This window comes from Pontibacter ruber (assembly GCF_023630205.1).
Classification (GTDB): Bacteria; Bacteroidota; Bacteroidia; order Cytophagales; family Hymenobacteraceae; genus Pontibacter; species Pontibacter ruber.
On record NZ_JALPRR010000002.1, the window covers coordinates 1151521 to 1201063 of the forward strand.

Here is a 49543-nt window from a genome sequence, read left to right on the forward strand (position 1 = left end):
ATGGGTGCAGGGGCAGGTTTATACTTTACCATTTCCAGATCTCTCCCGCTGGTCGAGATGACAGAAATGGGAATAACCGAAAACGCTATACTTTGGCTAAGCAGCCAACAACATCAGGAGATACACCAACATCCGTATAGCCATCTCTGCTTACTGATCCTGCAAAGTATAAACATACTCAACTAAGCTTAAAATAATGTATATTTGCGCCCTGATAATAAACGATAAGAATAAATGGGACTCAGATGCGGAATTGTAGGACTGCCAAACGTAGGTAAGTCTACTTTGTTTAACGCCATTTCTAATGCCAAGGCAGAATCTGCCAATTACCCTTTTTGTACCATAGAGCCAAACGTAGGCGTGATTACGGTGCCTGACGAGCGCCTGCAGATCCTCGAAGAACTGGTTCATCCGGAGCGTGTGCTGCCAACCGTAATCGAGTTTGTTGACATTGCCGGTCTGGTAAAAGGTGCTAGCAAAGGCGAAGGGTTAGGTAACAAGTTCCTTGCAAACATCCGCGAGGTAGATGCCATCATTCACGTAGTGCGTTGCTTCGAAGACCCTAACATTGTGCACGTAGCAGGTAAAGTAGATCCTGTTTCAGATAAAGAAATCATCGATACAGAGCTGCAGCTGAAAGACCTGGAATCGATTGACAAAAAAATGCAGAAGGTGCAGCGTTCTGCCAAAGCCGGTGATGCCAAAGCTAAAAAAGAACTGGCCAGCCTGGAGAAGTATAAAGCGCACCTGGAGCAGGGTCTGAATGCCCGCAGCATGGATGCCACCGAAGATGACAAAGAAGCTGTTGCTGACCTGAACCTGCTTACCGATAAGCCGGTGATCTATGCTGCAAACGTAGACGAGGAATCCGTAAACACAGGCAATGAGTTCTCAAGAGCACTGGAGGAGCACGTTAAAAACGAAAATGCACAGGTGGTTCTGATCTCTGCTTCCATCGAGGCGCAAATCGCTGAACTGACCGATCCGGAAGAAAAAGAAATGTTCCTGGCTGAGTATAACCTGAAAGAATCTGGTTTGAGCAAGCTGATCAAAGCTTCTTACAGCCTGCTGGACCTGATCACTTACTTTACGGCCGGTGTGAAAGAAGTACGCGCCTGGACGATTGGAAAAGGCTGGAAAGCTCCTCAGGCTGCGGGCGTTATCCACTCCGACTTCGAGAAAGGCTTTATCCGTGCTGAAGTGATCAAGCTGAAGGATTACCAGGAATACAAGACGGAAACGAAGATCAAAGAAGCCGGTAAAATGGCTGTAGAAGGCAAAGATTACGTGGTGCAGGACGGTGACATCATGCACTTCCGCTTCAACGTATAAACTGACAAAACTATCAAACACAAAAAAGGCAGGTACCACACCTGCCTTTTTTTATACTTCATTTTTCAATACATTATACATACTGTCTGAACGGCAACACAAAATACTGAACGGCCTGATAAGACAAATCACACATATTCAGCACTTGCTTTATAGCCCCTGAAAAAAGACAGTATTAAGGATTAACTGATTACTATTTATTGATAACTGATAACTGCCCTCTACCTCCTGTTAAAATAAATTTCTTCATATCCGATCAACAAATCGGCTCTCGTACCTGGCGGGCGATAATAGATCAGGATGTCGTAGCTGTTGCCGGTTTCGAAATGGCTTCCTTCAAAATAGCTTTCGTCTGGTGCGCCATTGTTTGGCTTTAAAGTATAGTAGTAGTTGTAATACCCCTGTTTCAGTAACAAACGACCGGTATAGGCCTGCCGTTCGGCATCGTAGCGCATGCGGGCTTCGTTGCTTAGCTGCCAATCCGTAAGGGCTCCGAGCAAGTATACTGTCCCGTTTGCCTCCTCTGCTGCCTTCAACTCAAAATCAACCCAGGTATAGTCGGCGTTCACCATGGCATAGCCATACTCCCGGTTGCCGAAAATCTGCTTTCCGTCTACGTCAGGATCCTGGCTATACGCTGCCCCCTGCCGGTTCTGGTCTGATTGCAGGTAAACATCGATCGGCGTTTTTTCAAGGTCGATCTTATCAATACCAACCCCTTTGTAACGAATGCTGCGCGTATCAAATGGGCGGAACTCGCTAAGCCCGAGGAAGTGGTCTTTGGGCTCAAAGAACACATACTCCAGCCGCCGCTGATCGTCGCGCACAAAGGTTGGTCTTGGGTAAGTTTTGGCATTGTCCCAGCGGTGGTTCTGGCGCATGATGGCTTTCACCTCCTGCGATGGATTTACAAGCGGATAATCTTTGTAGAACACGTTAAACTCTACTGGCTGTCGCGAAAAGCGGCCGTTTGTTCCGGTGGGCACTCCGAGCTTTGCTGCAACAACAACCTGGTTCTGGTAAACCAGCAAACGCCGTGTAAGTAAAATACCTCCTCCCTCCTCTGCCACCTGCAGCAGGTAATTGCCGCTGATCTTTACCCGAGGCACCCGAAAGCGGTAATGCACATAGGGCACCCGTGTGTTCACCGAATTCTGTACATCTGTCACAAAGAACTCGTTGAAATCGTTCAGGTACTGTGTTTCTGTTAACGAGGAAGGCGTCCAGTCCATGTTGCAATGTACCAGTTTAGCTACCAGGCGCTGGGGATTGGCATTCAGGCGATCGAACTCAAGTATAACCGGTCGCTCCTGGCTAAGCGGCGTTACAGCAGGTTCAAGTACTTCTTCAGGTACGCCGGTCGCAACATAAAACTGCACCGACTTTATACTCTGGTCGTAGACATAATCCTCATATCGTACAGGAGTTTGATTGCTGACGGCACCGGTAGTGCTCTGCCCCTGTTGCTCAATGGGCACACAGGCTACCATACCGGATGAAAGCAGAGCAGCCAGCAGGAAAGTATAAGATGTTTTTCTTAACATGAGTAGCGCAGGCTGGTTATAAGCAGAAGGCGTCTAACTTAGTGCCTGTTTTGTTTGGCGTACTAAATATACCTAAAAGTACCTGATTGGCAAGATGCCAGCAATCCAGGCAAAGTATAAATTGCTTACAACCAGCTTCCCTGTGTGCTTATTATCTGCTGCTTACGCTACCTACTATTATGTAGAAAATCCATCCGCGTTATAAGTATAAATCTGCTTAGTGCTCCAGAATGGATTTAACTGTTATACCAGCCACAAGCGTTTTCTGCACCGGGCAGCGATCCGATATCTGCTTCAGTCGCTGGCGCTGTTTCTCATCCAGGTCGCCGTACAGTTTAACATGCTTTACAACCTGGGTAAGCCTTGCTTCATCCAATTCGCAGTGTTCGCAATCGTCTGCATGCTTGCGCTCGTGCTTCAGTTTGATTTCAACGCGATCCAGCGGCCACTGCTTGTGTTTGGCGTACATGTGCAGGGTAATTGCAGCACAAGAGCCGATAGCGCTAAGTATGTAATCGTAAGGGTCCGGGCCAGCGATTTCTTTGTCAGACTCATCTATGACGAGCGTTTGGCCAGCAACTTCTATTTCGGCTTTCAGGCTGCTCTCTTTATCAACACTAACTTTAACTCTGCTCATGGCTGCACTATTATAGTTCTTTAAGTGTAAGAAGTATAAGTATACGGCAGAAACCAGCTGTTGTACTTAGGGGCGCTAAAGAACCTGGGAGGCATCGGAAGCTTAACTATCTAAGCTTAAAAACGAAGCGTAAACGTGGTGCCCTTGCCAAGTTCCGACTGTACCAGCACGGTACCCTTATGCAGGCGCATGATCTGGCGTGACAAGCTTAGCCCTATCCCTGAGCCGGATTTCTTGGTGGTGAAAAAAGGTATGAAGATTTTAGCCATTGCCTCTTCCGTCATACCTTGCCCTTTATCGCTTACTTCAATGCTGATGCGGCTGCGATCGTCCAGGTAAGCACGAAGCGTAACCCGTCTGTCAGTCTCCTCCTGCGTTGCCTCCAGCGCGTTTTTAACAAGGTTAATAAGCACCTGAGAGATCATACTTCTGTCTGCAGACAACAGCAGCGGCCCTGAAGGAATATCGATCTTGAGACTGGCATGCTGCGCCGCAAATTGCTCCCGCAACAGCAGTTTGGTTTCCTGCAGCAGTTCCCCGACATTAAATAAGGTCATATGCGGAACAGAGATCGTTGTCAGGTTGCGGAAGTCGTTCACAAACCGGATCAGGCCATCGCTGCGCCGGCTTATCGTCTGCAGGCACTGCCCGATGTCTTCCAGTTCTTCCTTCAGCAGGGTAATCTCTTCGGCAGGCGTATCGATAAAACTGTTGATCTCCTCACCGGCGCTGGAAGAAAGCGATGCGATCGGAGTTACCGAGTTCATGATCTCATGGGTCAGCACCTTGATCAGGTTCTGCCAGGCTTCCATCTCTTTCTCTTCCAGTTCCCGTTGGATGTTCTGGATAGAGGCGAGTTTTACGGTATCGCCCAGCAAGGCCAGTTCGATCACATGCACCGACAGGTTCGCCTGCTCTCCTACCTGCCGTACCTGCACCAGTTGTTTTTCGCCATGCTCCATCTCCTGCAAGCCCAGCGCCAGAACCGGGCTAACACGGGCAAGTTCTTTTATATTTTGTGCATGGCCGATCTGTAAAAGTTTTTTGGCTGCATTGTTTAACATCAGGATCGTACCATCGGCCTTGTACGTGATGATGCCAATGCCGATGTGCTGCACAATTACTTCGAAGTAATGCAGGTGGGCCTCTTTCTCGGCACGCACTTCCCTGAATTTGTTCATTACCTCATTCAGGCGCAAAGCCAGTTCTTTCTGAACTTTACCCTCTCCGGTTACATGAAAAAGCTCGGTAAAATCATCGTACCGGATGGAATTGAGAAAACGCAGGAACTGTTTGTTGGTGCGCTCATGGTATTGTATGAACAGGTATACCTGCAGCAGGGCAAAAGCCAGCAAACCGATAAATGTACCCCTGTAATCCGGGTTTAAACCAATGCGGGAAAGGAGGTATATCGTACCGGCCAGCACAGCCAGTCGCAGCAACAGCTGGAGCCTGTAGTTATTAAAGCGCATACTTTTCCAGCCTTCTGTATAACGCACCTCTCGACAAACCTAATTCTTTAGCTGCTTTGGATATATTGCCTTCGTGCTTTTGCAGGGCACGCTGCACGGCATCGCGTTCGATTTCATCCAGGCTGATCGCTTCGGCAGCGGAAGTTTGGGTTTCTGAAGGCGCTGATTCCTGCAGGAAGAAGAAATCATCCGGCTGCAGCTCCCGGTTATCGCTCATGATACAGGCACGCTCCAGTACATGCTGAAGTTCCCGCACGTTTCCAGGCCAGTTGTAGCGCCGTAATTTAGCCAAAGCTGCCTCTGAAAGGCGCTTGATCGGTTGCTTATACTTCTGCCCGTAAATCGCCAGAAAATGCTCCGCAAACAGCGGAATATCCTCCAGCCGCTCCCGTAGTGGCGGCAGGTGTATCTCTACTGTATTAATGCGATAGAGCAAGTCTTGGCGGAACTCGTGGCGCTGCACCATCTCTTTCAGTGGCATATTGGTAGCGCAGATCAGGCGTACATTTACCGGTATAGGTTTGTTCGTGCCCACCCGTATCACCTCGCGTCGCTGCAGCACGGTTAGTAGTTTGGCCTGCAGTGCCGGCGACAGGTTGCCGATCTCATCCAGAAACAAAGTTCCTCCGTTTGCAGCTTCTATGCGGCCAATGCGGTCTTCTTTGGCGTCGGTAAAGGCGCCTTTCTTATGCCCAAATAACTCACTCTCGAAAAGTGTTTCGGTAATGGCACCCATGTCCACACTCACAAACACTTTATCGGCACGGGAGGAGCGCTGGTGTATGGTGCGGGCAATTACTTCCTTGCCTGTTCCGTTCTCTCCAAGCAAAAGGATATCGGCATCGGTTCTGGCTACTTTATCGATAATGGAGAACAGGTTGCGCATGGCCGGGCTTTTCCCCTCTATGATCGGCTGCTGCGTGCTGTTCAATTCGGCTGTAAGATTCTTATTTACTTCTTTTAACTGGTTTACCTCCTGGTACGAGCGGCGCAGTTTCGAAGCCGACGTGAGTGTTGCCAGCAATTTCTCGTTTTGCCAGGGTTTGAGCACGAAATCGGTCGCTCCTTCTTTAAGTGCCCGCACCGCCATCTCTACATCGCCATACGCAGTGATCATCACCACCACCGCCGACGGATCATACTTCAGGATTTCCTTTAACCAATAGAAACCTTCCTGCCCGCTGGTAATATCATGGCTGAAATTCATATCCAGCAGAATGATGTCAAACTCGTTGTTGGATACCAGAAAAGGGATCTTCTTCGGGTTCTTCTCCATCACTACTTCAGTGGCATACTTGCGCAGCAGCATTTTGGCAGAAAACAACACATCTTCGTTGTCGTCGATTACCAGTATTCTTCCGAGGTTTTGTTCCATGGCAGGGTAGCAATAAGTTTTTTGCACTGATACAAGTATAAAAGATTGTGCCAGGCTATTATACCCTAATTTACATCATTTTAGGATAAAATGTACTTTTAACTGTTCACTCATGGACAGTTAATGTCCACGAGTGAACACAGCCGGCCTTCTCAAACTGCCAGGAAATGATCTGTACCTTGTTTTAGGCTACTGGCACAGCAATTGGCATTGGTTTACTACAACAAGCTGCTCTGCGTGTTGGCAGTATACTTTCTAAAAAACTAAAAACTATGAAAATATTCATCACCAATAACCGGCAACCAGAGAAAAAGTACCTGACCGAGACCGTTAAAACAATTGCCTTTATTTCGCTATAGTTATACTTAAGTCTGATATACCATGCTCAAGATCTATTTCCTTACTGCCTTTAGATCGCTGTTACGCAACAATAGCTACAGCATCCTGAATATAGCCGGCCTATCGCTGGGGATCACCTGCAGCATTCTGCTTTTCCTGGTAATAAAGTATGAATTGAGTTACGATACCTTTCACGCGAAATCAGACAGAATTTACCGGATTAATGTCGACTCAAACTATGGCGATGGGGTATTCCAATCCTCTGCTATTCACTTTCCGGCTACAAAAATCCTGCGAAGCAACAATCCGGGATTTGAAAATATTACACAGATGTATGGTGAGGAAGGCGGCCAGATCACTGTACCTGCCAAAGGCAACGAGGCTCCTAAACATTTTAGGGAAGAAGGAGGCGTAGGTTTCGTAGAACCCGAGTTATTCGATATTTTCAGCTTCGATACCGGCGGCAAAGATCTGAGGCCATACCTGCGCGAACCAAACAACATTATCCTGACCGAGACCATGGCCGGAAAATACTTCCCGGGTGAAAATGCCGAAGGGAAAGTAGTAAAGTTCAACAACAGGTTAATGCTGAAGGTCGCTGCTGTTATACCTGATTTTCCTACCAATACCGACTTTCCTTTTGTTTTTCTTATCTCCTACCCTACCTTAAAAAGTTATAGCTCTTATGACCTGAACACCTGGAACGCGCTGGTAAGCAACCATAATGGCTATGTTCTTCTGCAGGAAAACACCGATGCAAAAACAATAGCAGCAAGTATAAACGCTACGTTGAGGAAAAGCATGCCCGACAGGAGGAGAACAAATGAAGTATTTGTGTTGCAACCGTTAAATGATCTGCACTTTAACGCCGCCTACGGAAATTATTCCCAACGCACCGTATCCAAAGAAGTGATCTGGGCAATGGCACTGGTTGGTTTATTCCTGGTGATTACAGCCTGCATTAACTTTATAAACCTAGCTACAGCGCAGGCTGCAAAAAGATCGAAAGAAGTAGGTATAAGAAAGGTTTTGGGCAGCAACTACTGGCAGCTAATACTTCAGTTTCTTGGCGAAACGTTCCTGATCACACTGCTGGCTACTTTCATATCTGTTATACTTACAGAATTGGCTTTACCATACCTGAACCAGCTTCTGGAACTAAAATTAGAATTCAGTGTAATAGATGACCAGGTTTTACTGTTGTTCCTCGTAGTTCAGGTGCTGTTGGTAACGTTATTTGCAGGTCTTTATCCTGCCTTTGTACTCTCCAGTTTCCAGCCCATTGCAGCCCTCCGGAGCAGGATGTCCAGCCAGAAAATGGCAGGCTTATCGTTGCGCCGGACCCTGGTAGTGGTACAGTTTACTATTTGCCAGGTACTTATTATCTGCACACTTGTAGTTAACGAACAATTGGACTACCTCCGGAACAAGGATTTAGGTTTTGACAAGGAAGCTGTCGTAACCTCTTTTCTGCCACAAGGCCAGGCCCTGAAACTGAAAGCGCTGCGGCAGGAAATGCTGAACAATTCTGCTATAAAAAATGTAACGTACGGCATTGCTCCACCTGCAGGTAACATTACCAGCCTCACCAATTTTGGATTTAACAATTCAAAAGAAGACGTTCCGTTTCAGGCTAACTTGAAGTTCGTTGACGAGAACTACCTGGATGTGTTCGATCTGAAACTAATTGCGGGCAGAAAGTTCAGGGATAACGAAAATGAAAATGACTCTACCTTACGCGTATTAATAAACGAGACCATGCGCCGCAAGCTCAATCTCAAATCACCGGAAGACGCTGTGGGTAAAAGTATAACTTTGAGCGGAGGTACTACAAAAGGCATCATTGTTGGAGTTATTGAAGATTTCCATCAGGCTTCCTTACGTGACCCGATCGATCCGATGCTGCTTATTGCACAACCTGCAAGTTACCTTTTCGTGATGACAAAGATCAACCTGAGCCAGAGCGCAGATGCCCTCCAACATTTGGAGAAAGTATGGTATAAAGCCTACCCGGATGATGTCTTCAACTATGAGTTTCTGGATGACACCATTGCACAATTCTACCGCGATGAACAACGACAGAGCACGCTATTCAAGGTTTTTGCTTGTATCGCCATCTTTATAGGTTGCCTGGGCTTGTATGGGCTGGTTGCCTTTATGGCTGCACAGCGGACCAAGGAAGTAGGTATCCGAAAAGTAATGGGGGCCTCTATCTTTAACATCACGGTGCTCTTCTCAAAAGAATTCGTGAAACTGGTGGTGATTGCTTTTATACTGTCTGCTCCGATCGCCTATTACCTCATGAGCCTATGGCTACAGGACTTTACGTACCGTATCAGCATTGGCTACTGGGCTTTTATACTTGCTGGTTCTGCTACGCTGCTGATCGCATTGATAACGATGAGCTACCAGGCCATACAGGCAGCGCGTGCCAATCCTGTATTATCGCTCAAGAGCGAATAAAGCCAGAAAAACTTTGTCTGCCCAATGTTCGGAAACTAGTCAGACAAAGTTTTTCTGGCTGAAAATGAAGCACATCAACCATGATGCCGGATTTTTTCTATCGCACGTTTTGCAGATAAGAAAACAGCCCCTATATTTGCATCACCAAATCAGTAGCACGGTCCGTTCGTCTAGGGGTTAGGACTTCAGATTTTCATTCTGGCAACAGGGGTTCGATTCCCCTACGGACTACTAAAATCAAAAAAGCCGCTTCATATCAAATGGAGCGGCTTTTTTGGTTCGTGTGGTGAGAATAAGGTCTTAGGTTCCTTTTGCTTTACTCGGGCCACTCTCAAAGTTTTTATTTTACAGGAGGAGTTAAATCAGGATTAAAAGCTTTTAGAGCAATGTATTCTTTACATACCCATAGCTTTGGGTTATGCTTTGGAAAGGATCCATGGATGCGGCAAAGTTCTCCTGTTCTACAAAAATGCGTTTCACACCGGAAAGACCGGCCTGACTGAAAATTTGTTTATAGTCTATACTTCCGCTGCCAATCTCTGTGTTCAGGTTTGGTGAGTTCTTGTCCATGTCTTTCACATGCCACATCACAAAACGGCCAGGGTGCTGCTTAAAGTAAGCGACCGGATCCTGCCCCCCCCTCACAAACCAGTAAAGATCGGCTTCCATACTTACCAGCGATGGATCGGTTTCTTTGAGCAGAATGTCATAACCCGTCGTGTCGCCGAACTTCTTGAATTCGAAATCATGGTTGTGGTAAGCCAGCTGTAGATTGGCTTGCTTACACAGTTCCCCTGCCTTGTTGAGCTTTTCTGCTATCGCTTTGTACGCATCGGCACTGCCCCGTACTTCTTCCCCCAGGTAAGGCACCGTAATGTAGGTTTGTCCTACTATCTTACCCGCATCGATGATAGTTTTTACCTGATCGGTATTGCCCGTTGCTATGTACTGGCCAAAATCGTAATGCCCGCTGCTGGAGATGAGTTTGTTGGACTGCAGCAGTTCCTTGAGTGCCTTTGGATCCAGCCCCCAATAGCCGCCATCTTTGGAGTAGCCATACGTTTCCACATCCTGGTAACCGGCCTGCGCTACCCTTACAATAACACCCTTTACATCTTTTGGCAGCAGCTCGCGCAAAGTATACAACTGTATACCCACCTGGCTCAAATTCGTGGAGGCTGCAGTATCGGCAGTGTCTGTAGTTGCTGCTGCATCTGTAGTGCTTTTCTCTTCTGCGGTCTGCTCCTGTGAGTTACAGGATACCAGGGAGGGAGCAATCACAAAGCCGGCTGATAAAAGGCCAAGTTGTTGCAGGAAGGAACGTCTTTTGTTCATAGATCTATCTCATTTAGAAGTATAAATTTGATACTGTAAGTGTGCATTACACATCACAGATCTGGATGGCTTTTGTGAGTGATGCCAGCTTGTCTTCGTTTTTAGGAATAAACTCCTGTGACACATAGCCTTTGAAACCGGTGTCTTTTATAGCCCGCATAATAGCAGGATAGTATAGTTCCTGCTTTTCGTCTATTTCGTTGCGGCCCGGTACACCGGCTGTGTGGTAATGGGCAATGTACTGGTGGTTGTCTTTTATAGTTCTGATCACATCACCTTCATCGATCTGCATGTGGTAAATGTCGTAGAGCAGCTTGAAGTTTTCGGAGCCAATTAGTTTTGCCAGCTCCACTCCCCAGGCAGTTTTATCGCATTGGTAGTCTTTGTGGTCGATCTTGCTGTTAAGTAGTTCCATTACCAGTACCACCTTATACTTTTCAGCAAGAGGCATCATCTTTTTCAATCCTTCTGCCGCATTCTTTAGCCCTGTCTCATCATCGAGGCCATTGCGGTTGCCACTAAAACAGATCAGGTTATTGTAGCCAGCCTTCGCCACGAGCGGGATCATCTCTGAGTAGTTCTTGATGAGCGTGGCGTGATACTGTTTGTTGTTCCAGCCTTCTGTCAGGCTTATCTCTGCACCGTTGCACATTGTCGAATGCAGGCCATACTTCTGCAGCGTGGGCCAGTCTTTCGGTCCCACTAGGTCGATGCCTTTTATACCCATTCCTTTCGCCGCCCTGCAAAGCTCATCCACCGACAGATCGTTAAAGCACCAGCGGCAAACAGCGTGGTTGATGTTGCCTTTTAATCGCGTTAAAACTTCTGATTCCTGCGCACATGCTGTTAAGGAAGGTAGCAGACCGCCAGCTGTCAGAGCGGCTGTTCCGGCAACTATACTTTTGAGCGCGTTTCTTCTTTGATCCCCGAACGACATAATTTATACTTTGAGTTTAAGGCAAACTTGTAATGGCAGCGTTTTTGTCGTGTTCCTGGGCAAGGGGCGATATTGCAGGCTGGTTGTTTCTATCTTTGAACAGAAGTATAAACAGCAGCAATACTGCTCCGGCAATGGCAGCTGGAATCAGCCAGATTGTTGTCCAGGCATGGCCTTCCGGCGTCTGGTAAGCATCCACGATTACTCCTGATAACATAGAGCCGATCAGCATGCCCACTCCGTAGGTAGCCAACGTAATCAAGCCTTGCGCCGAGCTTTTAAACCGTTCACCTGCCAGGTTATCGGTATAGATTTGGCCTGTTACAAAAAAGAAGTCGTAGCAGATGCCGTGCAGCACAATGCCGCCGATCAACATCCAGTAGCCTGAATCGACATTTCCATAAGCAAACAAGACATAACGTAGTACCCACGCCAGCATACCAATGGCCAGCATTTTCTTCACACCCAGGCGCACAAAAAAGAGCGGCATCAGCACCATAAACAACAGCTCTGAAATCTGGCCCAGCGACTGCTTACCGGCAGCAGACTCCATCCCGATCTCGTTCAGGAATGGATTGGTAAAGCCATAATAAAATGAAAGCGGTACGCAAATAGCCACCGACGAGAGGAAAAACAACAGGTAAGAACGGTTCTTTAAAATACCGATTGCATCCAGGCCCATCAGATCGGCCAGCGATGTTTTCTCCCCTTTTTTAACAGGTGGCGTAGAAGGCAACGTAAAGCTGAACAAACCAAGTATAAGCGAAGCAGCAGCGGCCATTTTGAACGTCATCCCAAGTTCTCCGTTCTGCTCCCAGTTCAGCCAACCAATCGTTACTCCAGCAACTACCCAACCTAGGGTACCCAACACCCTGATAGGCGGAAACTCTCTGCTCGGGTTCTGCATCTGCCGGAAAGAAATTGAATTGACCAGCGCCAGCGTAGGCATGTAAATGATCATGTACACGAGGATGTAGGGATAGAAGCTGTCGAAATCTGTTACCACAGACGCCTGCCACAATAACACCGCACCAATCAGATGCAGAATGCCCAGGATGCGCTGCGCCGGGAAAAACTTATCGGCAATCAGACCAACTATAAATGGTGCCGCAATAGCCCCGATAGACTGTGTCAGGAAAGCCATGCCTACCTGTGTGGCAGAAGTCTCTAGGTTCGATAAAAGGTAAGTACCTAAGGTAACAAACCAAGCGCCCCAGATAAAGAACTCCAGGAACATCATGATAGACAGTTTGATGCGGGTTAATGAATTCATGGCGATGGCGTTTGATGGATGGGATGAACAAAAGAGATTAGTTGGCGTCGGTTTTTGCAGCGTCGGAAGCAGCTTCATCCAATCGTTTGATCCGGATGTTGCGGTACCACACGTTATCGCCGTGGTCCTGCAGCGCTATTCTGCCTGATTTAAAGGTACCGAAACCCGGCATGTCTTTAAACTTGCTGCCCGCGATCAGGGCCTTCCAGTTATCATCCCACATCGTGGTGCTGACAACCTTAGTGCCGTTCAGATAAAACTCTAACGCGCCATTGTTGCTGATGATCTCTGCGTGGTTCCACTCTCCAGCCGGTTTTACTGTTTCGGGGCTGCTTGTGATCAAGTCGTACAAGTCACCGGCGCGATGCTTTACAATCTTTGCGTCCGGATGTCCGGCATTGTCGAGCACCTGCATTTCGGGAGCGGTTTGCCAGGCATACTCATACTTGGCAGGGTCTTCCTGCACATAAAACATGATGCCGCTGTTTCCATTCGGGGCCACTTTCCAGTCCAGCTTCAGGTGGAAGTCTTCGAAGGTCTGGTCCGTTACGATATCGCCGCCTTCGCTGGTCTGCCAGTCTTTTTTGTTCGAAGCGTCCAGGTGCAGCGTTCCATCCTGTACTTTCCAGGCTTTGCCGATGCTGTCTTTCCCGTAGGTGTGCCAACCCTTAGTTGTTTTACCGTCAAACAAATTTTCCCAGCCTTCTTCCTCGCTTGCTGTTGCAGCATTTGCGGTTGCAGATTCTGAGGTTTCTTTTGTTTCTGAATGGTTAGATTGGCAGGCCAGCAGCGTAGCCAGCGAAGTGTACACAAGAAGGTTTCGCAGCATAGTTTTAGTTGTTGAGGGATAAAATATACTTAGCCATTGCCTGGGCATTTTGCTCCGGCATGTCCGGATGGGGAGTCATAGGCACTTCGCCCCAAACCCCTTTACCCCCTTTTATGATCTTTTCTGACAGGTAGTTTACATTCTTGTCGTTAAACGCATACTTCTGCGCTACTTCTTTGTAGGAAGGACCTACTAACTTTTTATCAACCTGGTGGCAGGCCAGGCAGTCGGACTGCGCGATGAGCTTTTCTCCCTCTGCAAAGGTGTCGGAAGTGGCAGGCTCTACGCTTCGGTCGGTGCCAATGTTGGTGATGTTGGTATCTACTTCCGATTGCCGGAGACTGGCATTCAGATCAGCGGCATCCGCAGAGTCGCTTTCAGGGCTTTCATAGTATTTTTCATCACCTTCAGCCTGGGAATTATTGCTGTTGTTACACGCCGCCAATAAGGCAACGCAGCTAAGAAGTATAAATGTTTTTTTCATATAGTCAATGTATGTGTGGCTATACTTTAGATCGTGAAATTGAGCCACTTTTTGTCTGATTTGCCGGATGCGACCACATTTTCAATAAAGGCCATGCCACGAACGCCCTCCTCAATACCAGGGTAATCCTGCCACTCAGGTTCGGGCTGTTTACCTTCCAGTTCGGCTTTGATGCAAAGGGCAAAATTGCGGTACAGGTTGGCAAAGGCCTCCAGGTAACCTTCCGGGTGACCAGCCGGGGTACGTGTGTTGTGCTGCGCATAAGTGCTTACATAGCCCCCTCCGGTTCGCCAGATTTCGGTTGGACGATCGAGCCACTTTACCTGTAGCGTATTGGCATCCTGCTGCTGCCATTCCACGCCGCCGTGCTCGCCGTATACCCGGATTTTGACATTATTTTCTTCGCCTGCTGCTACCTGTGTGGCAATCAGTACGCCGCTGGCACCGTTGTTAAATTTCAGCAGTACCGCACCGTCATCGTCCAGCCTGCGGCCTTCCACCACCGTATTGATATCGGCACACAGTTGGGTCACTTCCAGCCCGCTTACGTATTCGGCCAGGTTAAAGGCATGGGTACCGATATCGCCCATAGAACCGGCAATGCCGCTCTGGCTGGGATCTGTACGCCACGATGCCTGCTTGTTGTCGCCGCCTTCTTCGAACCGGCTCAGCCAGCCCTGCGGGTATTCTACGTATACTTTGCGGAACTTGCCGAGCTTACCGGATGCTACCACTTGCCGGGCTTCCTTCACCATCGGGTAGCCGGTATAGGTATGCGTCAGGCAGAAAAGCTTACCCGACTTATTTGCCACATCCCGTAAAACAAGTGCTTCCTCCAGGGAGAAGGTCATGGGTTTGTCTAGCACAACATGGAAGCCATTTTCCAGGGCCATCCGGGCTGGCTCGAAATGCACATGATTGGGCGTTACAATGCTGATCACCTGCACCCGCTCCACTTCCGGCAGTTGATTTTCTTTTTCGAATAATTCCTGGTAGGAAGTATAAACCCGGTTTTCCGACAGCCCAAGTAGCAAGCCGCTGGCTTTGGACTTTTCCGGATCGCTGCTGAAGGCTCCGCAAACCAGTTCATATTCGCCATCCAGTTGTGCTGCTATGCGGTGAACGGCCCCTATAAAGGCACCTTGCCCACCGCCTATCATACCTAAGCGTAGTTTCTTCTGCATACTTTATACTTCAGGTTGCCCAGGCTCTGTCGCCTTTTTTATAGTCTATGCAGCCTTCATACTTGCCGGGTACCGGCAGGTAACGTAGCGCTTTTGTTGCTCCCACTTCCGACGTAAAGAATCCAAGCAAGGTGAGTTCTTTCATCATCCGGAAATAGTGGCTCGGCTGCTCCGGCTCTTTTGTCTGCATGTATTCTTTTTGCTCGTTGTCCAGTGCGGTCAGCAGGGTGGTACGTTGGCCGGCATCCAGTTTCATAAACTGCTTGCCAAATTTTTTGTCGCTGGCTTCGTCCAGTTTCTTCAGGCCTTCCAGAAACACTTTCTGGTCTTCGGGTTTGTAGCAGTCCTGCACCATGACGGCCATAAATGCACCTACCTGTGCCGCCTTGGCACCCGGTGTCGAGGTGGCAGGCAGAATCGTCTCCCCTACTTCGTCCAGCATTGTTACCTGGTCCTGGTCAAAGAGTTCGTTAACTTTGGCAGGTTTGGAGGTGCAGGCAACCAGCAGATCGGCGCCCACCAGGGTTCCGCCTAAAAGCCAGCCTACAGCTGACATGGCTTCTCGTCTATTCATAGGTTATTTGTTACAGATACGCGATAATTTTAGCTGTTTGCTGCCCATCCGGTTAAAGTATAAAGCAGAAACAGCAAGTATGAATTGTCAGATATTCTGCCGGTTCAGTTCCTTCACGGCATGGTCTACCGCGCGGGCAGTCAGGGCCATATACGTAAGCGAAGGGTTCTGGCAGCCTCCCGATGTCATGGCAGCACCGTCGGTTACAAATACGTTTTTCGCATCCCATACCTGGTTCCATTCGTTCAGTACCGAGGTTTTCGGGTCTCTTCCCATGCGGGCGGTCCCCATTTCGTGAATGCCCTGCCCCATGGCATAACCGGCATCAAAAATGTGCACGTCTTTTACGCCGGCTATTTCTAGCATCTCTTTGGCGTCCTCGCCCATGTCTTTGCGCATCTTCATTTCATTCTCTTTCAACTCGCTGTCGATGGCAAGTACCGGAAGGCCCCACTTGTCTTTTTTGTTTTTATCGAGCGTTACCTTGTTCTCGTGGTAAGGCAGTATCTCTCCGAAGGCGGTCATGCCCATGCCCCATTGTCCCGGTTCACATAAGGCATCTTTTAAGTCGCCGCCAATGCCTAGTTCTGCAATTTCGCGTCCCCATCCGTCACGGCCGGCGCCTCCCTGGTAGCCAAAGCCCCGGATGTAATCGCGTTTCTCCCCGTTCAGGTTGCGGAATCTCGGAATATAGATACCGTTCGGTCGGCGGCCATAGTAGTATTTATCGTCATAGCCTTCCACCTTACCGGATGCCCCGATACGGAAGTGGTGGTCCATCAGGTTGTGGCCCAACTGGCCACTGCTGCTGCCCAAGCCGCCTTCCCATACATCGGTAGCCGAATTCAGCAGGACCCAGGTTGAGTTCAGCGTAGAGGCATTGAGGAACACGATCTTTGCCAAGTACTCGTAGGTTTGGTTTGTTTCCGCATCCAGCACTTCTACGCCGCGCGCTTTTTTGGTGTCTTTGTCGTAGAGGATTCTGGTAACGATGGAGTGCGGCCGCAGCGTCAGGTTGCCGGTTGCCATAGCCGCCGGCAACGTGGCAGATTGCGTGCTGAAATAACCGCCGAACGGACAGCCCAGCCAGCACTTGTTTCGGTACTGGCAATTGGTCCTGTTCTGTTTCGGTTGCGTAATGTTGGCCACGCGCCCCATGATCATGTGACGGTCTCCTTTATAATGTGCTTTAATTCTGGCGGCCACATCCTTCTCCACGCAGTTCATCTCCATGGGAGGCTGAAACTCGCCATCGGGCAGGTGCGGAATACCATCTCTCGAACCGCTGATACCTGCAAATTTCTCCACGTAGCTGTACCACGGTGCCAGGTCTTTATACCGGATAGGCCAGTCCACGGCTATCCCATCGCGGGCATTGGCTTCAAAATCTATTTCACCTAAACGGTAGCTTTGGCGTCCCCACATCAGCGATCGACCACCTACCTGGTAGCCTCTGAACCAGTCAAACCGTTTGACTTCTGTATAGGGGCTATCTTTATCGCTTGCCCAAAAATCCAGGTTGGTTTCATTCAGCGGGTAATCGCGTTTGAGCACAGGGTAATTGTTGATCATCTCCTGCGTACGGCCACCCCGGTGCGGGAAATCCCAGGGATGTTTGTTGGCATTTACATAGTCTTTTATGTGTTCTACGTTTCTGCCACGCTCCAGCAATATGGTTTTCAGTCCTTTTTCAGTGAGTTCCTTGGCAGCCCAGCCGCCAGAAATTCCGGACCCGATCACTATAGCATCATAAACATTATCAGCCATTACAATAGATATAAACTTTTAGAAGATGAAACACCAGGCTGACTTCAACAAACCTGATTGTGCACTGCTTTGAACCCTTCGTTCGCGAGTGCATAGGAATAGTCTATTAAGTATAGATGTTCAAACTCAAAAAAGCAAACATCTACTTAGTAATTACTCAATCACCAATGAATAATCCGGAAAAAATGCCTGTTTGATAAAGCTATACTTTGGCAAAAGTATAGAGGAGGCTTAGATGGTAGCACGTTTACTTTCAGGTCAGCTCCTTCATGGTCACTAAGGGTACATCTTTCGTAGCCACTTGCTTTAGCTCACGGAAATTTTGAGAATTGTATTGATAACCATTTTGCGTCAGTTCCCACAGCATGGGTGCCAGATAAAGCGTGGTTGCTTTAAATCCCTGCATGATAGCCGCCATGTTACCGGTTCCTTTTGACAAGGCTGCTTCGTTCTCTATCTCAAAAGGACCGGTAAATCCCCGTGCTTTTAAGGTAGTAATAAAGGCTCTCCAATCCATACTATCCGATCCGCCAAAACCAGGCAGCATGGCCTCGTAATTGTGGCGATCCCACTCGTGCTGGCTCGTTGGCACCCCTGCCCGCCTGGCTAGGTCAGCATCCACGGACTGCATCGGGTACATGTTACCCCAGAACACATTGTTACCGTTGCGGGTAGCCTTTACGTGCACGCGGTGCAGCCGTGCCATATCGGTTTGCTGTATCACCTCGCTTGGGTTAACGTGCTGCCATACATCATGCGACGGATCGTAAATCTCGCCGTGCGCCTTGCTTGGGTTCAGTTCATACATCAGCTTACGCGCAGCCAATACGCCCGGCAGGTTGTTGAACGTGCTGGTATAGCCGGCAGAACGCCACCCTTCCATCGGGCAGTTCTCATAAAGTATGGTCACGCCCAGATCTTCGGCATACCGGATGATAGGTGTAAAAATGCGGGCATACTCTTCCAGGTTTTTCTGAAAGCCATACTCTTGATTTCCCAGCTCATGGTTATACCCCACGAACGTACCAACTTTCACATCATTTGTATCACCGCCCAGCAGATGCGCCATCCGGATCAGGCGAAGCAGGTGGTCCTGGTTTTTCACGCGTTGCTCCGGATCGCCGCCAATCAGGTTGTCAAAAGCACCGAGCGAAAGCCGGAGCCGCGCTTGGTTGAATTTATCCAGAAGCCTGCCGGCATCGTCCGGGCCAAAGTTTTCATAATCTAAATGCGTGGCGACAAAATCATCGCGGGTGCCGTCTTTCCTGAATACACATACATCCAACCCCTGCACGCCTACTTCCTGCGCCCGCTCGATTACTTCCTCTAAACTCAGCTGATCGAAAGCTGAGGTCATGATCCAGATTTGGTTATTCATTGTTCTTGATTAAGGTTAGCATTAGCACCTATCAGGCCAGAGCTTTCGTGCTATACTTTGTAATTAACCCGGCAGTTGCATCTGATATATAAGATTTTCAAAAAGTTGAAGCTGGCAGCTATTATTATACTTTTGGAACAACTTTGTAACTACAGAGCTGACCTGCATGATCATCGTATTGCTCACATCTTTATGGTAAGCTAAACATAGTTTTTTTATAAATCCAGTAAAGCATACTGATTTTATTATGTAAGATTTATAGTTATAACCTACAGTTCTGTTAAGCTGCAATTGTCTTATGAAGTATACTTCTTTAAAAGAAGCTCCAGGCCAGCACCTCTTATGTTTCTAGGACATAGGAGTAGAAGAGTCACCGCTTGCGTCTCTTACGCTGACTGACAAAGACCCATACCTCGTCTAAATGCACGGAAGCGTAGCATTCAAGCTGGGGACTTAACTGACGTCTCTCCGCCTCCTTTTGACCCAGTGCAGCACAGTATAACGGTGCGCGCCTGTCACCTTCCAGATGTCCTGGATGTTGGAGTTTCGGGCCACGTGCGCAGCACCATTTTTTTCGCGGTACGGCAGCCGGCTTTTTCATACTTGAGCTGGAACTGCCTGCCACACAGCCGGCCGAGAAAGTTCTGCTTACCCATTGCTTTACACCGTTTTCCATACCTTCACACTGTGGCATTAGGGGCAAGTTATATCTCATAATTTTCTCTTAACACCTTTGCTGCCGTACTTATTCCTCCAGCATCCAGTATAGACCACTACCCTATTTTAGTGTCTTGGCTTCTTAAGCTGCTGAATAACTACCCGGACAAACAAGAACCTACGCTTATGTGACGTCTGTACGTCGGTGTCTTCTAATTTTAGGTTGGTGTTGTGCCTGGAGCTGGTACAGGTGCCTTTTTTGCATATTGAGAATATATACTTTAAGTTCTGTAGCAGTTTGCCAGAAATTATTTAACGAACTGGTGGTTTAATCCAAGGGTGATGTGGGGTGTTGAACCTGGACTTACACGCTTCAGCGGTCGCTCAAAAAGGGGCTTTACTAGCAGAAAATACTGTCGCTATAGATACGGCAACTGAGTAGAGTAATACCCTCCCTTACATCCAAATAAGCTTTCACAGCTGCCAAATCCCTATGGATAAAGTTCGATAATTTTATCTTCTGGTCTACAACAATAAAAAAAGCTGTTTCATATTAAATGGAGCGGCTTTTTTGGTTCGATAATGTTTCTCCTTTAGTACAAACTTTTTTATAATTCTTTCACCGTCGCCTAATATCATATTTACTTTAATTGCTTCAAAATCAGCTTCACAGGCTGTTTCAAATATCAATAGCTGGACCTTTTGTGTTTGCTTGTACATTCTTAATTCTCCGCTTCCACAACATTATCACCTAACTCCCAGTCAATTAGCAGGTAGTTTGGATCAATGCCAGCACTGGCTGGCTTATGGGGTACTGTTAGCGTAATCTTTTGCTTAGTGGCACTTATTAAGTGCTTCTTCAGATAGAGCGGTTTACCTAATTTTTCACCATCTTTTGCAGGGGCAAACACTCCAACTTCAATCCAATCCTTCATTGGCAACTTAGTTTCTACTCCTATACTGTCTATGCTGAACTTCCGTGCCTGCACGTCGAGCGTCACCTGCCAGGTACCTGTTTTAGTCTGCTTCGCGGTGGTTTGCTCTGTCTTAAGTCCCCAGAAAGTATTATTCTCGAAAAGGTCATGCAACAAGGACTGAACCGAGTCAGGTGTTACTGCCTGCAACTCATGGTATAGATCAAGAGAGGTCGGTAGCGGTGGCGTTCCTGATTTATGTTTCTCCAGCAAACGGTGCAGCGCAAGGTTTACTTTCTCCCTGCCGATATACCTGCTCAGTGAATACAGCGCAAATGGGCCTTTACGGTAGTTGTGGTACCAGTTGGTGGCACGAAGTAGCGGTACTGCCGCCTTAGTACGTGGGGTTTTATATTCCTCCTGTAAGAAACTCTGTAGCCGCCGAAGATGCTCAGGTCCATATTTTTCTTCCATAACCCCCATAGCAGAATACCAGGCAAGGCTTTCTGAAAGCAGCCCCGCCCCTTCTACATTTGCCGGGTCAACCTGGTTACCCCACCACTGATGCGCTACTTCATGGGCCACTACCGCTGTTACCAGATCAAAGCCTCGTTCGTCCTTTTCAGGATTCAAAAGGAAAAATCCCTCCTGAGCCGTAATATTAATGGGAGCTGCGTGATTTCCAAAATCATATCCTGGGTACGACACAAACCTGATCTGCCGGTGCGGGTACTTACCAAACTGTTGCGTATAATATTCTAATGAAGACTGAACGCTCTGTATCATGCGCTCCAGGTTCTCTGTCTGGCCTGGGTCATAGTAAATCTGTATCGCTACATCCTTCCAACGCCTTTCATGCACTGCGTACCTGGCCGAGAAGAAATTATATTCATTTTTGATGGGAGCATCAGTAATATAATGGAAGTACTTTCTGCTACCTTTGGTCCAGGTCCGGCGCAACGATCCCGGCGCTACCACAGTCTGATCACCAATAGTACCCACCACCGCTTCAACAGAGACCCGCTCGCTAAAGGGTGCGTCTTTGCGTGCTTGCACATCATAAAGAGAAGGAGTTGCGGGGCGGGGAGCGAGTCCGTATTTTTTTCGGGCGCCTGACTCATCAATCTCCCGATATGACTGATACCCAATGGCAGGTAAACATTCATAATTCCGGAAGTTGGTCCCATTGGCCATTACAGAAGCGTCTGTACCGCTGTTCGCAAAGCCACGAGCCTTAGAATAAACTTCAAAGCTGAGTCTCAGTGAGTCACCGGGCTGGAGCGATTCGGCAAGCTCATAAATCTGGTGACCTAGATTTTCATCAACAAGTACCTGCGTCGCCGGCCGGTCAAAGGCAACCTTGGTGGTTTGAACTCCCGCAGTAGTGGCCAGATGGATAGAGTCAATGGCGGATTTTGTGTTGTTTACCAGAAAGTAGGTGCCGCGTATTTCAGATTCCCGCCGCTCCGGATAGATCTCAACGTGTAGCTTAGTACCTGTTAAGTGTGGCTGAGGCCGATTTTTATACTTCTGGTAATGTTGTTCATAGGCTGCCCGTTGCTCCATAGCATCAGAGGCGGAGGTATAGTTATTGAGTACATTGGTGTTATAGAAAATGAAGCTGCCCAGCGTGAAAACAAGCCCCACTGAGACAAGGATAAACAACGCCGTGGAACAGGTAAAACGGCGACGAGCAAGGTGGAATCTGGAAGCCATACTTCCCTCCCGGCCCCGTACCCAGAGCAGTTTCGCTACCACGGCCACCAGTAGCGCCCAAGCCACCCAATAAAGTTTGAACCACAGCCACGGCGCCAGGGAATTGCCATACCCCGCCATGTCTGTATACGACCATTTTGGGCTGGCTCCATAAATGAGGAGCTTGTGCTCAACACCCAGATTAGGGGCAAAGGCCATGAACCCGTAGACCAACAAGGCCACCAAATGAGCCACGAATTTCTGATTGACCAGTACGTGTATAAAAAGAGCCAGCAGAGCGAATAGAAGGCACTCCACCAACTGTAGCCCGAAGATACCTTGCAGGTAAAGTTTTATCTCTGCACTACCACCCATGCTCTTTTGTGATAGTATACCTGCCACTATCAGGAATACCAGCCATACCACAAGTATAAGACTAAGAGCCAGGAACCTGCTCAGGAAAAGAACCCATTCCGGCACTGGTGTGGCGTTGGCAATCTCGCTCAGGCCTGTTTCCCGTTCCCTCCACACCAGCTCTCCGGCATAGAAAATGGTAAGCAAGGTAATGATGATCCAGAAGAAATCCAGTTCCGTTAGGGGCGCCGTCAGGAGATTTAGAATGTAGTCGGTTCTAGGCAGCAGGGGAACTCCCTTAGTCTTCAGGTTTCCGTGCAAGGCTATGCCCGACATCAGGGCTAGGGCTGCCAAAAGAGGAAGTCCCGCTAAACTCCTGGCGAGTGGCAGAAAGGCTTTCCAGGTAATGAGACGTAATTGGCGCAAATGCGTGGCAAAACCGAACCTGCCCCTGATTTGCGGCAATGCTTTCCCTGCTGCCCAATTAAGCCACTCCAGACCTGCCACTCTTGTTTCTGGTTGGATAACATGTTTCTTTTTGGATCCAGTTTCTGATAGAATGAACCCAAAACGGAAATAGGTAAGTGTCAGCATGCCCAGCGCGATGCCTAGCCACAGGAGACGGTTCAAAAGCAGTGAGCCTTCCAGCACGATCAGACGCGTATTCTTTTCCAGTGGGCTCCATTCATTCGAAAGCTGACTCTGAATAGGTGTAAAACTTACGGGATCTATTAAATTTCCCCATTCGCCCTTGTCTTGCAATAACTGTCCCAAAATGAACGTAGCCACGAAAAGAAGAGCCCCGCCCAGGTAGCTTGCCATAGCCCGCCTGGTGAGTGCAGCCAACGAGAACTGGATGGCCGTCACTATAAACGTATTGGGCAATATAATATAGAAAAAGGTGGTCAGGTAGGCTGCTGATCGGAACGGACCCAAAATTTCAGCCTCTACGCCAGTAAAGTGCATGGAAAACATGATGCCCAGCGGAATGGCGAGCATGATCATGAAATTGAGGCAGAAAGCGGCAAGGAATCGCCCTCCCAGATACGCTCTTTTGCTGGTGGGTGCGGTGTAAGTAAGGGAATACATGCGCGTCTCTACATCGCGGGCTGCCGCACCTCCTGCCACTGACGCTCCTATTAGAAGCCAGGCGACACAGCATAAAACCGTAATAGCACCAATGACAATAGGCGCATTGAGTAAAAAATAACCGTCCCGTGCGTCATGAATGTAATTTCCTATTACCCACAGAAAAGCAAGTACCGATAGAACTGCAAAGTATAGCCACGTAGCGACACTGCGTAACTGGTAACTGAACTCCAACTGAAAAATCTTCCGGACCTTCATATGTTCATCACCTCCTCCACTTTCTGTGGTTGAACATAATTGCCCGTCATGGCGCTGAAGTACACGTCTTCCAGGTCAGGGACTACCAGCTCAAAACCGTTGCCGGGATCTTCCTGACTGTAAATGTGCACCATGGTGCGGCCACTCAGGAGTTTGGCAGAAATTACCCGATGCTCCTGCTCTATTTCAGAAAGTGAATTTTTCTCGATTAGTTTGCGCCAGATTTTACCTTCCAGTTCAGCCACAGCATGGTTGGTCTTTGCTTGCAGCAGTATTTCCCCTCGGTTGATAATAGCCATGTTGGTGCAGAGCTCTGATACATCTTCCACGATGTGGGTGGAAAGTATAACCACGCTGTTTTCCCCTACTTCACTTAAAAGGTTCAGGAAACGTACGCGCTCAGCCGGGTCCAGACCAGCCGTTGGTTCGTCCACTATAAGTAATTTCGGATTACCCAGTAGTGCCACTGCTACACCAAAACGTTGTTTCATACCACCCGAGAACCCGCCCAGCTTCTGCCTGCGCTTGTCCCAAAGGTTGGTTTGTCTGAGTAAATGGTCCGTCACTTCTTTGCGGGAGGCGCGGTTGGTAATACCTTTGAGAACTGCAAAGTAATCCAGCAGTTCCTCTGCGCTTGCCTTTGGGTAAATCCCGAACTCCTGCGGCAAGTAACCTAGTGTCTGGCGCACCTCTTCCTTCTGATTCAGCACGTTTAAATCTCCCAGGTAAATACTTCCTTCATCCGGTTCCTGCAAGGTAGCCAGTGTGCGCATCAGCGTCGATTTACCTGCTCCGTTAGGGCCAAGCAGCCCGTACATACCGTTGGGTATGGTGAGTGTTACATTTTTAAGTGCCTGCACCCCATTGCCATAGGTCTTGGAAACATTCCGGATAGACAGGCTTAGCTTAGCGTTTTCCATAGTTTCTGATTATTATTCTGAACACCTTATTTTATAGCATGTAGCGAAGCAATTGTAAGCTCCTTCCGCTGATTTTTAAGAAAGGAACAGCATTAAAATCAGATAGTGAAAAGCAATATGCTACTGCTGTAAAGTAATCGACAAGTGGCAGGTTTGCTTCCGCCAAAGCGCTTGCAGGTTCAATAGGCGGATTCGTAGACTGGTATCAGGCTTCTGCCGAGTAGGTAGTAAGAAAATGGTCGGAAAAAATATCTTTGTCTTATGGAGAGAGTGAAAAAGGTATTTGTGCTGGTCCACATCGTGCTGTGGACGCTGTGGACCCTGCTGGTAACCTTACAGCTAAGCGATGACGGTACCCACTGGCAAATCTTAACCGCAGGTTTCATTCTGACATGCCTATATATTTTTTACAGCCATTTTTATCTGCTGACCAGCTATTCGGGTAAAAAGAAGAAGAGAGCTTACTTCCTCAGGCTGGCAGCAATCATGCTAACAGGTCCTCTCCCCTTTGTTTTTTTACATCCTAAAGGATTGGAGACTTGGGAGAATTCCTACGATTACTATATGATGACCTTAGTCACTATTGTACCGATTTTTACATTTCTAGGATGGCTGGCCCGAGTTACAGAAAACCTGGTGTTTAATACTATAAAAAAAGAGCAGCTGGAGAAACAGGCCGTTGAGGCTGAGCTACATTATCTGAAGTCACAGATAAATCCGCACTTCTTATTTAATACCCTTAACAATATTCATACTTTAGTTTACAAACAAGCTGCTACTGCTCCGGAGGCCGTTCTTCGTTTGTCTTCGTTGATGCGCTACATGATCTATGAATCCAATTCCCACACGGTGCCACTTTCAAGGGAAATGAACTACCTGCAGGATTACGTTAGTTTACAGCAGCTCCGGTATAAAAAAAGCCCGGTGGTAGACCTGCAAATTGAAGGAGACACAGCGTCCTGCCACATTGCCCCGTTGCTGTTCATACACCTCATGGAGAATGCCTACAAACACAGTCCTGCCCGGGTGGAACCAGGTGCTATAAAAGTGAGCGTAGAGATAAAAGAAAATACGCTTACCTTCCGTATCCAGAACCCAATCGGAAACAAGGCGGGCACCGCTTTGGAAGAACCGGGTGGTATTGGTCTGCCGAATGTTCGTAAAAGGCTGGCTTTGTTGTATCCGGACCAGCATAACCTGAAAATAGATAACTCGGGAGAAATGTTTATAGTTACTTTAAAGATTCACGGTCTTCATTCACAGGTTCATGAAAGAGAAACTCAGCTGTTATATAATTGATGACGAACACCTTGCCCAGGAAATATTGGAAGAGTATATAGCCAAAGTTCCTTTTCTGGAGCTGAAAGGCACCTTTATGAATCCCCTGGAAGCAGCCGCCCAGCTAGATCAGGATAACCCTGACCTGCTGTTCCTGGACATTAACATGCCTGATCTGGATGGGCTTAGTCTCATCCCGATGCTGAACCCTAAGCCCATGATAATCCTGACGACTGCTTATGATCAGTATGCCCTGAAAGCTTTTGAACTGGAAGTTAAGGACTACCTGGTAAAGCCTTTTTCGTTCGAACGTTTCTACAAAGGCGTATTGCGCTTGTATCAGGAAACAAGCTTCAAACAGCAACCTGAGGTGAAGGAAATAAAAGCAGAGTCAAAGCATGAACAGGAGTATATATTTTTAAAAGTGGGCCATCGAATTCAGAAAATTGCGACGCGCGATATACTTTTTGTAGAGGGCATGAAAGACTACCTGCGCATTCATACTTCTAAAGAAAAGATCATGACCCTGCTGAGCTTTACTAAACTGGAAGAACTGTTACCTGGCCAGGATTTTGCCCGCGTGCACAGGTCTTTTATGGTTGCTATTGACAAGATAGATCATATTGAAAAGAACAGGATCCGGATAGCAGAACAAGTTATACCGATTAGTGACAGCTATAGCGATAGCTTTTACAAAAAGCTGAGAGGCTTGATTTAAATACAACTTGGATATGAACGCTATAAAACTCTTCATCCAAGGTTAAAAACTCTGCCAATGCCACTAAATTTTTGTGGATAAGGTTCGATAATTCCATCCTTTGGACTACTCGAAAGCCTCTCGGTTAACACTATAGATCGTTCTGCTTTTCATGGTTCAAACTGCTCAAGTGAAAGATCTTGAGCAGTTCTTTGCAGTCAAATATCCCTATAAGTTACCCACAAAATTCCTCAAACATGGATTGAACTCGATGTATTTTTTATTTCACTTCAAACCGTAAAGTGCTTTTCCAAAACAGCTTCAATTTTTGGTATGGTTAGGGGCTTATTCAGGAAGTCGGCAATAGGTAAGCCAGTAAAGCTTTCCAGATCACGCGGGTGGGTGGAAGTTGTCAGCACAATGACTTTAACAGTATTTATTTGGTCTAGCTCCAGATATGCTTTCATAAAGTTAATTCCGTTCATCATGGGCATATTGATATCCAATAAGATGAAATCCAGCTTTACTCCTGAGTCGGATTGCTCCTTCAACAAATGAATAGCAGCTTTCCCGTTATTGGCCAGCAACACATTATTAACGACAGCTATTTTCCCCAAAAGCTTTTTGTTGACAAAGTTGGTAATAGGATCGTCATCTATCAGTAGAATGTTAGCGCGTTTTTTCAAGTTGAGTGAGATAATATTTAGTTTAACTTAGTTTCATTTTTCCTGAAAAAGACTCTGAATTCTGTACCTAGTCCTTCTTCACTGGATACAGTGATATAGCCTCCGGACCCTTCCACCATTTTTTTCACCATATAAAGACCGATACCTGTACCTTCCACATGATCATGAAAACGCTTGAACATAGTAAACAAATACTCTTGATTGATAGCTGATATACCTAATCCGTTGTCTATAACTGAGAGCACGTGATAGCCCGGCAGATCATGACAGGTTACCTTTATGTTCAGTTCTCGCTCTTTGGAAGCGTATTTTACAGCATTGGAGACAAGGTTCAGCACCACACTCCGCAGATTTTTCTCTGAAAAATAGATCAGCGTGCAATCGTCCACTTCTATCTCAACTTTGGCCGCGGAAGCCTTCATTTGAGGCTCTAGATCCAGTAGTACTTCGTTTATTAGCTCGCTCAAATTTACCTTAGTAGCCGGAGTGGCACTTTCCTGCTGTAGCTTCACAAGATCAGTCAGGCTTGTGATGGTACGTTTAAAACGCTCCACCGAGCTTTCCATCAGACCTAAGATATACCTGACATCAGATTTCTGAAACTCTAATCCTGCAAGCTCCTCAGTCAGAAGCCCAATCAGCCCTTCAATATTGGAAATAGGTGCTTTCAGGTCATGTGATGCCGTATAGATAAAGTTATCCAGGTCGTTGTTGATATGGGTCAACTCCATGTTCTTGGCTTCAAGCGAAGCTTCGGCCTTCTTTTGGCTGTTGATATTTGTATTGGTTCCGATCCAACGCAATACCTTTCCTTCTTCATCTTTTACCGCATAAGCTCTGGTCAGAAACCATTGGTATTCTCCATTTGCTCCCCGAAGCGGAAAAGTCATTTCCCAGGTTTCCCCTGTCTGCCAGGCTTGCTGCACAAACGCCACCACACTTTTAACATGGTCGGGATGATGCACTTTCTCCCAACCCCAACCGATCATTTCATCAAGGGTAGTACCCGTATATTTAAACCAGCGCTCGTTATACCAAAAAATACTGCCTTCAGGATCTGCCATCCAGGCAAGGTTCTCGATATTGTTGGCAAAAATCCGGAATTGTTCTTCGCTTTCCCGAAGTGCAGTCTCAGATTCTTTGCGCTGAGTAATATCCCGGGTGACAGCCAGATGCGATCTGCCTGCTGCACCAGCAAGTGGAACAGCATGGGTTTCCATCCTGCGACGAGTACCTTTAAGGCCGATTATATCAAATTCCCAACTCAGGCTGTTTCCCTCACACACACTCCGGTGGTTCTTTTTCCAGATGATCCGATGTTCCGGGGCAATCACATCCAGCACACTCGCTTTACCAAGTAATTGCTCGTCCCCTTCTATCATGTTGAGTCCGCAGGTGTTCATGTACTGGAGCTTGCCTTCGGGTGAAACAATCTTAATACACTCTGGTGTGGCCTCGATAATAGCCTGCAGCCGGGCCTCGCTTTCCTCCACTCGCTTTTTGGCCAAAACCAATTCTGTCACCTCATGCGCTACACTAAAAACACCTGAGGGCATGCTGTCATAAGTGTTCTCATAATAGGGCTGGCAAACGATGTTATAGTAAAAAATCTCTTCTTTTCCTTCAGCTATCAGTTTGGTGGGATATTCAGAAACAGAATATGACTGACCAGTTTTGCGAACCATATCCAGCATTTCAGCAAATCCCTGATCTTTTGCCTCCGGTATAGCCTCAAAGAGAGGCCGCCCTATAATGTCTTTCGTTTTGTTATAAAACCGGAGCATGTCATCGTTGCTCAACTCAATAATGTTCTCAGGTCCTGTTATGATACAGACTGCCAAAGGAGCCTGCAGAAAGAGGCTGTATTTTTTCTCGATCTTTCTCAGATCAGTCTCCCTTCGCTCTGCTATTATTTCATTAGTGATATCCTGTGTAGTATGCAGAATGTAAAGCAGGTTGCCGTTGTTGTCTTCCAAAGGCCTGCTGTTTGCAGACCAATAACGTACCTCGAACCCTCCAGCAGCATCCACTACATCATAACGGACCACAGGCATTTGGTCCAGCACCCTATTCTGCACAGCGTTCTGAAGCGATGCACGTAGGCTTGTTGGGCCGGTGGCGGTGATAGCATCCGGGTTTTCGGGATATACCTCAAATACACCCCTTCCCACCACGTCCTCTCTTCGCTTCCTGGTGTTCTCTAAGAGTTCGTCACTAATAGCTAGTATCGTGTATTTTGGTGCATTTGGCTGTAAGACCAGGAAACTGCCCGGCATTCTGTTAAAAAGTAACTCAAAATCAAGGGTTAATTCCTGGTGCATGATAAAAAACTTAGAAGGTATCAAAGGTAACTTAAATTGAATCAGTTGTACACAAATACCTAATAAGTAACCTGTACGCTAATCCCAACCAAGTAAGAGTTAATAAATGACAGGTTCTGGAATATATAGGATGAATTACCATTTGGTAAAGGATATACCAGTTAGCACGGATATAGTTTAAAGAACCTGAAAATACCTTAAATAAAAGATAAGAAAGAACTTAGAATGTCGCTTTAAACCAATTTTGTATTAACTATCTTAAAACAGCTTGGTGATAAACGCAGCCGATTTTTATATGTCCTGTTCAGGGCTTTCTTTGCGGTATGTGATTAGCAGTCAAAGCCCTCGAACCTTTCAATGAATTTATAGCTACCAAGTTTTCAGTTATAACCAATATCAGCATGATTCAAAGTTTGTTTATGATGAGCTATATTTAAAAAGTCGACTACGTTACATTTGTAGAGAGCACTTATTTTAAAACGGCTTTTTTATATCTTCAGGCTGGCTTTGTATTCACAAGGTATTTTCTGCAATTACCTAAATTTCCCTGAATGAGAAATGCCCCTGCTTTTATAAAATCGATGGTTATGCTAGCCTTCGGCATTACTGCATTTACAGCATGTAAAAGTATAAAAAAGAACCCTGAACAAAGTATAGCTCCTAGCCTGACACAGCATGTTGATCCTTATGTCGGCACTGGTTATCATGGGCACGTGTTTATGGGAGCCAATGTGCCGTTTGGGGCTGTGCAACTGGGGCCGAATAACCTTACCGAAGGATGGGACTGGTGCTCGGGTTATCATTACTCCGACTCTACGATCGTTGGGTTTTCGCACACCCACCTGAGTGGCACCGGAATTGGAGATCTGGGTGATTTAGCCGTGATGCCGACCACAGGCATGCTGAAGCTTCTGAAAGGAACACACCAAGAGCCTGAGAAAGGCTTTTTATCACTTTACTCGCACCAGGAAGAAATTGCCAGACCGGGTTACTATGCCGTTAAGCTGAAACGATATGGTATAAAAGCGGAACTTACAGCTACAGAACGGATTGGTTTTCATCAGTATACTTTCCCGAAGTCAGAAGAGGCGCATATCCTTATTGACCTGGAAGAAGGCATTGGCTGGGACCAGCCCATGGAGACGTTTATCGAGCAACTCAACGACAGCACGTTAGTTGGGTACCGTTTCTCCAAAGGCTGGGCTGCGGACCAGCGTGTATACTTTGCAGCCGTTTTTTCCAGGCCCATGGACCGCTTTGCCAGCTTCCAGGTAACCGATTCGCTGGGCAACGCCGTGGTTGGCTCCAAAGGAAAACGTATAAAAGGCGTGGCCGATTTCACAACGAAGGCGGGCGAAAAGATAAAGATGAAAGTGGGCATATCCCCAGTCAGCGCCGAAAATGCATTAGCAAACATCAAAGCAGAAATTCCGCACTGGGACTTTGGAAAGGTAGCAGCCCAGGCCGATGCCGCATGGAACCGGGAGCTGCAAAAAGTGCGGATACAGACCGGTAACGAAGCGCAGTTGAAAACATTCTATACTGCGCTTTATCATACGATGATCGCACCTTCTGTTTTTAACGACCACAACGGAGACTATCGCGGCACAGATAAGAAAGTATACGAGAAGGCGAACTTCACCAACCTGACCACCTTTTCGCTTTGGGATACCTACCGGGCAGCACACCCTTTGTTTACCATCCTGCATACAGACCGTGTAAACGATATGATCAATTCTATGCTGGCCATTTACCAGCAACAGGGCAAGCTGCCCGTATGGCACCTGATGGGCAACGAAACCAATACCATGGTGGGCTACAGCAGCGTGCCGGTAGTGGCGGACGCTGTTTTAAAAGGCTTTGACAGTTTTGATCATGCGTTGGCTTTTGAAGCCATGAAAGTTACCGCCATGGGCGAGGAGTTCGGCTTGCCGTGGGTAAAAAAACAAGGGTTTATACCTGCCGACGAAGAGGTGGAAAGCGTGGCCAAAGGGCTGGAGTATGCCATTGCCGATTGGAGCATTGCACAGGTAGCAAAAAAACTGGGAAAACAAGAGGAGTATCTATACTTCAGCAAGCGCGGCAAAAACTATGAAAACTACTTCGACAAGCAAACCCGTTTTATGCGCGGCCGCGTTTCGCAGAATGAATGGCGCTCGCCATTCGATCCGTTCAGGTCAGCACATCGCAAAGATGATTATGCCGAAGGCAACTCGTGGCAGTATACCTGGTTGGTACCACAGGATGTAGAAGGATTGATGAGCCTGTTAGGCGGCGAAGAAGCTTTCACGCAAAAGCTCGACTCGCTGTTTACTGCCGAAGGCGATATGGGAGAGGAAGCCTCTAACGACATTACCGGCCTGATCGGGCAATATGCGCATGGAAATGAGCCCAGTCACCATATCACCTACCTCTATGTTTATGCCGGGCAACCTTGGAAAACAGCAGAAAAAGTCCGGTTTATCGTCGACAACATGTATACTGCTAAACCAGACGGCCTGATCGGCAATGAGGATGTGGGGCAAATGTCGGCCTGGTATGTTTTCTCGTCACTTGGTTTTTATCCGGTCAATCCGGCCAACGGTGCTTATGTGTTTGGCAGCCCTGCGGTGAAGCAGGCTACCTTAGCACTACCTAACGGGAAATCCCTTCAGATAGAAGCCCTGCATAACAGCCCGGAAAATAAGTACATTCAGTGTGTAACCTTCAATGGCAAACCCTACACAAAAGCCTACATCCTGCACCGGGACCTGATGCAGGGCGGCAAGCTGATTTTTGAGATGGGAAGTATACCAAGCACTACCTGGGGGACCGTTAAAGAAGACCGACCGAAGTCGATAGTGGAGTAGAAACAGAAGTATAATATTATACTTTAAAAGCCTTGCGAAGGGCTCTTACCTGCGACTCATCTGCCACCAGTTGCTCGAACTCAGAGAGCTGCTTGTAGCTCGATATGAGCGGGTAATCTTTGCGGAATTGCATGTCGCTTTCGACAGATGTACGCACGGAAGCATGTACTTCGCGCACACCAGTTATACTTATTAAATTCTGCAAATTGGCAGGCGTTACTCCCCCTCCGGGCATGATGATCATTTTACCGGCCGCTTTTTCGTGCAGTTCCCGGATCAGCGCGGCTCCCTGCAAGGCTGTTTCCTGCTGGCCTGAGGTAAGCAAACGATTTACACCCAGTTTCAGCAAATCATCCAGCCCTTTAAGGGGATCAACGCAAAAGTCGAAGGCTCGGTGAAACGTGATGCTCATCGGTCCGGCATGCGCGATCAATTCGGCTGTACTGGCTTTATCTATACTTCCGTCCTTGGTCAGGGCACCGATGACCACGCCATTTACACCTAACTTGCGGCATAGGGCAATATCTTTCTTCATCACATCAAATTCCGCATCCGAGTAAAGAAAGTCCCCCCTGCACGGGCGGATGAGTACGTGCAGGGCTATACTTATACTTTGACGAACCACCTCAATCATGCCGGCACTGGGCGTGGTGCCGCCACCAGCCAGGTAATCGCATAGCTCCACGCGCTGTGCTCCGCCCTGCTCAGCTGCAATGGCAGAAGCAACAGAGTCCACGCATATTTCCAGCACCGGCATCAATTTAGAACTTGCTCTTTCCATCTAACAGCTTGGCTCCTGCTTTATCCTGCACCGCTAAGTTGAAGCCCTTGTGTATGCAGTAGCCGCCATACTCGCCGTTCTTGTTCAGCGCAATAAAACCTACCTGCAGGTCTTTCACATCTTTTTGCTTCGCGATGATCCGTTCTACAGCCAGCCGGCAGGCATCTTCCGGCGAGTTGCCCTGGCGCATCAGTTCCACCACCAAATGGCTACCCACCATCCGGATCACAGCTTCGCCCAACCCCGTGGCCGTGGCAGCTCCTATTTCATTATCTACAAACAAACCGGCACCGATAATAGGCGAATCTCCGACGCGGCCATGCATTTTATAGGCTGCACCGCTGGTAGTGCAGGCGCCTGCCAGGTCTCCGTTTGCGTCTAAAGCCAGCATGCCAATGGTATCGTGGTTTTCGATGTTGATGACCGGTTTATACTTGGATTCTTTGAGCCAGTTTTTCCAGTCTTTTTCGGAGGCAGGCGTCAGCAAATTCTCTCTTTTAAATCCTTTCGATAAGGCAAACTGCAAGGCTCCCTCTCCTACCAGCATCACGTGAGGCGTGTCTTCCATCACCTTGCGGGCCACTGAGATCGGGTGTTTGATGTGCTGCAGGAAAGCCACAGCACCGCAGTTGCTGTCCTTATCCATGATACAGGCATCCAAGGTCACTTTTCCTTCTCGATCCGGGTAGCCACCATAGCCAACGGTTCGTACATTCGGGTCGGCTTCCGGCACGCGCACTCCGGCCTCTACCGCATCCAACGCGCTACCGTTTTTAGTCAGCACTTTCCAGGCAGCTTCATTGGCAGGCATGCCGTGGTCCCAAGTAGAGATAACGACAGGTTTGTTGCTTTTCCCTTGCCTCAGCGTTCCGCCAAAGGCACTGGCAAATTGAAAGCCTCCGCTCAAAAAGGTCGCTCCTAGGGCTGATATTTTTATAAATTTTCGTCTGGTGCTCATGGGTTATACTTGAAGATGGTCAGGGTATGCTAATTGATAGATCTTAAAAGTTGCTATACTTTATATTTATGCTTTAACAGGTGCGGACGCTCGACATGGAGCTTCAGAATCAATTCGCCGAAGAGGGTATTCACCCAGGCGAACCACTTTCTGGTAAATTTTGCCGGATCGTCTTTATGGAAGGTTTCATGCATAAAGCCCGTACCGGCATGAGTCGTTTTCAGAGAATAAAGACAGTTCTGTATTTCCTCATCTGACGTACTCGTCATGGCCCGCATAATGATGCTCATCGGCCAGATCATATCCGTGCCAACATGCGGTCCTCCGATTCCCTCGCCTGCCTTGCCTTTAAAGAACCAGGGGTTGTCATTGCTCAGCACAAACCGGCGGGTATTCAGGTATACCGGGTCATCGGCAGCGCAGCAGCCAAGGTAGGGCAGGGCCAGTAAACTCGGGATGTTGGCGTCGTCCATAAACAGGTTGTTCCCATACCCGTCCACCTCAAACGGGTGGATTCTGCCATACTCCAGGTGTTCGACTACAGCATACTGCTGCAGCGCCCTCTCTACTTCGTTGGCCAGTGCCCTGCATTCTGCGGCAAAAGTTTTATCCTGTTTCAGCTGCTCACTCATCTCAGCCAGCTGGCGCAGCGATGTAACGGCAAAGTAGTTCGATGGTACCAGGAACAGGTAGGTAGTAGCGTCGTCGGATGGGCGGAACGTGGAGCAAATAAGCCCCACAGGTTTGATCGGGTTGCCATAACCCGCACCTGCCACCGTATCAGTTTGCCAGCCTGTTACCCTTTGAAATTTATAAGGACCTTTCCCCTCCTTTCGCTGCTGTTCTTTAAATGTCTTTACCACCAGTTTCATGGCTTTCTCCCAGTTGGCATCAAAAGGATTGGTATCGCCGGAGGTTTTCCAGTAATGGTAGGATAGCCGGATCGGGTAACACAGCGAGTCTATTTCCCACTTTCGTTCGTGCACGCCAGGTTGCATCTGGGTCAGGTCTTTTGCCCATTCCCCTTCTTTGGTAGGGTCGTTGTAGAAGGCATTGGCGTAAGGGTCTTTGAGGATGTAGCTCGTCTGCCGGTTGATGACGCCGGCCACCAGGCGTTGCAGCGGCTTATCCTTTTTCATCAGCGGCAGATAGGGCCATACTTGTGCTGAGCTGTCGCGCAACCACATGGCATCGATGTCGCCTGTAATCACATAAGTGTCGGGCCTTCCGTTTTTCTCCTGGTAGGTAACAGTGGTATCCAATGTGCTGGGCAGGCAGTTCTCAAAAATCCAGGCCAGTTCTTCATCAGCAATGTCTTTCTTTACTGCCTTGATGGTATTCTCTACTGCTTTGCTGGTGAAGTTCCGCTCTTTTGTTACAGGACGTTGGCTGGTATACCTGCCTTTCTGCGCAAACGACATAAAAGCAAACCCAGTGGCAGCAAGGCCTGCCGCTGCAATACTGCTGCTCTTTACAAATTCTCTCCTGGTTGGCATGGTTTAGTGCATGTGCTGATTGGAAATGCCATTTTATACTTTAGAAGAACCCGATATTCAGGCAGACAAATTCTTGCTGGAACACTGTCTTACTAACGGGCCGAAGTGAAAGAAATCAATCGTTACCAGTCGGAATATATAGGAAAGATCGAATAGAAACAAATTGATGAAATCGATGATGCTAACACCTCTACCAATAAATGTGATAAACCAAGTAGAAACAGCAGGCGAATTCATTCTTACTTTGATTTCACTATATTTAGTTGCTTAACTGATCTGCCTTTAATTACAGGAAATTGCACAACTGATACATTTTCTTTTTCAAATACATGTTTCTATGCTTAAACTGATGCAAATACATCATGTAGCCCTGATCTGCTCTGACTACGAAAGGTCAAAAGCTTTTTATACCAGTACTCTAGGACTTGACGTGTTACAGGAAGTATACCGGCACGACAGGAAGTCATACAAATTAGATTTGGCTTTAAATGGCAAGTATGTACTGGAGCTGTTTTCTTTTCCTGACCCTCCTAAAAGACCTTCCAGACCCGAAGCAACCGGCCTCCGCCACCTTGCTTTTGAAGTGAATAACCTGGATGAAACGGTTAAAGCCTTGCTAGCACAAGCGATAGTTCCAGAGCCGATCAGAACAGATGAACATACCGGCAAACGCTTTACTTTTATCAGCGATCCGGACGATCTTCCAATCGAATTCTATGAAAGCTAAATCTTATACTTTACTTCTAACCTGCACCTCATGAAAAAACCTATACTTTGCACTGCCCTGATAGCCCTGGCAATTATACTTGGCTCGCCAGCTTCTATACTGGCGCAACAGAAAAAACCACGATTTGAGCCGGAAGAACTAGCAAACCCACTGATGGGAACAGACTCGAAAGTGAGCCTCTCAAACGGTAATACCTACCCTGCCGTAGCAGTGCCCTGGGGCATGAACCTGTGGACGGCCCAAACCGGCAAAATGGGCAATGGCTGGGCTTATACTTATGATGAAGATAAGATCAGGGGCTTTAAACAAACCCATCAGCCCTCGCCCTGGATGAACGACTATGGCCAGTTTGTCATCATGCCGGTAACCGGCAAACTCCGCTTTGATCAGGATGATCGTGCCAGCTGGTTCTCTCATAAATCGGAAGTGGCCAAGCCTTACTATTACAGCGTATACCTTGCCGATCACGACGTAACCACCGAGTTTACCCCGACAGAACGCGCTGCCCAGTTCCGCTTCACCTACCCGCAATCCGATAGCTCGTTTATTGTGATCGATGCGCTGGACAAAGGCTCTTATGTAAAAGTGATTCCGGCAGAGAACAAGATCATAGGCTATACAACCAAAAACGCACGCAGCAATCCCAAGGATTTCAAGAACCACTTTGTTATTTATGCCGATAAGCCTTTTACCCTGGCCTACACCTGGCACGACTCAGTACTGGTAAAAAACAAGCTGGAGATGAGCGCCAATCATGCCGGTGCCATTATTGGTTTTAAAACCTTCAAAGGTGAGAAAGTAAACCTACGTGTGGCGTCTTCCTTCATCAGCCTGGAGCAGGCTGAGCTTAACCTGAAGCGTGAGCTGGCAAATGATGATTTTGAAGCTACGAAACAGAAAGCAAAAGCGCTCTGGAACCAGGCCATGAGCCGCATAATCGTAGAGGGCGGAACCGATGAGCAGTTACGCACTTTCTACAGTTGTCTTTATCGCACGCTATTCTTCCCGCATAAAATGTACGAGCTCGATGCTAATGGCAATGCTGTACACTACAGCCCTTATGACGGCAAGGTATACCCTGGCTACCGTTTTGCCGGCACCGGCTTCTGGGATACGTTTCGAGCGCTATACCCTTTCCTGAACCTGGCTTACCCAAGTATAAACCAAGAAATGCAGGCCGGTCTGCTAAACGACTACAAGGAAGGTGGCTGGCTGCCGGAGTGGTCTAGTCCGGGTTACGCCAACATCATGATCGGCAACAACTCTGCTTCAGTGGTAGCTGATGCTTATATGAAAGGACTGCGTGGCTACGACATCAACACTTTATATGAAGCCCTGCTGCACGGAGCCAACAACGAAGGCCCTATTACCGCCGTTGGCCGAGCCGGTGCTGAGTACTACAACAAGTTGGGCTACGTACCTTATGATGTAAAGATCAACGAGAATGCTGCCCGCACTTTGGAATATGCTTATGATGATTTTGCCATCTACCAACTAGCCAAAGCGCTTAATCGACCTCAGACAGAAATAGAACTTTATGCGAAGCGCAGCCAGAACTACCGTCACCTCTTCGACCCTGCCACCGGACTGATGCGCGGCAAAAACCAGGACGGTACTTTTCAGTCCCCATTTAATCCGTTTAAATGGGGCGATGCCTTTACCGAGGGTAACAGCTGGCACTACAGCTGGTCGGTTTTCCATGATGTGCAGGGGCTAATCGACCTGATGGGAGGCAAAAAAAACTTTGTAGCAAAGCTGGACTCAGTGTTCACCCTGCCGCCAAAATATGACGAGAGCTACTACGGCAGCGTCATCCACGAAATACGCGAAATGCAGATTGCCAACATGGGTCAGTACGCACACGGTAACCAGCCTATTCAGCACATGATCTACCTCTACAACTATGCCGCGGAGCCCTGGAAAGCGCAATACTGGGTGCGAGAAACCATGAACCGCATGTACCTGCCTACCCCAGACGGCTACTGCGGCGACGAAGACAATGGGCAGACCTCGGCCTGGTACATTTTCTCGTCTATGGGTTTCTATCCGGTCACGCCGGCTGTAAACCAGTATGTAATGGGCGCCCCGCTGTTCAAGAAAACAACTATAAAATTAGAGACCGGAAAAGAGTTTGTGATAGAAGCCCCGGCCAACAGCAGGGAAAACCTATATATTCAGAAAGCTACGCTTAATGGGAAGAAGTATGAGAAGAACTGGATCTCGCATGAGGACATCCTGAAGGGCGGTAAGCTTAAATTTGACTTGGGAGCTAGGCCAAATAAGAGTCGCGGCACACTTGATGCAGCGGTTCCTTACTCTTTCTCCAGTGACAGGAAGCTGTCACAAAACCTGAAACAATAGCTTTATTTCTATCAAGCAGTACTCACTTTGATAACTTACTTACAGGCGCGAAACTCGCACTTGAAAATAAAAGAAGCTTCTCATTCAATTTGAGAAGCTTCTTCCTCTTTGCCTAATAAAAACGCGAAAAACTGAAGCCGCATGTGGATGGATATAAACATGCATATATCTTGAACAATAGCCTTATACTACTAAAGAGATTTCAGAAGTCGTATTTATTTAGAATTTCTATGAAAGAAGCTAAATCTTGGTGGATAAAGTTCGATAATTCGATCCTTTAGTACCAAACTCTTCAAGCAGGTCTTTCTTCTTTTTAAGCACGGTTAGTTTTGCATTCAGCCGCTGTTCCTTGACGGAATCAGGACAGGTATAATTAGCTTGTCTCCTCCACCAAAAGCCCCTTAAGAGCTTCCAAATCCCTGTGAATAAAAATCAAAAATTGTATCCTTTGATCTATTCAAAAGAATTTCAGTTAATGCTGAGAGCCTTTTTTGCTTTATAAGCTTCAGTAACCAATCTTAATTTCTACATCATAAAAGCAGGGAACTGTATAATGTTTTGGCATAAAAAGGTAAGCTTAGTCTTCGGTGTCAGACTTCAGATCCTTTTCATCATCCTTTCTAGATGAAGCACGTTTAGCATTTTTTGCCGCAACTTTAAGGGAATCCTGATGCTCTTTCCTCTCCTTGAATTCTTTTTGGCGCTGCTTCTTCTGTTGGTCTCTTGATCTGGTACTCATTGTATTTTGATTTATTTATAACTGATTATTGGACCGTGCTAAGCCCTCAATTCTGTTGTGATCTTATTTATACGCTCAAACCAATCTAAACTTTTTATTTTCTGCATTGGGGGTAAAAAGATGAATTAAATCTTCTTCGTCAGGATGGGTTAACCAGTAGTTTTTGTGAGATAAGAAACACCATACTTAACACTGAGGAGCTTTTATATGTACTTAGGCACTACCAAGACATTGAACTCTTGCTGTCTTCTGCCTCTTAGAAGTAAAAATTTGTTCGACGAGGGTATTGGGGCTCCATTATATGCGCCAGCTTTGTCTTCAGCGTTGTTACAACACAATAAAGCTCTGCAAGAGATGAAGCAGAAAACTTGCACTGATTTATTTTTCGGAAAAATACCTGAGGCATTCGGAAAACACCATATATCAACTATATTAGTGTACCAACTTCAGCTTTGAAACGAATACTAGCCATATGTCTGCTTTTTGTTTTCACTTTTAACAGTGTTGGATACTACTTTGTCTTTATTGTGCTGCAGCAGCAAATCAGGAGTGAGATCAAAAACCAGATCAAACAACGCATTCCGGCAGATGAGCTTCATGTTATTGCTGTAAGTATAAATGAACAGGGAAAGCTTGACTGGAAGAGAGAAGGCAAAGAGTTTCTGTATAAGGGCAGCATGTATGATGTTGTAAAAACAGAAACAAAGGATGATACTGTATTTTACTACTGCATTACGGATGTGGAAGAAACGCAGCTTTTTGCCATGCTCGACCAGCTGGTAAAAGAACATCTGGCGCACTCAAAGAAACACAACTCGGCTAAAAAACTGCTGAAAAGCTTCTACAAAAAGTTCTATGACAACAAGTATGTTGTCCGCATAACTGTACCTGTTGTTAATTATAGTTTCCTGCCTCCGGTAGACGAATCTCTTCAATCCCTCGCCCTGGATATCGCCTCTCCTCCTCCCAGGCTGGTTTAGTTTATTTCCTGCATATAAAGTCAGAAAGTGATGTCAGGCACTTATCTGAAATATGCCATGCTTATACATGCATGCACTAAATAATCTATTGTCCAGACTAAACCATATTCATGAAAAGATATACTCTTATAGTTGTCTGTGCCCTGTTATCCTTTACAGCCTTTGCACAAAACAACCCGCTAAAAGGCAGAATATTTGATGCCTATAGTCATACTGCTCTGGAGGGAGCAAGTATCATCGTATCCGAAACAGCCGGAACCATCACCAACAACAAAGGTGAATTTGAGCTGGATTGCTACGGCACTACATCAATTACGATAAAGTACATTGGCTACGAAACTTATACCGGCATTGTAAAAGATTGTAGACAGTTACTTCAGATCGGGCTTATACCATCTGATAATAACCTGAACGAAGTAGAAGTAAGTGCTTCCAGCCCTACTAACAACGCTAATTTAAAGCAGCCGCAGTCCATAGGTTTGCTGAGCCGCCGAGAGCTTACCCGCAACGAGGGAGTTTTTCTTGAGAACACCATCAACTTGGTGTCCGGCGTGCGCATGGAAAAGCGCACCATGTCCGGTGGCCAGCGTGTAGTGATCAGGGGTTATGGTTATCCGGCTGGATCGGGTAACCCGGTTAACTTTAACGGCGCAGGCATTAAGGCCTATTTAAATGGCATACCGGTTACAGATGCCGAAGGTATAACCAGCTACGACGACATTGATTACAGCACGCTAGGCAAGGTTGAAGTCATAAAAGGCCCTGCTTCCAGCTTGTATGGCACCGGCATTGGTGGTGTTTTGAAGATGTATACCCTGAAACCTGCGCCGCAAGCTACGCGCATTGTTCAGGATGCCATGGCTGGTAGCTATGGTTTGTGGCGCTCCAACACACGCATGGAAAATGCTTCAGATAAGGCCTCCGTTATGGTAAACTATGGCCATCAGAACTACGACAGCTACCGCGTGCACAGTGCTTCTAAAAAGGATTTCGCCACGTTTATAGGCGACTTCAGAAGCAGCGACAAGCAATCGCTTTCCGTTTATACTTCCTACAACAACTCTTACGACCAACTGGCCGGGCAAATGGACAGTGCCTCTTTCTTTAACAAAGAAAACAAAGGCGAAGCGAAGTATCTGGCTAACAACGGGCACATCGGGTATGAAAGCTTTAGAACCGGGGTATCGCACAACTATACTTTCTCTAAGTATATAAGCAACGTAACCAGCGCCTATTTCAGCAATTACAAGCAAAGCCAGTCTTCTGCGGCAGGCCTTAGCAGTAACATGGCAAGTAACTTTGGCGGCAGAACCGAATTTAACCTGAACTTTACTGGCGAAGTATTAAGCTTGGCCGGTACTGTGGGTGGTGAGTATCAGAAAACCAACTCATTCAAAAAGACCAATGCCATGGCCGACGGTGTACTTGGCGGCATTACGACCGACCTGGAAGTAGCGGGCCAGCAATACTCCCTGTTTACTGAATGGAACCTGCAACTGCCCCGTAACTTTACTTTGATAGGCGGTGCCAGCAGCAATATCATCGAGTATGGCATTACCGATAAGCTTACAAATTCTGCAAACAAAACGCACAAAGACCAGTCTGGCTACAAAACTTTTAAGCCCTTTGTAACACCGCGTGTTGCCCTGCAAAAGGTATTCGGAGAAAATATAACAGCTTATGTTTCGGTAAGCCAGGGCTACTCGCCGCCTACGTCTGGCAACGTGGTGGTGCCTGCCACAGGTGAGGTATTAACTGATCTTAAACCGGAAAAAGGTACGCAGTATGAAGTTGGCAGCAAAGGAAGCCTGCTGGATAAGAAGTTATCATACCAGGTAGCTTTGTTTGATCTGAATGTGAGCGATAAGCTGACAACACAGGCTATAACAGACCCCACCTCAGGTACTGTGTTATACTCCTACAGCGTTAATGCCGGAAGCCAGAAAAACAGGGGTGCTGAACTTGCTGTAAACTATTCTGTTGTTGATGACAATACGAAATTTGTAATGCTGGTAAGGCCGTTTGCAAATTATACTTACTCTGATTTCACCTACGATAACTTCAAAAGCGACAATAACAACAACGAGCGTACGGTAGATTATTCCGGGAATTCGGTCATGGGTGTGCCAGAGCATAACTTCAACGCAGGAATCGATATCAGTACGAGACCTGGCATTTACCTGTTGGCAACCTATCAGTATGTATCCGATATGCCGATCACGTTTGATAATGCCCATACAGCGCCGGGCTACTCGTTGCTGAATGCCAAACTGGGCTGGCGCAAAAGTATAGGCAACCATGTGCAGTTTGATGTGTATGCAGGAGGCAATAACCTGACAGAAAGCCTGTACTACAACATGGTTTTCTTGAGTGCTTACAGTGCATCTGCAAAGAACCCGAACATCTACCTGCCTGCCGCTTACAAAGCTACGTTCTACGGCGGCTTTACTTTCAGCTATAAACTATAAACCATCCTGCCGGGAGTAACTGCCTGTTACTTCCGGCTTATTATAAACAGATAAACATGAACAAGTATATACTAGGCGCTACACTGGCAATCGGACTAGCGTCGTGCGGCCGTTTCGGCAATAAAGAAGAAGATCAGCAGGTTAAGGGAGAGCGTATCGTTTCTGTATCAAAGCAGCACAGCGAGATCATGTATGCCTTGGGTGCTGAAAAGAATCTGGTGGCGGTAGATATATCCAGTACCTATCCGCCTGCTATAAAAAAGCTGCCTACTGTTGGCTACCATCGGGCACTGAGCCTGGAAGGCCTTTTAGCAGCCAAACCAACCCTGATCCTGCACGATGGGCACAGCAGCATTGGACCGGACCATGTGGTGAGCCAGCTAAAGCAGCTGGATATCCCGATGAAGGAATTTTCTGTTAAAGCCAGCACCCTCGACAGCACCATACTGCTGATGCGCGAAATAGGCTCCTACTTCGGTAAAGAAAAGCAGGCTGATTCCCTTTGCCGCATACTTGATGCCGACATGAAACTTGCCATGGAGCAAGCCAAAGCCTACCAGCACAAGCCTAAAGTTCTGGTGATCCATTTCGGGCAGGCAAGTAACGTGTACCTGGTGGTAACGAAAAAGAACACAGGTGCTAAAATGGTAGAATGGGCAGGCGGCACCATGGCCGTAGACGACCCGAAAGCGATGAAGCAGTTGTCCGCAGAAGTGGTAGCCAAGTCCGATCCCGATGTGATTCTGCTAACCGACTTTGGCTACGATCGCCTGAAAGGATCATCCGATAAAATAAGCGAACTGCCTGGTGTTTCGAGCACGAAAGCGTTCAAGAACGGCCACATCTACCGGGTGGAGGAGCACGACCTTATTTATTTCGGACCACGCACCGGCAAAAATGTTCTGGCACTTCAAAAACTAATTCATCCGGATGAGCAGGTTCAATAAGCAGTATACAGGCGTATACCCGATCCTGCTCTTATTGCTGCTTGTCGTAACACTTCTCTCGATCCGCTACGGGGCTGTGGAGATCTCGCTGCAGGAAATTTATACTTCCATCCGCAACTGGTTTACTTCGTCGGAAAGTATGACTTTGAACGAAAGGATCTTTATGGAGATCCGGTTACCGAGGGCTATACTTTGTGTGGTTGTAGGGGCAAGCCTGGCAGTTGGCGGCGCTTTAATGCAATCGTTGTTCCGGAACCCGATTGTGGAGCCGGGCCTGGTTGGCACATCCAGTGGAGCTGCGTTTGGCGCAGCACTATACTTTGTGTTAGGCTCTGCTTTCCAAATCCCCACAGCTGGAGAATGGGCGTTGCCGATAGCGGCCTGCCTGGGAGGTATAGTAGCCACCTTCCTGGTTTTTATACTTGCCAAGTCGAAGCATACCGGTAAAAGCTCTATCGTGGCGTTGCTACTAACAGGTATTGCGATCAATGCGCTCTTTATAAGCGGTGTTGGTTTTATGTCGTACATGGCCCGCGACCCGCAGGCCCGCTCCATCACATTCTGGACGCTGGGTACTCTGTCCGGTGCTAACTGGCATTCGGTACTGATCGTTGGACTTACTTCGGTGGTGTGCATTTCATTGGCGTTGAAGTATACCAAGCACCTGAACGCACTGATGATTGGCGAAGAGGAAGCGCAATTCATCGGCATCAACATCAAGCGCTTAAAGCTCACGATCTTATTGATCAACGTGGTGATGGTGGCCGTAGCCACTGCTTTTACAGGCGTGATTAGTTTCATCGGTTTGATCGTGCCCCACCTGCTCCGCATTATGTGAGGTTCCGATAACCGCTACCTGGTACTGGGGAGTGCCATAGCAGGCGGCGTTCTGCTGAGCCTTGCCGATCTGATCGCGCGCCTGGTTTTACAGCCTGCCGAATTGCCCATCGGCATAGTAACTTCTGTAGTGGGTGTGCCGGTGTTCATTCTGCTCTTAAGAAAGAAAAACTATTACTTCTAATTTCATGCTTTCAGTACAGAATATTACTTATAAGATCGGCAACAAGGTGCTGCTGGATGATGTTACTACCACGTTCGAACCCGGCAAACTGAACCTGATAATCGGCCCGAACGGTGCCGGAAAATCAACGTTAGTGAAGGTGCTGTGCAAGCAACTGCAGCCTGCGCAGGGAGCTGTAACGTATGGACAAAAGCCGTTGCAGGATTACACGGACTTGGAGCTAGCTAAAATACGATCGGTACTCTCACAGAACATTGATCTGGCTTTTCCACTGAAAGTATGGGAGGTGGTGATGATGGGCCGTTACCCGCATTTCAGCAGCAAGCCCGACCAGAAAGACAACATGGCATGTGAAGAGGCGATGCGCTTCTTTGATGTGCTGGACATGGCAGACAGAAATTACATGACCCTGAGCGGCGGTGAAAAACAACGGGTGCACTTTGCCCGTGTTGCCAGCCAGATCTGGTACCCGGTTAATGACCAGTACCGCTACCTGATCTTAGATGAACCCCTGACTTTCCTGGATGTTCATTACCAGTTCCAGTTTATGCACCAGATCATGGAGTTGCTTCAGCACCAGGACCTGGTGGTCGTAGGCGTTGTACACGACCTGAACCTGGCAGCCAAATTTGCTGATAAGATCCTGCTTATAAATCAGGGCAAAGTTCTGGCACAGGGCACCAGCAGAGAAGTGCTTACCACGGAGAATATCAAAGCTGCTTACAGGCTGAATCCTTTTATTGTAGAGCATAAAGAAAAGGAAGCGATGTACCTGTTTTTTGAATAGGTAATGAGTTTTAACTACTGCTGTATTTAATAAATATTATATTTAAAGACAATTTCGCTAATTTAAAACTAATGTCAGCCGGAGGATATCTACGTTGTATTTTATTGTTTTTATACCTGTTACCAGCAAGCCTGATGGCACAGTCAGGAAAGCAGGTAACATATCAGCGTATCGGGTGGGTACGGTACAGTAACCGGCTGCAGCTGAGTGAACGGGTGGCATTTGTTGCTGAAGTGGATAACCGTGTTTTTCTTTCTGAGTTCAGGGAGCAAACGTTTTCGCTCCGCTCAGCCGTAAGGTATACTTTTCATCCTCAAATTGATGCTACGCTAGGGTTTACCTATGCCCAACAGTATCCGCAGAATCCTGAAAGTGACCTTGTTGTACCTGAGTTAAGGCCGCAGCAGGATATTACATTAAAGCAGGAAATTGGAAAAGTGAAGCTGAATCACCAATACCGGCTGGAGGAGCGCTTTATCAGAAAAACAATTGAAGATGAGCTTGCGTCAGGTTATCGCTTCAACTTTCGTTTCCGCTATAGGCTACAGGGCGAAGTGCCGCTTTGGCATGGTGAAACTCAGGAAGTAAAGCTAGTAGTGTCTGATGAGGTGATGCTGAATGCTGGGAAGAGCATCGAGTATAATACGTTTGACCAAAACAGACTGTATGGTGGTGTGCAGTGGGAAGTGTCGCCAGCTCTGGCACTAGAACTTGGATACATGAAATGGCACCAGCAACGTCCATCTGGCTCAAACTATTTCAATAGGGATGTAGCAAGGCTGAGTGTTTCTCATAAGCTGCAATTATACTAGGATAAAGACTAAACTAAAGCTAGGAAATAGTATAGTATAGTATAGTATAGTATAGTATAGTGCTTACCTGACAGGTACTCCGCTAGCAGTAGCTTTAGTTTTTTGTTTCAAAGCTTGATACCAGTACACGGTACTTATACCGATAAGATCACCGAGCTTAATTACAGATCAACTACAGATGTACTTTTTGAATAACTTCCCATAGCCCCAAGTATGTTCTGCTAAAATCTTAGCTCATATGTACCTTCTCGTTTAGTAACTGGCTTTGAGCATTGGGGAAGCAGGACAACTATTGTGCAGGGTAAAATAACCTAGATCTTTTTATTTGATTTACGATCAGATTACCAGACGCACCCCACCCAGCTCCTGTAAGCCATAAGGGAAGCTATTTCCAGGGGAGCCAATGAACATGAAATTTTTCGGTATTCCCCATTTAATTGATAAATCCCTGATCAGTTCAGGACCAAAGTGTCCTCTTAGGATAACAAAATCTACTTCAAGCTCGGGATATGCCAGATCTAATACTTCTACCTCGTGCATTAATTTTTTAGGAGGCTGTTCACCCTCCTGCAACACGTTGACAATTTTTAATCTATTAGTGTGCTCATTCTCAACAATGTACCGCATCACCTTATTAAGGTTGGCAATATTGTCTCCCTTTGTAAAAAACACGAATTGTTGCGATCTAATCGTATTTATCAGGCGCAACGTGGTATACGATTTAAATGGTAATATTTTCCTTAGAGGGCGCTCCACTTGCCGCAACAGGTAAGTAAATAAAATTAGTAGCTCTATTCTATAGAGCATTATAAATACAACAGCAGCTGTGGGTATGAAATATTTCAGGAAAACCCATACATAGGCTGGGTTAAGTATGGCATTCCCTATCAAGGCTGCTAACACAGCAGAGATCGCCAGGAGTAAAACCATACCGGATGCTCTGACTGGCCTTGGCAATCGGTTTCTGCGCAGCTTTAGCAGTATGTTGCCAAACCCAAATAAGGTCATTACAGACAAAAAAGAAATAGTGTAGACACCCGCTAATGCCCCTATATCTCCACTCGTTATAAAAAGGATAGACACGCAAAGCAAAAAGAACGAGATCATGATGAGATATGCCGATCCCCTTTTATTCGTAATTAGCAAAAACTGAGGCAAACAGCGGTCCAATGTCATTCGCTGAACCAATCCCGTCACACCTACATAAGAAGTTAGTACAGCACCGCTAAGCACTAGTGCAGCATCAACAGAAACAATTGTTGCCAACCAGTTTCCGCCGGCTATTTCACCCAGATATGCCAGTAAAGCAGTCTGATTTTGAGCTACAGATGCCAAAGGAAGTATGGCTATGGCCAAAAAAGCAGTTAGTGGGTTGAAAATCGTTACAGCTAACCACATGTTTCGTAGCGTTTTCGGGAAAACACCTGGGGCCTGCTCCTCTACAAAATTAGCCGAACTCTCAAAACCTGATATTCCAAGCATAGCAGCCGCAAAACCAAAAAAAAGAGCATTCCAAATACTTCCTTCCAAAGGCTGGCTGTAGTTCATATTTAACATATCAAACCCATTGCTAAAGAAATACAGAAATCCAACTACAACCAAAAGCGTGAGAGTAGAGATATGAATTAGAAATATAACAATGGCAACAATCGCCGACTCACCTATTCCCATGATGGTAAGCCCCATAAAGAATGCTAAAAGTCCTATGGTAGCTAGTATAATAGGAAGTCCTTCCCATAAATGATGTACATAATGCATCGCCTCGCTGGCAGAAATAACAGCTGTGGCCATGTAAGACAACAATGTAAGGCAGGCGGCTAGAGAGGCCGTAGTCTTGCTGGTTGTATTGAGCAGTGCATTATAAGCTCCCCCATTCAGTGGCAGAGCGCCTACCACTTCACCATAAATACTCCTGAAGAGATACAGAACACCGCCTACCAGTAAAAGAGCCACCCACGCATACTGGCCCGCATATATGATAGCCAGCGCTGAAACATAAAGACAAGAGGATGTTATATCGTTTCCGCATATGGATGTAGCAGCTAATTCTTTAAGCTTGGGAGCGTGTGTAGAAGAAGCGGAACTGGAAAGATCTTTTGCCATAAGTCTGTTTAGATATGCTATCTGTATACGATAAGTACAGATATGTTATCAGAAGCTTTGCAGATGTTAGTAACAATCAATAATTCTGATTCTATGAGATAACAGTTTTGGAGCGTCGATTAATCAAGCAGGGGAAGTGGGAGGAGAAAATTTCGATGGCGATTTTGATAAAACCGCGCTATAACAACCAGTAAGAAGGAGCTATCAGAAAACAAGAATAATAATAGAATGGCAAGGAAAAAGCCTCTGCAATTTGTATAGACGGGCTTTTCCCTGCCTTCAATGATTTTTATATAATAGAGGTCTTTAGCTGATAAGCTATAAACACCTACAACCCTGCCTCTTTAGACTACAAGGCTTTATTTCTACTTGCCACTTCATCCTTTCTATTAAAGGAGTGCCGTTCCTTGATTAAGTAATCAATAAGCCGTTCAAGAAGAGAGCAACACAAGCAGGATTACTTTCTCCGCTAAATTCCCTGCTCCTCTTGGGTCAGGGGCTCTTTCATTGCCTTGATGGTGCTGGCTGCCGGCTTTATGCGGGCTGCAGTAGTGCGGAGCGTGGTACTATCTAGTTCTGGCACCGGCTAGCTGATGCTCATGAGCTAAAAACCACAAACGCCCCCTGCTTTGGACAGGGGGCGTTTGTGGTTGAAGGGGTTGGCGGCTACCTACTCTCCCGGATGTGACTCCAGTACCATCGGCGCAGCGGGGCTTAACTTC

Annotated in this window: 34 protein-coding genes, 1 tRNA gene and 1 pseudogene; 14 read left to right on the top strand and 22 right to left on the bottom strand. The window is 47.1% G+C overall.

The genetic code is table 11. The features are described 5' to 3' along the window. The first annotated feature begins 234 nt into the window (after positions 1-234). Positions 235-1332, top strand: coding sequence for a redox-regulated ATPase YchF (ychF, locus tag MJ611_RS11785; protein ID WP_250430001.1), 1098 nt, complete (start codon positions 235-237; stop codon positions 1330-1332). Between the two features lie 221 nt (positions 1333-1553). On the opposite strand, the gene MJ611_RS11790 is transcribed toward ychF, so the two are convergent. From MJ611_RS11790 to MJ611_RS11805, 4 genes are all read right to left on the bottom strand, one after another. Beyond that, positions 1554-2876 (bottom strand): type IX secretion system plug protein, encoded by a 1323-nt coding sequence (locus tag MJ611_RS11790; protein WP_250430002.1) that lies wholly within the window; start codon positions 2874-2876, stop codon positions 1554-1556. Positions 2877-3093: 217 nt separating this feature from the next. Continuing rightward, the gene (locus MJ611_RS11795; RefSeq protein ID WP_250430003.1) at positions 3094-3513 is read right to left on the bottom strand and encodes an OsmC family protein; all 420 of its coding nucleotides are present in this window, start codon (positions 3511-3513) and stop codon (positions 3094-3096) included. Between the two features lie 116 nt (positions 3514-3629). After that, positions 3630-4985 (bottom strand): sensor histidine kinase, encoded by a 1356-nt coding sequence (locus MJ611_RS11800; protein WP_250430004.1) that lies wholly within the window; start codon positions 4983-4985, stop codon positions 3630-3632. Continuing rightward, on the bottom strand, positions 4975-6360 hold the full coding sequence (locus tag MJ611_RS11805) for a sigma-54-dependent transcriptional regulator (RefSeq protein WP_250430005.1): 1386 nt from the start codon (positions 6358-6360) through the stop codon (positions 4975-4977). The genes MJ611_RS11800 and MJ611_RS11805 overlap by 11 nt, the downstream gene beginning before the upstream one ends. A 381-nt stretch (positions 6361-6741) precedes the next feature. Here MJ611_RS11805 and MJ611_RS11810 point away from each other — a divergent pair, with 381 nt between their 5' ends. Both MJ611_RS11810 and MJ611_RS11815 read left to right on the top strand, forming a co-directional pair. Then, positions 6742-9162: an ABC transporter permease gene (locus MJ611_RS11810; RefSeq protein ID WP_250430006.1), complete on the top strand. Its 2421-nt coding sequence runs from the start codon at positions 6742-6744 to the stop codon at positions 9160-9162. 159 nt (positions 9163-9321) lie between these two features. Beyond that, positions 9322-9393: transfer RNA gene (locus MJ611_RS11815), tRNA-Glu, on the top strand. A 147-nt stretch (positions 9394-9540) separates the two neighbouring features. Here MJ611_RS11815 and MJ611_RS11820 read toward each other — a convergent pair. From MJ611_RS11820 to MJ611_RS11870, 11 genes are all read right to left on the bottom strand, one after another. Further along, positions 9541-10497, bottom strand: coding sequence for a sugar phosphate isomerase/epimerase family protein (locus MJ611_RS11820; RefSeq protein WP_250430007.1), 957 nt, complete (start codon positions 10495-10497; stop codon positions 9541-9543). A 46-nt stretch (positions 10498-10543) separates the two neighbouring features. After that, positions 10544-11434 (bottom strand): hydroxypyruvate isomerase family protein, encoded by an 891-nt coding sequence (locus MJ611_RS11825; protein WP_250430008.1) that lies wholly within the window; start codon positions 11432-11434, stop codon positions 10544-10546. A 16-nt stretch (positions 11435-11450) separates the two neighbouring features. Continuing rightward, positions 11451-12707 carry a nucleoside permease gene (locus tag MJ611_RS11830; RefSeq protein ID WP_250430009.1) on the bottom strand — a complete coding sequence of 419 codons (1257 nt, stop codon included), beginning with the start codon at positions 12705-12707 and terminating at the stop codon, positions 11451-11453. Positions 12708-12744: 37 nt separating this feature from the next. Then, positions 12745-13536 (bottom strand): 3-keto-disaccharide hydrolase, encoded by a 792-nt coding sequence (locus MJ611_RS11835; RefSeq protein WP_250430010.1) that lies wholly within the window; start codon positions 13534-13536, stop codon positions 12745-12747. 4 nt (positions 13537-13540) lie between these two features. After that, the gene (locus MJ611_RS11840; protein ID WP_250430011.1) at positions 13541-14020 is read right to left on the bottom strand and encodes a c-type cytochrome; all 480 of its coding nucleotides are present in this window, start codon (positions 14018-14020) and stop codon (positions 13541-13543) included. Positions 14021-14046: 26 nt separating this feature from the next. After that, on the bottom strand, positions 14047-15204 hold the full coding sequence (locus MJ611_RS11845; RefSeq protein WP_250430012.1) for a Gfo/Idh/MocA family protein: 1158 nt from the start codon (positions 15202-15204) through the stop codon (positions 14047-14049). A 10-nt stretch (positions 15205-15214) separates the two neighbouring features. After that, positions 15215-15778, bottom strand: a complete 564-nt coding sequence (locus MJ611_RS11850) for a gluconate 2-dehydrogenase subunit 3 family protein (protein WP_250430013.1) — start codon at positions 15776-15778, stop codon at positions 15215-15217. Positions 15779-15865: 87 nt separating this feature from the next. Further along, positions 15866-17545: a GMC oxidoreductase gene (locus MJ611_RS11855; protein ID WP_250430014.1), complete on the bottom strand. Its 1680-nt coding sequence runs from the start codon at positions 17543-17545 to the stop codon at positions 15866-15868. Between the two features lie 253 nt (positions 17546-17798). After that, complete coding sequence (locus tag MJ611_RS11860; RefSeq protein ID WP_250430015.1) at positions 17799-18923, bottom strand: sugar phosphate isomerase/epimerase family protein; 1125 nt, start codon at positions 18921-18923, stop codon at positions 17799-17801. A 1379-nt stretch (positions 18924-20302) separates the two neighbouring features. After that, on the bottom strand, positions 20303-23671 hold the full coding sequence (locus tag MJ611_RS11865) for an ABC transporter permease/M1 family aminopeptidase (protein WP_250430016.1): 3369 nt from the start codon (positions 23669-23671) through the stop codon (positions 20303-20305). Between the two features lie 215 nt (positions 23672-23886). Next, on the bottom strand, positions 23887-24810 hold the full coding sequence (locus MJ611_RS11870) for an ABC transporter ATP-binding protein (RefSeq protein WP_250430017.1): 924 nt from the start codon (positions 24808-24810) through the stop codon (positions 23887-23889). A gap of 261 nt (positions 24811-25071) precedes the next feature. Here MJ611_RS11870 and MJ611_RS11875 point away from each other — a divergent pair, with 261 nt between their 5' ends. After that, positions 25072-26109: a sensor histidine kinase gene (locus MJ611_RS11875; protein ID WP_250430018.1), complete on the top strand. Its 1038-nt coding sequence runs from the start codon at positions 25072-25074 to the stop codon at positions 26107-26109. After that, the gene (locus MJ611_RS11880; RefSeq protein ID WP_250430019.1) at positions 26078-26806 is read left to right on the top strand and encodes a LytR/AlgR family response regulator transcription factor; all 729 of its coding nucleotides are present in this window, start codon (positions 26078-26080) and stop codon (positions 26804-26806) included. Before MJ611_RS11875 ends, MJ611_RS11880 begins: the two co-directional genes overlap by 32 nt. Positions 26807-27075: 269 nt before the next feature. Here MJ611_RS11880 and MJ611_RS11885 read toward each other — a convergent pair whose 3' ends face one another. Together MJ611_RS11885 and MJ611_RS11890 are read right to left on the bottom strand one after the other, a co-directional pair. Continuing rightward, positions 27076-27471, bottom strand: coding sequence for a response regulator (locus MJ611_RS11885; RefSeq protein ID WP_250430020.1), 396 nt, complete (start codon positions 27469-27471; stop codon positions 27076-27078). A gap of 17 nt (positions 27472-27488) precedes the next feature. Further along, positions 27489-29792 (bottom strand): PAS domain-containing sensor histidine kinase, encoded by a 2304-nt coding sequence (locus MJ611_RS11890; protein WP_250430021.1) that lies wholly within the window; start codon positions 29790-29792, stop codon positions 27489-27491. A gap of 587 nt (positions 29793-30379) precedes the next feature. On the opposite strand from MJ611_RS11890, the gene MJ611_RS11895 reads away from it, so the two are divergent. Next, positions 30380-32641, top strand: a complete 2262-nt coding sequence (locus tag MJ611_RS11895) for a GH92 family glycosyl hydrolase (RefSeq protein ID WP_250430022.1) — start codon at positions 30380-30382, stop codon at positions 32639-32641. 16 nt (positions 32642-32657) lie between these two features. Here MJ611_RS11895 and MJ611_RS11900 read toward each other — a convergent pair whose 3' ends face one another. Genes MJ611_RS11900 through MJ611_RS11910 form a run of 3 tightly spaced genes read right to left on the bottom strand, consistent with a single transcriptional unit; the run spans position 32658 to position 35876 of the window. Further along, complete coding sequence (locus MJ611_RS11900; protein WP_250430023.1) at positions 32658-33422, bottom strand: copper homeostasis protein CutC; 765 nt, start codon at positions 33420-33422, stop codon at positions 32658-32660. Next, positions 33403-34380 (bottom strand): isoaspartyl peptidase/L-asparaginase family protein, encoded by a 978-nt coding sequence (locus MJ611_RS11905; RefSeq protein WP_250430024.1) that lies wholly within the window; start codon positions 34378-34380, stop codon positions 33403-33405. The genes MJ611_RS11900 and MJ611_RS11905 overlap by 20 nt, the downstream gene beginning before the upstream one ends. Before the next feature lie 53 nt (positions 34381-34433). Continuing rightward, a complete protein-coding gene (locus tag MJ611_RS11910; protein ID WP_250430025.1) occupies positions 34434-35876 on the bottom strand; it encodes a glycoside hydrolase family 125 protein in 1443 nt (480 codons plus the stop codon). Positions 35877-36213: 337 nt separating this feature from the next. On the opposite strand from MJ611_RS11910, the gene gloA2 reads away from it, so the two are divergent. Then, entirely contained in the window at positions 36214-36603 is a 390-nt protein-coding gene (gloA2, locus tag MJ611_RS11915; protein ID WP_250430026.1) for an SMU1112c/YaeR family gloxylase I-like metalloprotein, read from the top strand. Positions 36604-36633: 30 nt separating this feature from the next. Next, positions 36634-38964: a GH92 family glycosyl hydrolase gene (locus MJ611_RS11920; protein WP_250430027.1), complete on the top strand. Its 2331-nt coding sequence runs from the start codon at positions 36634-36636 to the stop codon at positions 38962-38964. A 577-nt stretch (positions 38965-39541) separates the two neighbouring features. Here the strand turns inward: MJ611_RS11920 and MJ611_RS11925 are convergent. Continuing rightward, positions 39542-39703: a hypothetical protein gene (locus tag MJ611_RS11925; protein ID WP_250430028.1), complete on the bottom strand. Its 162-nt coding sequence runs from the start codon at positions 39701-39703 to the stop codon at positions 39542-39544. Positions 39704-40155: 452 nt separating this feature from the next. Here MJ611_RS11925 and MJ611_RS11930 point away from each other — a divergent pair, with 452 nt between their 5' ends. The 6 genes and pseudogenes from MJ611_RS11930 to MJ611_RS11955 all read left to right on the top strand — a co-directional run bounded on the left by MJ611_RS11930 (position 40156) and on the right by MJ611_RS11955 (position 46718). Continuing rightward, entirely contained in the window at positions 40156-40683 is a 528-nt protein-coding gene (locus tag MJ611_RS11930; protein ID WP_250430029.1) for a hypothetical protein, read from the top strand. 110 nt (positions 40684-40793) lie between these two features. Next, positions 40794-43151 carry a TonB-dependent receptor gene (locus MJ611_RS11935; RefSeq protein WP_250430030.1) on the top strand — a complete coding sequence of 786 codons (2358 nt, stop codon included), beginning with the start codon at positions 40794-40796 and terminating at the stop codon, positions 43149-43151. A 56-nt stretch (positions 43152-43207) separates the two neighbouring features. Continuing rightward, complete coding sequence (locus MJ611_RS11940) at positions 43208-44098, top strand: heme/hemin ABC transporter substrate-binding protein (protein ID WP_250430031.1); 891 nt, start codon at positions 43208-43210, stop codon at positions 44096-44098. Further along, a pseudogene (locus MJ611_RS11945) lies at positions 44082-45119 on the top strand (FecCD family ABC transporter permease). The gene MJ611_RS11940 and the pseudogene MJ611_RS11945 overlap by 17 nt, the downstream one beginning before the upstream one ends. 4 nt (positions 45120-45123) lie before the next feature. After that, the gene (locus MJ611_RS11950; protein ID WP_250430032.1) at positions 45124-45906 is read left to right on the top strand and encodes a heme ABC transporter ATP-binding protein; all 783 of its coding nucleotides are present in this window, start codon (positions 45124-45126) and stop codon (positions 45904-45906) included. Positions 45907-46040: 134 nt separating this feature from the next. Continuing rightward, on the top strand, positions 46041-46718 hold the full coding sequence (locus tag MJ611_RS11955; protein WP_250430033.1) for a DUF2490 domain-containing protein: 678 nt from the start codon (positions 46041-46043) through the stop codon (positions 46716-46718). A 336-nt stretch (positions 46719-47054) separates the two neighbouring features. Here the strand turns inward: MJ611_RS11955 and MJ611_RS11960 are convergent, their stop codons facing one another. After that, a complete protein-coding gene (locus MJ611_RS11960) occupies positions 47055-48821 on the bottom strand; it encodes an APC family permease (protein WP_250430034.1) in 1767 nt (588 codons plus the stop codon). Positions 48822-49543: the final 722 nt, after the last annotated feature.

What these genes read in the sequence shown, in the direction of transcription:
- ychF (WP_250430001.1), top strand. Translation starts at nt 235, where the DNA reads ATGGGACTCAGATGCGGAATTGTAGGACTGCCAAACGTAGGTAAGTCT.
- MJ611_RS11790 (WP_250430002.1), bottom strand. Translation starts at nt 2,876, where the DNA reads ATGTTAAGAAAAACATCTTATACTTTCCTGCTGGCTGCTCTGCTTTCA.
- MJ611_RS11795 (WP_250430003.1), bottom strand. Translation starts at nt 3,513, where the DNA reads ATGAGCAGAGTTAAAGTTAGTGTTGATAAAGAGAGCAGCCTGAAAGCC.
- MJ611_RS11800 (WP_250430004.1), bottom strand. Translation starts at nt 4,985, where the DNA reads ATGCGCTTTAATAACTACAGGCTCCAGCTGTTGCTGCGACTGGCTGTG.
- MJ611_RS11805 (WP_250430005.1), bottom strand. Translation starts at nt 6,360, where the DNA reads ATGGAACAAAACCTCGGAAGAATACTGGTAATCGACGACAACGAAGAT.
- MJ611_RS11810 (WP_250430006.1), top strand. Translation starts at nt 6,742, where the DNA reads ATGCTCAAGATCTATTTCCTTACTGCCTTTAGATCGCTGTTACGCAAC.
- MJ611_RS11820 (WP_250430007.1), bottom strand. Translation starts at nt 10,497, where the DNA reads ATGAACAAAAGACGTTCCTTCCTGCAACAACTTGGCCTTTTATCAGCC.
- MJ611_RS11825 (WP_250430008.1), bottom strand. Translation starts at nt 11,434, where the DNA reads ATGTCGTTCGGGGATCAAAGAAGAAACGCGCTCAAAAGTATAGTTGCC.
- MJ611_RS11830 (WP_250430009.1), bottom strand. Translation starts at nt 12,707, where the DNA reads ATGAATTCATTAACCCGCATCAAACTGTCTATCATGATGTTCCTGGAG.
- MJ611_RS11835 (WP_250430010.1), bottom strand. Translation starts at nt 13,536, where the DNA reads ATGCTGCGAAACCTTCTTGTGTACACTTCGCTGGCTACGCTGCTGGCC.
- MJ611_RS11840 (WP_250430011.1), bottom strand. Translation starts at nt 14,020, where the DNA reads ATGAAAAAAACATTTATACTTCTTAGCTGCGTTGCCTTATTGGCGGCG.
- MJ611_RS11845 (WP_250430012.1), bottom strand. Translation starts at nt 15,204, where the DNA reads ATGCAGAAGAAACTACGCTTAGGTATGATAGGCGGTGGGCAAGGTGCC.
- MJ611_RS11850 (WP_250430013.1), bottom strand. Translation starts at nt 15,778, where the DNA reads ATGAATAGACGAGAAGCCATGTCAGCTGTAGGCTGGCTTTTAGGCGGA.
- MJ611_RS11855 (WP_250430014.1), bottom strand. Translation starts at nt 17,545, where the DNA reads ATGGCTGATAATGTTTATGATGCTATAGTGATCGGGTCCGGAATTTCT.
- MJ611_RS11860 (WP_250430015.1), bottom strand. Translation starts at nt 18,923, where the DNA reads ATGAATAACCAAATCTGGATCATGACCTCAGCTTTCGATCAGCTGAGT.
- MJ611_RS11870 (WP_250430017.1), bottom strand. Translation starts at nt 24,810, where the DNA reads ATGGAAAACGCTAAGCTAAGCCTGTCTATCCGGAATGTTTCCAAGACC.
- MJ611_RS11875 (WP_250430018.1), top strand. Translation starts at nt 25,072, where the DNA reads ATGGAGAGAGTGAAAAAGGTATTTGTGCTGGTCCACATCGTGCTGTGG.
- MJ611_RS11880 (WP_250430019.1), top strand. Translation starts at nt 26,078, where the DNA reads ATGAAAGAGAAACTCAGCTGTTATATAATTGATGACGAACACCTTGCC.
- MJ611_RS11890 (WP_250430021.1), bottom strand. Translation starts at nt 29,792, where the DNA reads ATGCACCAGGAATTAACCCTTGATTTTGAGTTACTTTTTAACAGAATG.
- MJ611_RS11895 (WP_250430022.1), top strand. Translation starts at nt 30,380, where the DNA reads ATGCTAGCCTTCGGCATTACTGCATTTACAGCATGTAAAAGTATAAAA.
- MJ611_RS11900 (WP_250430023.1), bottom strand. Translation starts at nt 33,422, where the DNA reads ATGGAAAGAGCAAGTTCTAAATTGATGCCGGTGCTGGAAATATGCGTG.
- MJ611_RS11905 (WP_250430024.1), bottom strand. Translation starts at nt 34,380, where the DNA reads ATGAGCACCAGACGAAAATTTATAAAAATATCAGCCCTAGGAGCGACC.
- MJ611_RS11910 (WP_250430025.1), bottom strand. Translation starts at nt 35,876, where the DNA reads ATGCCAACCAGGAGAGAATTTGTAAAGAGCAGCAGTATTGCAGCGGCA.
- gloA2 (WP_250430026.1), top strand. Translation starts at nt 36,214, where the DNA reads ATGCTTAAACTGATGCAAATACATCATGTAGCCCTGATCTGCTCTGAC.
- MJ611_RS11920 (WP_250430027.1), top strand. Translation starts at nt 36,634, where the DNA reads ATGAAAAAACCTATACTTTGCACTGCCCTGATAGCCCTGGCAATTATA.
- MJ611_RS11925 (WP_250430028.1), bottom strand. Translation starts at nt 39,703, where the DNA reads ATGAGTACCAGATCAAGAGACCAACAGAAGAAGCAGCGCCAAAAAGAA.
- MJ611_RS11935 (WP_250430030.1), top strand. Translation starts at nt 40,794, where the DNA reads ATGAAAAGATATACTCTTATAGTTGTCTGTGCCCTGTTATCCTTTACA.
- MJ611_RS11940 (WP_250430031.1), top strand. Translation starts at nt 43,208, where the DNA reads ATGAACAAGTATATACTAGGCGCTACACTGGCAATCGGACTAGCGTCG.
- MJ611_RS11950 (WP_250430032.1), top strand. Translation starts at nt 45,124, where the DNA reads ATGCTTTCAGTACAGAATATTACTTATAAGATCGGCAACAAGGTGCTG.
- MJ611_RS11955 (WP_250430033.1), top strand. Translation starts at nt 46,041, where the DNA reads ATGGCACAGTCAGGAAAGCAGGTAACATATCAGCGTATCGGGTGGGTA.
- MJ611_RS11960 (WP_250430034.1), bottom strand. Translation starts at nt 48,821, where the DNA reads ATGGCAAAAGATCTTTCCAGTTCCGCTTCTTCTACACACGCTCCCAAG.